The organism is Flavonifractor sp. An9 (genome assembly GCF_002161245.1).
Taxonomy (GTDB): Bacteria; Bacillota; Clostridia; order Oscillospirales; family Oscillospiraceae; genus Flavonifractor; species Flavonifractor avicola.
In genome coordinates, this window is the sequence record NZ_NFHC01000028.1 from 1 (window position 1) to 42,077 (window position 42,077).

Consider the following 42,077-nt stretch of genomic DNA (forward strand, 5'->3'; position numbering starts at 1 on the left):
GCTTGGGCGGTGGGGCCTTCTCCACCGGCGGCTGCCGGGTGGCGGCGGCCTTGGGCTCCTTCTGAGTCTGCTCCTGACCGCCGTCGGGGAAGGTGAGCACCCGCCCCGGCTTTTTGGAGGGGGAGGAGGGTCGCTGGCTTTTGGGTACTACCGGGAAGGGTATGGTATCCTCCTCATCCGGCTTTTTCTTTTTCTGCCCGCCGCCGAATTCCGCCAGAATGGATTCCAGGGAGAACTCGTCCCCGCCGGGCAGATCCTCATTCAGTTCGTCATCCCGGTCTTTTGCCATGGGAACGTGCTCCTTTTTTGAAGATCAGTGGTTGTCAGCCCATCCGCTGCCGTACGGCCTCATACAGCAAGATGGCGGCGGCGGCGCTGGCGTTGAGGGAGTTGAGCTTGCCCTTCATGGGAATACGGACCAGGAAGTCGCAGGTCTCAGATACCAGACGGCCCATGCCGTCCCCCTCGCTGCCGATGACAATGGCGGCGGGGCCCTTCAGGTCGGCGTCGTAGAGCAGCCGGTCCCCGTCGGCAGCGGTGCCGAACACCCATACCCCTTCGTCCTTCAGCTCCTTGAGCAGGGCGGGCAGGTTGGGCACCCGGGCCACCGGAATATGGCTCACCGCGCCGGCGGAGGTCTTGGCCACCACCGCCGTCAGGCCCGCCGAACGGCGCTTGGGGATAATGACGCCGTGGGCTCCGGCGCACTCGGCGGTGCGGATCACCGCGCCCAGATTGTGGGGGTCGGAAAGCTCGTCGCACACCACGATGAGAGGGGGCTCCCCCTTCTCCCGGGCGGCGTTCAGAATGTCGTCCACGCTGGCATACTCCCGCACCGCGGCCTGGGCGATGACACCCTGGTGGGAGTGGGTGCGGCTCATAAAGTCCAGCTTCTTCCGGTCGCACTCCACCACCACGATGCCCTTGTCCCGGGCAGCGGCGGCGATGTGGGCCAGGGCAGAGTCGGTCTCTCCCCGGGCCAGGAAAATTTTATCAATGGGCGTGCCCGCCCGCAGGGCCTCAGTGACGGCGTTGCGCCCCTCGATGATGCCGTCTGCCTCGGCCTGAGGGGCCGGTCTGCGCTCCTTCATAATTGGTTCCGCCTTTCTTGTTGATCGCTACCAGTATACCACAAGACCTGCCGCAGAAAAAGATAAAAATTACCCCTTTGAACCCGGCTGGTTTCATAGAAAGTTTACAGCTTTCGGCCTTCCCTTTCTTGTTTTTTGAGGGTGCGTGTGCTATAACTATAATTACTTTCCAAATAGGAATGAATGTACGCTAAGGAGGCGCCTTTTTGAATTTCGATCACCAGAACAACAACCGCGGAAAGGGCGGAGGCAATAACAAGCGCAACATCACCGCCATCGTGTCCATCATCCTGTGGGCCCTGGTGCTGACGGTGCTGGTGAACTATGCCACCTCCATGTTCCGCCAGGCCAACTCGGTGGAGATCAGCTACGGCACCTTCCGGGAGTTGGTCAAGGAGGACTGCGTGGCAGGCGTGCTCATGGAGTCCAACAAGTACACCATTTATTTAAAAGACGGGGTGTCGGTGGACGCCAACGGCAACATCACCAAGACCGCCACCGCCGCCGGCCTCACCGGGGAGCAGGAGGAGACCACCGTGCCGCCCCCCTCCCAGTGGGACAAGAACAAGACCACTTATTTCTGCGCGCCCATTACCCAGGCGGGGGTGCGGGATGACGGGCTGATTGATCTGCTGGAAGAGCACGACGTCACCAGATTCGGCCCCGAGTATGTGGAGGAGCTCAACCCCATCGTCTCCATGCTCATCTCCTGGGTGCTGCCCATGGTGGTCATGGTGCTGCTCTTCTCCTTCCTGTTCCGCAGCATGGCGGGCAAGATGGGCGGCGGCCTGGGCAATCTGGGCAAGTCCAACGCCAAGGTCTATGTGGAGAAAAAGACCGGCGTCACCTTTAAAGACGTGGCCGGTCAGGACGAGGCCAAGGAGTCCCTGGTGGAGATCATCGACTTCCTCCACAACCCCCAGAAGTATACCGAGATCGGCGCCAAGCTGCCCAAGGGCGCTCTGCTGGTGGGCCCTCCCGGTACCGGTAAGACCCTGCTGGCCAAGGCCGTGGCCGGCGAGGCCAACGTGCCCTTCTTCTCCATCTCCGGCTCCGACTTCGTGGAGATGTTCGTGGGTATGGGTGCCGCCCGTGTCCGCGACCTGTTCAAGGAGGCCAACAAGATGGCCCCCTGTATCGTGTTCATCGACGAGATCGACACCATCGGTAAATCCCGCGATAACCGCATGGGCGGCAATGACGAGCGGGAGCAGACGCTGAACCAGCTGCTGGCCGAGATGGACGGCTTCGACCCCACCAAGGGCGTCATCCTGCTGGCCGCCACCAACCGGCCCGAGGTGCTGGACCAGGCCCTGCTGCGGCCCGGCCGCTTTGACCGGCGCATCACCGTGGACCGGCCAAACCTGGCCGGCCGTCTGGCTACCCTCCAGGTCCATACCCGCAAGATCAAGCTGGCGGAGGATGTGGATCTGAAGAAGGTGGCTCTGGCCACCGCCGGCGCCGTGGGCGCGGACCTGGCCAACCTGGTCAACGAGGCCGCCCTCCGTGCGGTCCGTCTGGGCCGCAAGGCGGTCAACCAGCAGGACCTGCTCACTGCCTTCGAGCTGGTCATTGCTGGCGCCGAGAAGAAGGGCAGCGTCCTCAGCGAGTTTGAGAAGAAGCTGGTGGCCTACCACGAGGTGGGCCATGCCATGGTGGCCTACCGGCAGAAGCACGCCGAGCCGGTGACGAAGATCACCATCGTTCCCCACACCCAGGGCGCTCTGGGCTACACCCTCCACCTGCCGGAGGAGGACAAGAACCTCCACACCAAGGACGAGCTGCTGGCCCAGATCTGCGTCTCCATGGGCGGCCGTGTGGCCGAGGAACTGGTCATGAAGACCATGACCAACGGCGCCGCGCAGGACATTCAGGATGCCACCAGCATCGCCCGCAATATGGTGGCCATGTTCGGTATGAGTGAGGAGTTCGGCATGATGGCTCTGGCCTCCCGCCGCAACCAGTATCTGGACGGCGGCTACGGCCTGGACTGTGCTGATGATACCGCCGCGGCCATGGATCAGGCGGTGCGCAGCATCATCGACTCCTGCTACAAGAAGGCCACCGAGATCCTCTCCGAGAGCCGGGAGGACATGGACAAGGTGGTGGCCTACCTGCTGGAGAAGGAGACCATTACCGGCGCCGAGATGGTAGCCATTCTGGAAGGCCGGGACCCTGCTCTGGCCGACCAGTATGCCGAGGCCGAGAAGCGGGAGCAGGAGAAGAACAAGCCGGAGGAGAAACCCCAGGCCATTCCCCTGTGGGGCAGCCAGGAGGAGCCCTCCGCTCCGTCCCAGCCGGATCAGCCCTCTGAGGACAAGACAACAGAAGAATAAGGAAAATCCGGGCGCGCCGTCATGGCGCGCCCGGATTCTGTTTCTAAAAAAATTTGAGAAAAATGAAAAAAAGAGTTGACAGAGCGGGTGACCCGTGCTAAAATACAATTCGTTCGGTCGACCTGGCCAGAACAAAGTGAATATGGGGGTATAGCTCAGCTGGGAGAGCGCTTGAATGGCATTCAAGAGGTCAGCGGTTCGATCCCGCTTATCTCCACCAACTCGAAAGAGTAAAAAAAGACTTGAAACTTCGGTTTCAAGTCTTTTTTTATTTCCCAAAGTGCGAAAATGGGGAATTTCCAGTTTTGCCGGTTTTGCCGGAAAAGTGGAATGAAAGTGGAATCGTATTTTTTCTCCCGGAACAGGCGTCACAGCTGTGCCCTGTGTGGAATCAAAATTCCACTTATCAAAAAGCGGAAGTGGCATACACAGACCAGGTCTCCAGAGGCTGTACCGTTTTCAGATAACAATCACGACACACATCACGAAATTCCTTGCTGTCCCGCAGCGTGGCCATAATTTTCAAAGGAAAGGTGACCTGATCGGTCAACTCTTCCCGCGTCGCACGGGTGAAGAAATAGAACACCGGCATAGGACGGTACGCCTCATCCTGTTCGAAAACAGTCACGGAGAGATCATACACATCATGGGCATTCAGATCTTCCACATCCATCACCTGGTAAACAACCAGGAAATTGATTTCCGTTACATCAGGCCCCAGCCGGAAGGCAAAGGAGCCTGAGTATTCATTGGTATTAGAAAATTCGCGCATTGCAGCGTCTCCTTTCCGCGGACCCAAACGCCCGCGTGTTTTTTGGGTGGGGCCTGCCGCATATGCAGCAGGCCCTGTTCAGTCAGAAGACTTATCAGCTTTCATCAGACTGGTATGTTACGCATTATTTCCATATGCGGAAACGGCTTCTGCAAGATTTGCGGGAAGGGTGTCCATTCCAGACAGAAGAAACGCCAACGCCTTGCAGGCACAATCTGCCGCCACAGCCAGCCATTTCACATGATAGCGGCCACTGGCATCGGTCAGAATGTTATCCAACGCATCAAAATACGCAACGACTTCAGCCGCAGTGCCGCATTCGACAACGAAGGGCACATAGTCAACTGCCCGTGCATCAATGGCTTCATCAGCCTCTGCAGCGGCAGTTCCCTGGAAAGCAACCCGGGCTGCGGTTTCCTGAGCGGTCATGATGGCCAGAGCCATCGTTCCAGCAGATTCCGGAACAGTATCGGTTCCAATCAGGTCAAAAATTTTGGATCCAAGATCCAGAGCGGTGTTCTGAATGTCCAGCATCATGCAATACCTCCTTTTCTCGGTGGGAAAATGAGTCGGACACGGAGCCCTCACCGAAGCTCTCGTGTGCATTGAACCAGTCTGTAATTTTCTTCGTTCGTAGATGGGTCGGTTTCCTGGCCGGGGGTACAAAAAAAGACAGAATACCCCCAATCTACTTGCTTTCAAAGCGTTCACATTGAGAGATTCTGTCTACTTTATTGCGATATAGGAATCACAGTATGAAGTTGCAGAATTTGTTTTCCTGGCGGGACATAAGATTGTCCATCGCAAGTATGCACATACCGATATGTGGCGGCATATGCGTAGTTCTAATTTCAAAAATATTGTGTAGAAATTTTCTGTATTCAATTACTTAGCCAATAAGACTTCTGGCTTGACACTATATTAGCACAGAAACATATAGTTGTCAATATGCGCTATTAATCGAAAAATACAGAGTAATATTTAGATAGAAAGTTGCAAAAACTCGAAAAATTGAAATTTTGTGCTGAAGTGCAATTTTGGCTGAGGCGGTTCCAAAAGGGGTCCAAATACCCCTAAAATGGGGTAAAGTTGTTTTTTTGGAGCTCACATCATTTTTGCCAAAAAAAGTTCGGGATTTTCGGATTTTGCATTTCCTTGATTGACAAATTTCTAAAAAATTTTTTTGAGAAATTTTGCGATATGCGTGCGTTACTTTAATACCTTCGGCTGTTTGCCAGGTTGTACACCGTCTTGCCCTGCCGCCGTGCCTTCTCCGCAAACTGGGCCGCGCCGCCCCAGCTGTGGGTGATGTAGGCCACCACGAAGTCGGCCTGTTTCAGCATCCATTCGTTGCGCCTGGAGATGACGAACCGCGGCGGCACAGTCTCCAGACCTTCCGGAAAGATGGTGTCGGAGAAATCCCAGATCACCTTGTCCATCGGCCCCGGGAGCCGTTCCAGCACCACGGCGTAGGAGATGTGAGGGTAGATTTCTGCCAACTCCCTCAGCACAGAGCGAGCTATGCCGTCAAAGACCCCCTGCCGCCCCACATAGAACTGATCCACGCCGTGCCGCTCAATCAGCTCCACCACCACCGCCCGCAGCTTCGGTTTGATAGACGCCGGACAGTCCCGATGGCCGAAGAAGGTACACGCTAACATAAATCATCCTCCAAATATGGGATATATCGCAATTATAGCAGACTACAAGCAAATTTGCGATATGTCCCATGCGATTTATCGTAATATTGGTTACACTGTTTTTACGATACATCGCAGGGAGGGATGCGAGGATGAACACAAAAGAAGCGGTGGCAAAACGCATTCTCGACCTATGCGCGGAACGAAATATGGCGGTCAATGCATTGGCTGGCGTGTCGGGCGTTTCGCCATCCACAATTTACAGCATGCTGAACGAAAAAAGTCAAAATCCTGGTGTGGTTTCTCTCAAGAAGCTGTGTGACGGATTGGACATCAGCATCCGGCAGTTTTTTGACTGTGATCTGTTCGACGACCTGGAGCAAGAAATCAAATAAGCACGGATAACCGCCAAGCAGCGATTGTCCGTGCTTATTTTTTACTCAAATCCTTTGAAGTGCGGGTTCTTTTCCAACAACGAAGTCAGTTTTGCTTTCAACTCCGTCTCACCAGAATCATCGCATACTTTCAGCAATTCCTCCTGCGGATACCCTACATAGGCACTTCCGAATACCTGCCGGGCAAAGTTCTCATCCTGCTTCATAGCTTTCAGAATAAACCACAGGGAGATAGAGCCGTACCAGATATCGCCCATAAGGTCACACAGCAGATACTCCGCCCGTTCCGGCTCCTGGAGGTGTCCCTGGGCCACATCCAGCACCTTCCGCCACATCTCCACAGCCAGATCAGGGTTCTTCTCATAGGCGGCTCCCAGCAGTTCTTCAGCGCCTAGATCATCGGCTTCAACATAAGAGGCGGCTTCCGGGAATGCAGCTAGCAGCAGATCCCGGATGGCATCCTCGTTGTCCACAATGTCCCACCCGCACACCATGACTTCCAGTTCCTCCGGGGTGAGCTTCTTTGGAGAATCTTCTTCTGGCTCGGTCACCATGACAGTGACCGTCACCGGGGCTGTGTCGTCCAATTTCGCCCGCTCCGACGCCGGAAGCGATGAGAGCGCTCCAAAATCGCCGCACCAACCGCACTCCCACCGGTTGCCTCGAATCATAACCGAGCTTCCGCAGTGCGGACAACGAATCGCCATAGTGCCACCTCCTGGCGGTGTTTCTTATCGTAATTGTACCGAAACTGGTCTTATTTGGCAAGGGCGACCTGTTCTTCCGGTCGGCTCTGAAACTGTGCTGCCAAAGCGGTGATGTAGGCGCTGTCCAACATTGGCATCGTGTCTCCATTCGGCAGATCTTCGGCCTCGATGCCGCCGAGGGCCAGAGCAAGCGCTAATTCCACCTGCATCAGAAGATAGAAGCAGTCCATTTTCCGCTCCCGCGGCTGCCGCTGAATGGATTCCAGCGCCTCTACCAGGCTACCTAAAATATTACGCATCCGGTTCATGGCTACAATAGAATCCGCCGCAGTCCATTTGGAACGGTCTTTCGGATATACGGATTGGCAAATGGTGTCCAGCATTTCTTCCAGTTCCCGCTTGTCCAAAATCATCTGCTCGTCCTGGGTTAGAGGCATACCGGCCTTTTCGTTCAGCAGAAATCTGATGGGCTGTTCCGGGTTTTCCCGGAACAGATAGTAGTCGTGGCCGTCGGCGTCCCGACACAGAAAACAGACCCGGTGGAGCAGTTCGTCCTGCTGCATCTCGCTGATCTCGCCGAACAGTTCCGGCTCCAGTCCGAAGAAATCGCTCAATTGCCGCAAGCGCGCTTCGGGCAATGGTTCCCTGCGGTTTTCCCATAGGTTGATGGCCTGTCGTGTGACGCCGAGCATCTGCGCCAGCTGCCCCTGGCTCAAGTTGCACCGCCGCCGGATAAAGGATAGTCCGTTCATGTGATTCCCTCCTTTTGGCCATATTGTACGGGAACTTGACATCAGGATGCAAGATGAAAGGCGATCTTTTTCCAGTGGCATATGCTTGTTTGGTGAATCCTCGGCACCAACAATATGTCGTGTAGTACGAACCTGCCGCAATTTGCTCCCAAACGGTTGAACTAAATTTTTTCTGGTACTTTCCAATGGCTTTTAACTATTTTCGTTCCATTCCGCTCACTCTTTGGCGCTCTTAATCCCACTGTTTCCGAGTGCTCCGACGCTATCTGTGGTCAAACATGTGGTCAAAGAGCCCTTCTTGACCAGGCGCGGCATCCGCTGCCGCCGCCTGTCCAGAAGGGCTCTTTTTACTGTTCGGGTTTGGGATATTGTACCTCTGTAGAGGCCGAGAAGCAAGGTGTTTTAAGTCAGGCATATCAATTTTTAACACGCCTATACAAAGAATACCGTCTGGCGGGAGGAGGGGTTACCTCACATGCTCAGGAGCCAATAAAGGCCTGCAACGGTACACGCCTATAGTGTTACTTGGGCTCACCTGGAATACCGTGCTAATACGTTTGCTGTTACCTTGAACCTGAGCTTTAGAGTTTCGAAGAAACACATAGTTACTATACAGTGATGATCAACAAAAGAACGAGGATATCCGGCCAAATAAGTTTCTTTTCTTTTGTGTGAATGATGATATTTTCTTAGAATTTGGACAAAAAAGAATTGTTTGAAAATGGTTAATAGACTAAAAATATTAGGAATAGTGCGGCAATAGTCAAATTGATTTTCCGCGAAGTTTGGAGTATAATTAACCCATTTAAGTATGTCATTTTCTGGGATAAGAACGGAGAGATATATGGGTTATTTATCAATTAGACAAACATCTGAAAAATGGAACCTTTCTAAAAGATGGATAAGTGATCTTTGTGCAGACGGGAGAATACCTGGTGCAATGAAAATTGGCTCATATTGGGCAATTCCGGAGGACGCAATAAAACCTGTAGATGAAAGAATTAAATCTGGAAAGTATATAAAAAGCAAGCAATCTTGCAAAAGATAAGATTGTTGAAAGGATTTTATTTTATGGAAATATCTATTGGTAAATTTACATTAGAGTCTCTTACGACCGGAATGTATAACGAACCCGAATCCTGTTTCCGTGAATACATCCAGAACGCAGTTGATTCGATTGATGTGGCTGTCCAAGAAAAACTCCTCACCATTGAAGAGAGCCGTATTGAAATAATTATTGATGACGAGAGAAAAGTAATAAGTGTTAAAGATAATGGAATTGGCATATGCGGAAACAACGCTAGAAAAACACTTTTAGATATCGGGAATTCGAATAAACTCCATACTGTTAATAGAGGCTTTCGCGGAATAGGTCGTTTAGGGGGCCTCTCATATTGCAGACAACTTAGTTTTTGTACAACGGTCAAAGGGGAAGATATTAAAACAATCGTTACATTTGACTGCGAAAAATTGCGAGAATTATTAATTCCTGGACAAGGTGACGAGCATACGCTGCAAAGTGTTATAGAGGCTGTTACTACTGTTAATGTTCTTGAAGAACAAGAAGCGGCACATTATTTTATTGTCAAAATGGAAGATGTAGATGATATTGCAAGTCTTTTGGATTTGGATATGGTCAAAGATTATATATCTCAGGTCGCTCCGCTTCCATATAGGAAAAATTTTTATTGGGGAGGCACTATCAGACAAGATCTTGAAGCAAAAGGGGTTTTGATCGCCGAATATCCTATCTTTATTGGGCGTTCTTTCGAGCACCTAACACAATTATACAAACCTTACAAGTTGACTCTTGATGTTTCAGCAAGAGCTGGCGTTACAAAAGACGAGGTCAATGGTATATCGTTTTTTAATGTCATTGATGACGAAGGTGTAGCGTTAGCATATGGTTGGTATGCGGATAGTGAATTTTCAGGAACGTTGGCAGATGAAAGATTATCTGGCATTAGAGTTCGGCTTGGAAACATACTGATTGGAACCGCCAAAACATTGTCTCCTTATTTCAAAGAGTCTCGTTTTAACGGTTGGGTGTTGGGAGAACTATACATTGTATCCCCAAATTTAATACCGAATGCACGGCGAGACGATTTTGAACGAAATGACACCTTTGCTCAGTTTGAGAATGGCGTTCGAGCAACAGTAGGTTCTGAAGTATCTGATAAAATACGTGCTGCATCTAAGGCACGGAATAATCCTGCAGCTAAAGCAATAAAAAAGGCAGGGAAAGTAATCTCCCAAGCAGAAACAATACTAACCACTGGATTTAACTCCTCGTTTGAGAAGGAACAGGTTATTAAAGATCTCGAAGCGATAAAGAGAGAATTGCGTATCATCCCAAAGTCTGTTGCTCCTGAGGTTACCCAACAAAAAGTTCAGCTCATTCAAACAATAGACGAACTGGGTGAAACAGTAACACAATCGGTAAATTACCGTGCAAAAAAAACTATTACATCTGATTTTTCAAAAGCTGAAAAGAAAATAATCCAAGCTATGTTAGAGGTGCTGACGCGAAACTTTGCTCGAGAAACTGTTGACAGCCTTTATAATGAATTTCTTAATGAGATTAAAACAAAGGGTAAAAAGTGATGCAGATATATCCAGAAAAATACGACAAGTTGGACCTATCAACAAGCGAACGGTCTTTCCTTAGAACCACCGAAAGAGCATTCTCTGAAGAAGAATTAGTATACTATGTTCTTCAGATTAATCCGAGAAAACGTGAGGTTGGTCAAGGAAAAGCCGAACTTTTTAATATGTTGATCGTACCCGAAGGAATAATCTTGCTTCGATTTTTTGATGCGGATGTTCCCTTGGTTGCATCTACCACCATCAAAGCCCTGGCAAATCCTATAGTATATTCCGTTTTAGAAAATGACATTAAATCAAAATTGGAAGAAAGTAATTATTTAGTAAGAGAAAGCGGAAATTTGAGATTTGCGCTAAATATCAGTTTCGTTTTTCCTAATATTGATTTCTCACAGATAGAGTCCGAATTATCAGAACCAGAAAAAGCGTTTTGTTCGAAGCATGTCCTCTGCAAAAATAACATCCATCTTTTGCGGAAAGAGGGCAAGAAAATTCTTTTAGAAAGATTGTCACCAGCTGATGAGATTGAAGAAAAAATAGTAAATAATATCTTCCAGCGATTGTGCCCAGAGATTACAATTCCTAGAAAGTTCATTTTGGACGATCGTAGGACAATTTCTATTAAAGAAGCTGCACTATCACAGATGGATCGTGCTGTTCAATCTTATCGACTTGATATTTGGCAAATTGATATTGTAAATAGGATTAATAAAGGTAATCAGTTAATTCTTGCTTGTGCAGGTAGTGGTAAAAGTGTTTTGCTCATTTCTAAATGTTTTAAGCTTGCAAGTTTAAATCCGTGTGAGGACTTTTTGATTACGTGTTATAACCGTAATCTAAACAATTATTATCAGTGGGCCATTTCACAAGCAGGTTTTATTGACAAAAACGTAAAGTGTACTACCTTTTTAGGCCTCTGCAAACAGTTGCTGGAAAGTAATAGAATCTCACTCCCGACAAGTTACCCACATCAACAAAATGAATACTATGATACGCTGTTCGAAAAAGCCAATAATGCATTAGCAACCGGTCAAATTAAAGAACGATTTTATGGCATTTTTATCGATGAGGTTCAAATTTTCAAGCCAGAGTGGTATAGATTTTGCTTTAACTTGCTAAAAAGCAAGAATGATGATGACCATTATTTTGTGATTGCCGGGGATAAGTCCCAAGACATAAAGAATAATATCAAACACGGAAAAGCCCCTTGGCAGGGTGGTGGAAGCGGTTATCCGGAGTATCGAGGGAAGACGCTCCCTATTGAAACAAATTATAGAAACTCTAAACCAATCAACGATGCTATCGATAGATATGTAAGTTGCGCTAAAGCCATTGGAGCAAAAATTGGTGTTGATTTTACATCTGATCCAGAGCTCTTCCTGCGTGGTACAGCATATCGGCCTGGAAACAAGCCCACATTATCTATGGTAAAAGAATTGAGCAATGAAGGTGAAGCAGAGGCAATTTGTTCTGCAATTCGGGATCTTCTTAAAAAGGGATATAGTGAAGTGGATATAGCGGTAATTGTCTATAACCGACGCCAGCCATACACGACAAAAGGTTGGAAAACGCACTATTATAATCTTCTCCCCCATATAAAGCAAATTTTCTACAAAGAGAACTGGGAAATGCCATCTATTCTAATTCCTGGTGAATCTGAAGGTGCAACATATGGTTCTCGTCGTGGAGTGACAATAGCCACTATTGAAGGATCTCTTGGTTTGGACTTTAGAGCTGTAATCTTAGCAGGACTTAGGCCACTTGGCTCCCATGAAAAAGTACAGGTTCTTGAAGATTTTGATGGTTTAACTGAAGAAAAATTGGAAGAAAAACAGGAAGCTTTCAAAAAGAATATTAATTTCTTGTATACAGGGTGTACGCGTGCAAAAGATGAGTTGACGATTATTTTGTCAGCTCCTAAAGGCGAATCAATATATATGGATTTGCTCCGCGACTCGATGGGAGAATAGATATGATACTGTATGATGATAAGACCAAAGATGCGATAAAAGCCGAAAACCAGTTGATTTTCCCTAATATCAATGAATCCGATGATATTACCTTTAAGGCAAGTTATATTATTTCGGGACATTTACACTGCACCAAGAAAATATTTGCGCTCTTTGACTTGATTGTATTCGGAGATGTTACTGCCGAGGAAATTGATATTAAGGGGCGCTTTGTTTGTATGGGCCGGTGTAGTGTATCTGGAACACTTATTGTTCAAAATGATATTTGGGCTGAGGATATTCAAGCAAAATCTGTAATCTGCCAGGATAGAATCGTGGGACAATCCATTGATGCAGATACGATTATCGCAGATGGTAATATCATCATAGGAAAAACTCTTGCTATAGAAAAGCAGGCCAAAACATATCAGAATGTAATTTGTGGAGAGACTGCATACGGTGCAGGAAAAATTGTAGCATCTAGCATTCTAACTGCGGAACCATTAGATTTAGATGATGGAGAAGAGGCTTTAGAGAGTCCATTTCAATATACCCCACAATCAAGTTATAGTGGCACTACAGAGTTTTCAAAAGAATCGGCAAAGCATGTTAAAAACAATGATTATTCTGGATTCCTTTCAAAACTGATGAAGATTCCAGATAAGACAATGAATATGCGTTTTAGACGTTATCTTACAGTACTGAGAGCAGTTGAGATGGCATATCCAGCATTAATTTCTGAGTTCAAGGATGCTGCATTATTAATATGGCTGATAGAAATATCTAACAGTAATTATTTTAAAGATTGGCCGAAAATCAAGGAGTGGACGGAATCTGTCCTTTCACATTTCAAAGAAATGGCGGATGGAAAAATCTCGGGATTTGATGAACCAAAACCAGCAACAAGCCTTGCCAAAGGCTATACTGTTTTTCACAAGCAATATGGCAGAGGTGTTGTTCGTTCCATACTCCAAACATCTTCCTCCGGAAAAGTATCTCGTATGGCAATAGTCGAGTTTGAGCAACAGGGGGAAAAGAAGTTTCCTTTACCAGATTCCCTTAAGTTTTTCTCAATAATAAGTGAACACGAAGTACCTTCTGCAGATGAGGTAAAATCATCTATTCAATGCAATATTGATGGGTATTCCGAATGGCTATCAGCTTTACAATCAATACATACTCATAAAGCGTATTTGGGTACAAGTTTATATAACACGATCTATAGTCTTTTGCTTTCCAAACTTGGCCTAAAGCCCAAGTTTGTTGAGGATCGTTTTAAGGAGAAGGGGTGGAATTGATGGCAAATAATAGAGAACTGTTAGCAAAAGAAATTGTTGAACGATTTGTTGCCTCAATCTCTGGGACTAATGTTGATACAATCATAGGATATAACCCTAACGACCGAATTTATGTTGGTAAACTGTCTCCACAGAGTGCATCTGATACATTTTCTTCTAGTGTTTTAATAAAGCAAATTGGCGTAAATTTTCGAATCCCCAAGGCGGATATAGAAAATACAGAGTTAGATATTTTTCCACAAGGCAACTTTTTCTTTCGAATTATTCCAACATATGAACAGCAAAAGCAAGCGTTTCTTAAAGACTTCTTGGCTACGTTTACGGATCAAAAAATTGCGACATTTGAAGATTTAATAGCTCAGAAACAGGCAGGAAGTTTATCTAAAGAGATGTTAGAACATAAAGTATCGCTTCTTCCAATATACAAAAAAATTGCAATTGACAGAAAGCAGATATTTCTAACTTTGAAGATTTCTGATATCTACAATGCGGAATTTGATTGTGGCAGTCTATCGCCGGATTCTTCCTTAAAAAAAACATTACACGAAATAGTTGAATCTTTGTGTTACGAAGCCAAGGCATATCCAGGTGCTATGCCTTGTCAATTCCGAGATCGCCTTACTATTGATAACCTAATCACAGAGGATGCCTGGGAAAAATATAAGCGCAAACAAGTTGCGCGTGAAGAGTTCGAAATGTTTTCACGATTTGATTTTGACATTTCTGTTGATGTTAAAGGGGTGGAAGATTGTCTGGATATTACCATCGCATTAAGCAATGAAACAGCATTTGGCGATGAAACAAGCGATAAAAAAATGAAACTGGCAAAGAGTGACCCTTATCGGATTAATACCTTGTTTAATTCTGGAATTAAAGTAAAAGTTCGGAACGGAAAACTAATTCCTGTTGAGTTGGACTATTTTGCTGATGACTATAAGTATGATAAGTATGTTTATGCTCTCGGAAACAATTGTAATGTGGAGTGCTTAGAAAATAATACCGTAATCCAAACCATACATGTACCCGTTTTTATTCAAAATCGTCTTAAAACAAATAATTCTTTAGCAGTCAAATTTGAAGATTTGATTAGCGATCCTGTTAGCACCCTAACCTCTATTCACGAAAAAATGTTGAAAGAATTAAAGTCGTGGGAAGATGATTTTGCGTCTAAGAGTGGACTAACTCCTAATGGAAAGCGACAGTTTGAGCAAGAAATCAGTTCTTTTAGATTGGAGATCAAACGCTTCAAGACAGGCATCGAATTGATTGATAATTATCATATGATACGCACTGCTTTCCAATACATGAACCAAGCATTTAAGAAATCTGCAAAAGGGTATGACAGTTGGCGCCTTTTCCAGATTGTATTTGTTGTTTCGCTTATTCTTGATATTGTAGCAAACGAACCCGAATTGATTTTAGATGATGAGGTTAAACGTAAAGCTAAGACAAACGATGTCGATATACTATATTTCCCTACGGGTGGTGGTAAAACAGAAGCTTTTTTAGGTATTCTGATTTTTAATCTCTTTTTTGATAGATTACGTGGAAAAGAGTGCGGCGTGACTGCATTACTTAAATATCCGTTGAGGCTTCTTTCAGTCCAGCAGGTACAACGAGTATCGAACATTCTTGCAACTGCAGAACGAATTAGAGTGGAGGAAAAACTTGGTGGTGAAACTTTCAGCCTAGGATATTTTGTCGGCGAAGGCAATACCCCTAATAAAATTGATAAAGATTTAAGGAAAACACTTAATGAACTATCCGCTGAAGAAATTGACGAGAAATATCGTTTGTTAGATGTGTGTCCTTTCTGCGGCTCAAATACCGTCCATGTTATTTATAATGAAGAGGCTAACTCTTTGCGACATATTTGTACCAATAAAGCATGTCCTGCTGGTGAAAGTTTGCCACTTTTTATGGTAGATGATGATATTTATAGGTTTATCCCAAGTGTTATTATTTCAACTGTTGATAAAATGACAGCGATTGGACTAAATATGCGCTTTCATAATCTGTTATGCGGCGCTCCTTATAAGTGTCCAAAGCATGGATACACAGCGCGAACAAAATGTTTGGCAGATGGATGTAACTGTATCCCTTCTGACTTTCAGCGTGTTCAAATGAAGGATCCTGCACCGACATTACTGATACAAGACGAGTTGCACTTGATTAAGGAATCTCTTGGCGCATACGATTCACATTATGAAACGCTAATTGAATACTTTATTCGCCATTTATCGGGGTGTAATAGAGGAATCAAGGTAATTGGTGCTACTGCAACTATTTCTGCCTATGCAGAGCAAGCCAGACATCTTTATTGGAAAAATGCAATACGCTTCCCCGCTGCGTCACCGTATCTTGATCATGATTTTTACTCTTTTATCGACAAAAATGATATAGGTCGCATCATTGTAGGTTATGCACCGTTTGGAAAAGCTATCGTGAACAGCGTTGCTTATTCATTGCAATATCTTAAGCGCGTAGTTTATGAGCTATATCAGAATCCTGAGCAAATTCTCAAAATTCCAGGAATGAATTTTGATGGACCACGGGAAGAAAAAATAGTGGCAGCATTGAGGTTACTCGAAGATTATTGGATTATTCTTGAATACAATAATGTCAAAATGGAAAGCAATCGCGTACTCCAAGCACTAGAAGACCCTATTAATACGGAACTAATAGTAGAAGGGATTCAACCATTAATTGCTAAAAAAATGACCGGCGACGATACTTTCCAGGAAGTAAGAGCCACCCTGTCGTCAATTGAACACGCCGAAAGCGCCACCAACGATCTAGACTTTAATATGATTGCGGCTACAAGTATGATTTCTCATGGCGTTGATGCGGATCGTTTCAATTTAATGATGTTTTATGGTATGCCTGGAAACACGGCAGAATATATTCAAGCTTATTCGCGTGTTGGCCGGAAACATACAGGCGTGGTTATTGACATAATGAGGCCGTCTCGCGAAAAGGATCAAAGTTACTTGAAAAACTTTGTTAAATTTCATGAGTATAAAGATATTTTGGTTGATTCGGTTTCAATAAACCGTTGGGCAACTAAAGCGGTTGAAAATACTCTTCCGGGAATATTGTCGAGTCTAATTCTGAACTATTATGAATATGAGTTGCAATTTAGTATTGGTGATGTTAGCAAATACGGCGACCTAAAAAAAGCTTTAACTGTTGGTGCGATTACAGCAGATATGTTGAAGAATCATGCTTATCATATTTATAAGTGCTCAGATAATGATAGTTCTATTGGAAAATTGTATCGAATTACGATTGATAAAATTATCGACAATCTTGTGATATCGTTAAAAAATGGATCGATCGAACCAAGAACTTATCTGACAGAGGCATTTGACCGGTGCTATTGTCATGTCATGAATAGTTTGCGCGACACTGACAAACAAATTATTGTTGAGATGAGGTAATGAGGGAGTGATACATATATGGCAAATGACAAAAAGATGCGCCGAGGCGTTCAACAAGCCCTCTATAAGTATCTACCTGGTAGCTGGGTTGACTATACTCAAAGTGGGGGCGGAGTAACCTACGCTGTCCACGTTGATTATTGGAATAGCATACAACTTTCAGGTATTAACAATAAGAGATTACTCCGAGTGGTTAATCAACGTGTTCATGAATTCATTGCGAATAGCAGCGAAGGCGAAGCGGCTGTTGTTGATTTTGCTCCAAATATTGATGAAGAGACATATGAAGTGCTTACCCCAAAAGTGAGCGATACTATTGGTGCCATTCACACTTCTGTGAAGCCATGGGTTTTTGTATGTAGTTCATGTGGACGAGTAAGGCAGTATTATTCATATGACGAGTTTAAACGTCGAGAGCACCAGCCTTGTGACAACTGCGGAAAACACATGACGCAAATACGAATGATCCGTTTTTGCAGATGTGGTTATGCAGACGGGATTTATGTCCCTAAATGTCAAAACCCTGATCATGGCACGAAGTATATGTACCGTCGAGGCAGCGGAACAGACTTTGTATGTAGTAAATGTGGTAAACGCGCTGTTATATCGCATACTTGTCCTGAGTGTCATAACCAACTGGAGATACGTCCTGCACTAGATTCTTCACACTTTATCCCTGCCACAGTGACTTTGATAGACCTTCTTGATAAGCGAAAAGATATTTTCTTGGATAATGAAACGGATTATCAGGGTGAAAAGGTTGTTATTTCTCAATATCTTGATTTGGTGTCTCCAGAGCAGTATGAGGACGTGGTTGCAAAGGGCAATATCACACGCAAAGATGATTTTGAAAAAACACTTCAAATTGAGGCCGATTCGCTTCGTGCGGCTGGGCTTGAGGATTCAACTATTGCATTGGTAATTGATGCAAAACGACGCAATAATCCTAATAATCAGATTTTTGAGTCTATCGCTAAAGTATCGAACGGATTATCCGTCGCTATTCCGGAGGAATATACCTCTATAGCTGAAGCGATTCTAGAATATGACGAACTGCTTCATGCAAAGGTGACTTTATCGCTTGAGGAAGCCGCAAATGATGCAGAGCTTATTAATGATGGCATAAAACCAAACTATAGAGAACTGGCAAACAGATTTGGCTTTTCAAATGTTCAAATGTGTTCTAGCGTCCCTATCGTATTTTGCTCTTATGGCTATACAAGGAAGGAGCAGTTTGGTGATCGCATCAAATTGAGGGGATTTCCTCGCGAGATGGAAAAGAGAAACATTTATGCTGCCCGCTTGGAAACAGAAGGGGTTCTCTTTGAAATAGACCGAAAGCGAATTATAGACTGGCTGCTGGAAAACCGATTTATTACTGACTCAGAGAAACCAAAATCAGATAGTGAATATGATCTGAAGATGTGGTTCTTGGATAGAATTCAGAGCGGCTTGATTACCCCATTTACAGAAATTGATGATACAAGCGATAAAGGGAAAATAACAAAGGCTGTATATACTTTAGTTCACAGTATTTCGCACGCACTTATTCGCGAAGCTGCAGAGGTGTGTGGCCTAGACAAAAGTTCATTATCTGAATATATACTACCAAATATTCCTGCAATTTTTATCTATTGCGCAAATTCTCAAGGATTTAGCATGGGGGCGTTGTATAGTGCATTCCAGTCACAGTTTGATAAATGGCTAAAACACGCAAAAGAAAACTCGAAGAAGTGTATTTTTGATCCGCTCTGTATTAACCATGACAAGGCTTGCGCAGGATGTCTGTTTTTAAATGAGGTTTCTTGTAAACACTTCAATAAAGATCTGGATCGAAGCTATCTCTGCGGATATTTCGATGTACAGAAACAAGAAAAACTCAAAGGCTTTTGGGAGTAATTAATTATGGCTGTGATGCACCCGTCGGACATAACAAAAAGGAAACACGTCAAATCTGAAGAAGATTTCTTTAATGCATGCAGAGATCAGCTTAGTGAGAAATATCATGTATTCTTCTCTGTACGTTGGTATTCTGAAGAAAACGGAAAAAGAATCGACAGTGAGTGTGATTTTCTAATCTTCAATCCTGATTATGGCTTTTTATGCATTGAATGCAAAGGCGGCAAAGGAATCTATGTGGATGATGACGACACGTGGTTTCTTAAGGAATATGATGAAGACCGAAAGCTAAGATGTTCTCCATATAAGCAGGCTGAGGAAAGCATGCGATTCTTCAAAAGATATTACGAAGATGAGTTGGAAACAGCATATCCTGGAATTTATGGTAATGCGGTAGCCTTTCCTAAATTTGCAGTTTCTGCGCCAAATACAGTGGAGTCCCCTCTCGCTCTAACCATTGACATCGGGGATATGGAAAATCTACAATCCAAAATTGTTGAAATTTTCCGATATTTCAACGTTAAGCGTGGTGGACATACTTCGTTTATGTCTCCTGATGCCCAAAAGAAGTTTATCTCCTTGATCAATAAAAGAGTAGCTCTTTCTGTTGCCGCAGGTGCACTTATTGAGGACAAAGAGAGAGAACTAGCAGAGATTAATCAAACTCAAGATGTGGTTATTGATTTGCTCATGCACTATCCAAGGGCATTTGTTATTGGTGGGGCAGGGACAGGAAAAACATGGATTGGAATTAAGAAAATAAAGCGTTGTATGTTAAGCGGAAAGCGTCCTCTCTATCTTTGTTATAACGCAACTCTGGCTGCTCGAGTAAAAGAGTATGTAGGAATGGACGGAGCGGATGTTTATAGCATTGACAAATTTGCTGAAACGATTCTTGGAACTGCATACGAGACTGCACCACTGGTAAATGGGTGTAAAGAATATGCGAACTTATTGGAGCGGTTACCTGCATTGCAGCAATATGACCTAGTAATCGTTGATGAAGCGCAAGACTTTACTGAGGATTGGGCATATTGCGCAAACCTGTTAGTGAAAGAAAAAGGCTCACTGTATGTATTCTATGACGAAAGCCAGAACATATTTTCACGTGATTTTGGCGATAAGTTTTTTATTGAGGGCGAACCATTTGTCCTAAGATATAATATTCGGAATACATCAAATATTTATCAATATACTTTAGAGCGAACTGCATTGGGAACGGAAACCCTAATAAATCAGATTGAAGGTGTCGAACCAGATGTTAGAAAACTCACAAGGAGACAAGCAGTGATTTCGTTTGTTGATTCAGTCGTTAATAAGCTGGTCAACAAAGAAGGTGTTTCTCCTGAGAAAATTGTGATTTTGAGTAATCTGAGACTAGATCAATCGGCGCTAGATGGTGTAAACTATATAGGAGGATATCCATTAACCAATTTAAATGAAACGATACCTGGTGGAGTAATATTTGCTCCAGTTGAAGATTACAAGGGCTTGGAATCCGATATAGTAATCTTTATCAATCACACTTATAAAGGCGAAGCTAAAACAGAAGAAATTCGTGCTATTCAGTACACTGCATTAACGAGAGCTCGCTTTTATTTATATGTAATAGATTATGAACAAACGCTATAAAACACAAGCTTGATATACTTGTGTTTTGGAGGACCTCAATGGCAGATATTTTATTGCTTGAGCCGGGATACGCAAACAAGTATCCTCCTATTGGCTTGATGAAGATTTCATATTTTCATAGATACATACATCATGACTATGTACGCTTTGCAAAGGGAAAGCTCCCCGAAGCCTTTAACGGAAAAAAATGGGATAGAGTTTATGTGACCACACTATTTACTTTCGAATGGCCAAAAACTAAAGAAGCCATCGAATATGCTCTTAGTGTGGTAAAAGATCCTACTCAAGTATACACTGGTGGAATTTTAGCAACTTTAATGCCCGAATTAATTGCTAAAAATTTTCCAACAGTGAAGAATAATACGGGGCTTTTGGACAAAAAAGGGACACTGGGACTTGAGCACGAAGAATGCATTGATAGATTGACGCTCGATTACGGTATCTTAGATGATATCGCCGACGAATACGTCTATCCTGCACACGATGCGTACTTCACGTATATGACACGTGGATGCGGTATGAAATGTGCTTTTTGCGCTGTTCAAACACTTGAGCCAGAGTACTATCCATATATCTCAATTACAGAGACTATTAGACGAGTCGATGAACAATTTGGGCCTAAAAAAGATTTGTTGCTCATGGATAATAATGTTCTGAGATCGCCTAGATTCGATGAGATTATTGATGAGATAAAGGCCCTAGGATTTGCCAAGGGTGCCACTTACATTAATCCTAAAACAGGAAAGCGTGTACAACGCTTTGTTGATTTTAACCAGGGACTAGATGCCTTTTTACTCACTCCACATAAAGCGAAAAGACTGGGAGAATTAGCAATAAGGCCTGCCAGAATTGCCTTTGACCACATTGAAGATGCTGAGGCTTATAAGAAAGCAATACGACTTTGTGCCGAAAATGGCATAACTCATATGTCGAACTACTTGCTTTACAACGGAGTGGACTTCACCGGGAAAGGACATAGCTATCATGCAGACACTCCAGAAGATTTATATGAGCGTATGCATATTTCCATGGATTTACAAGAAGAATTGATTAAAAGCACTGGTCATAAAGTGGCCATTTTTTCTTTCCCGATGAGATATATTCCATTGGAAGATCTAAAGCGAGGCTTTGTAGGAACGAATTGGAATCCTAAATATCTTCGCTCCTTACAGAGAATGTTGATCCCTACACAAGGAAAAGGTGTTTCATCAAGATCGTTCTTTGAAGCAGATTTTGGAAAAACCCCAGAGGAATTTGTTCGTACATTAGCAATGCCGGAAAGCCACCTTGGATGGCGCGGAGATTTTATACCTCGGAGAAATGAAACCCCAAGCGAAATAAAAGCAAGAAAAATAGTATGGGATGAAAACCAGCTCTATTTGAAAGAATGGAATCGCTTATTTGATAAGGTGGGAGAATCCCGCGAGGCGTTTATTTCTGCAATAGGTGACAATAGTATCACTGTTGACCGGTTTATGTCTTTGACCGATTGTACACAAAAGAAACTGTTTATACATTATTTTACTGTTTCAACAATGTTAAAAGCTTTTTCCATGGAATCAGAGGAGGATCGGAAAGTCTACATTGACTACATAACAAGTGAGTTTCCGATTATGTATCAACGGTTGATCAGGTACATTGCGAATGCAAGAATTCCTTATTCCTTTTTGCAAGGTATATGTCGAGTTATGGGCAAAAGAGCAGTAGCTGATATTCTTAGTTGCCTAGATTACGAAGCTGAGGAACTTCCATTTGTCGTTCATAATCTGTCAAAAGTTCAAATAATGATAAAAAAATCTTTCTTTGATTTTGAACTTATTAAATGCCTGTTCATGTATTCTCGATATGGCATTCTAACTCGAAAAGAGAAAAATAGAATTATTAATTCCATAAAAACCTTAGATGAAAGGACAACTCGAGAGCTTCTTTTAAAACGTTTCGGAAAATTTAAGGAAACGGTAATAAAGAATGCCGTTGATGGTGAAGTTGGTGCTGAGTATATTATCGAAGAACTAAATAAACAGCTTACCAATGTTTACAAACAACTCTCGATATTTGACACATAGTTATGAATCACAAACTTGTAATAGGAAAATATACCTTAGAGTCCCTTACTAATGGTATGTATGCATCCCCCCTTGACCTTTATCGAGAATATATACAAAATGCAGCGGATTCTATCGATACTGCTATTGCGGAAAAACTTGAGAGACCTGAATGTTTTGAAATTGCGATACATCTTGATCATGAAAAAAATATGCTCTCAATTTTCGATAATGGCCACGGCCTGAGCAAAAAAGAAGCAATATCAACACTTATTGATATTGGCAATTCAAATAAACACAGAACTCAAAACCGAGGTTTTCGTGGTATCGGACGTTTGGCTGGTTTGGGATATTGTGACGAACTCATTTTCATCACCTCCTTCTCTGGCGAGAGTACAAAAACGTTGGTCCATTACAACGCAAAATTATTAAGAGAATTATTGCTCACTTCAAGTGAAGACAGCATAAGCGTCAATGATGTCATGAACCAAATTGTTTTTGTCGAGGAATTTGATGAAAAACCAAACCGCCACTATTTCGAAGTGAAAATGCTTGGTGTGATGAGAAATAATGGATTAATGGACGAAGACCTAGTACGAAATTATTTAATCCAGCATTCTCCGCTTCCATTTAGAAAAGGCTTCAAATGGAGAAGTACAATAGAGGAAAAGTTGAGGCTTTCTGGATACACTATTCCGACATACTGCATTTGCCTTAATGGAGAGGAACTGTATAAACCTTACACAGATAGTTTTATTTCGGATCGTGTAAAAAAGATATCGGATAGTATACAAGATATCCATGTGAAGAAATTTTACAGAGGAAATGTCTTAAGCGCTGTTCTTTGGTATGCTCATACTGCCTTTTACGGAACAATAAATGATAACTCTATTAAGGGAATTCGAGTTCGCCAAGGGAATATTCTGATAGGTGATAAATCAACCTGTAATTCCTATTTCAAGGAAGAACGATTCAATGGATGGATTATGGGCGAATTATATGTTATAGATCCTGATTTGATAGCAAATTCTCGTCGAGATGATTTTGAAAAGAACGAAGCTTTTTATGAGTTAATTAAGATGTTCAAGGAATGGGCAGTTTCTGTCTCAAAAGATATTCGTCGGATATCGTATGAGAGAAGTCTTTCAAGAGAGAAAAAAGCGATCTTAGAAGCGCAATCTTTCGAAGATATAAATGATCTCTATTCTGAAGATTATAGCTATGCCGAAGATACTACGGAAAGTGATTTCTTAGATAGTGGTGAATCTGAAGCAGTCGCTGAAATGGATTATTGGGATAAACTATCGTCGTTAATTGATCAAAAGAAAACGCAAACCAGATATCGTGCATTAAATATTAATTTTAAGCTTACAGCGGAGCAACGAAAAGTTTTAGAGCGGGTTTTTGATTTAATTCAGCAAAAATACGAATCGAAGGATGCAGAAAAATTTATAAACATGATTGCTAGTAATTTTTAGTACATAGTCTATCGGAGTTTATGAAAAAGGAAATAAATTGGCGATGGATAAATGACCGAAGTAGTTGCTGCCCTGATTTGGAATCAGAAAAAATTTATGATCTGCCAACGGCCGGCACATAAGGCCAGAGGGCTCCTATGGGAGTTTGTTGGCGGTAAGGTAGAGCCAGGAGAAACCAAGGAACAGGCACTCATCCGAGAGTGTCAGGAGGAACTGGCCGTCACTCTGGATGTTGGTGAAGTGTTCATGGATGTGGTCCACGAATATCCTGATCTTACGGTTCATTTGACACTGTTCCATGCGACCATCGGTGAGGGAATCCCCCAGAAACTGGAACACAATGATATTCGCTGGATCACTGTAGGCGAGATCGATCAATATGCTTTCTGCCCCGCGGATGAAGAAATCCTAACGAGGCTGAAAACTATGAAGTAAGCGGAAAATTCCATGACTATCACTAAGACAGAGAAAGGAAAAGTATGGGATGAACGTTATCGGCTTCGGCGACTCCAATACCTATGGATATGATCCCCGTAGCTATTTCGGCGGGCGCTATGCCTCGGACAACAGGTGGGTGGACATCCTTGCTGCGGAGACCGGATGGACGATCTCTAACATGGGACAAAACGGCCGTGAGATCCCATCCGCTGCTCCTGCCTTTCCTGCCGATACGGATCTGCTGATCGTCATGCTGGGAACCAACGATCTGCTCCAGGGCCGAAGCCCGGAACAGGCAGCTGAGAGACTGGAGCGATTCCTTACGGCTGTTCCGTTAGGCCGAAGCAAGATCCTGCTGATCGCACCGCCGCCGGTGGCTTTGGGAGCTTGGGTGCCAAGCCAACAGCTCTTTGATAACTCCCATACCTTCGCCCGATGCTGTAAAGCCCTGGCGGAGCATCTGGGCATTCGCTTTGCCGATGCGGGAAGGTGGGGCATCCCTCTGGCCTATGACGGCGTACACTTCACGGAGCAGGGGCACAAAGCCTTTGCTACCAAACTTCTGGAGGAACTCAAATGAAACGAATCTTACCCCTGCTCATTTCCTTTTTGCTGTTGCTGGCCGGATGCGGCGGAAATTCCGCCGACGGCTCCTACCAGCAGATCACCCAAGAAGAAGCCAAAGAGATGATAGACTCCCAGGAGGTTATCATCCTGGATGTGCGGGAGCAGGACGAGTACGACAGCGGCCACATCCCTGGCGCTATCCTGCTGCCGGTGGGTACCATTGATGAGGCCACCGCTGCCGAGGTGATTCCTGAGAAGGACTCCACGGTGCTGGTCTACTGCCGCAGCGGGAACCGCAGCAAGACCGCATCCTCTACGTTGGCCGATTTGGGCTACACCAACATCTATGAGTTCGGTGGTATCAATACCTGGCCCTATGAAACCGAGCCGTAAGAAAACACTATGAGGTGTCAGGCATGAAGCAACTGACCTGGGAAGAATACTACGACGGATTTTATGGCTGGTCGCCCAGCACTCAGAAGAGCTACGCCTATCGCCTGTCCGATTATGGCCCCGCAGATGAGGTATGGGAGATTGCGGAGGAACTCGATTTTGTGGATAGTGCCTTTGCCGCCAAATTTTTGGAAAAGGCCTTCTCTGCCGGTGTCCGTTTCACCCCGGAACAGGTGCTGGAAATGGTGGCCATGGTGGACCAGTCCCTCCTGAGCAAAATGGCGGAGCAGACAACTGTTCCCTTCAACCGGGAACAGCTGGAAGAGATCTACCTGATGATCGATGATTCCTCCTTCCAAAAAATCTCCAGGCGGTCACGCATTGATGTGTTTGATGATGTGAAAGAACTCCGGAGACAGGCAGCGGCATCCTCTGCTGCCCGTCCGAAAAAGAAAGGCGGTCTGCTGTCGGCATTGGCGGCCTTCGCAGCCGGAGCGGCAGTCGCCGGTCACCTCAACAAGAAGCATGACGGACACTGCGACGGTGACTGCGCCAATTGCCCGCCCCATTACGGCTATCGCTACGGGCGTTGGTACTACGGAACCGCCCGACCCGCCGGAGGAGAGCCGGTACAAGGTGATACCGTTCGAGAGAGTGGGGTAAAAGAAACAAGGCCCAAGGGGCGAGATATCGTCCCTTGGGCTTCTGCCTTTATGAATGCGTAGAGATCTTAAATCTTGTCTTGCTGTTCTTCATAGTACTGAGTAATATATGCATCGCTTGTTAGGGCATTAACATAAATTCCTTCGTGTTTCAATATGGTCTCTGATTCTTGCTTTGCTTCTTCGCTTGTTTGAAATGCAGAAAAAGAAATATACATGGGTTTGCTATCAGTATCACCATACAAAACCTTTACTGTGCCGTCATCACACTTTTGAATATCTTTCACCAGCGCATTTATCAACAGATTGGCAGTGTGGAGGGTAACGGACTGCTTTAAGAAACTAAACTCAATGCTACCTACGAAAGTTAATGCTATCTTGTCGCCAATACTGAGAGATGTTTCAACATTGTTCATAGTCACAGTTGTCGAACTCGTGGATGTGAGCCTGGCATTCAAGCGGACAACTTTTTTCTCATATAGAAGCAAATAAATATTATCAATGTCTTGTTGCTCTTCTGGAGATAGGGTGTTCAATAAATCTGGAGAAATTGAAATGGCAAGTTTGCTTTCTATTACACTTAAACGCTTAAAGAAAGATTTGTAACGGCGAAAATATTCTTTTATATCCGATAGAGAAATATTTCCGTCTTCAGAGGGGATGTTATCTTCACGACTATATAAATGTGCCAAGAGTGCTGCAGCGATGCTAAAACCGTCAGCAACTTCTCTAATGCTTTTTGCCTTCTCAAATTGCACCTTATAATTGAGGGTATGTTTATTTTTGCCAAGCAGAAATTCAATATTGAAAGCAACAATGGCATCAGGCTCGGAACGCAAAATTACTTTATCTTTAATCCGACTACGCAACAGCGTTATAGTTTTTTTATTTCCGTCTACATCAAGTGTAATAGGCACGGGTTCTACCGCCGGGCCAACTAAGAATTGGGTTATGTTAGTTTTTTCTTCTAATGGGAATTTGGTGCCCAAGTGTCCGACTGTTGTAGAAACTGAAGTAACGCCTTCGACCGGAACGACACGCCCTTCGGCGTATACAATTTCCAAAGCTGATAAGAAGTTCTTATATGCCTCTCCGTCGCTAAAATGCAGAGTGCCGCTCATATTAAACATATCATCAGAAAAAATATCTTTGAGTTTATTTGGCATATTACCAGTCCCTTCTGATTTCTTCCAGCACCAGGATTTTACTGATCAAAACATTTTTCTGCATGAAAATATCGTCTTGGTTTTCGAAACAACTATCAGGTAAATCGGTTATAGTTTTAATAATTTCAATTCGGGCGAGGATATTTGGAACAATGATATACCGTATATCATCATAGGAAAAGTCAAGCCAAAGTTTTTTGTATCTATCCTGTTCTAATCCCTTGCTAATTTCGTCGGCCAAAGGAATTATATAAGGATTAGCAATGATGCTTTCTGTATTCAAAGCAGTAAGAACCTCAACATTCGGAACATATCTCCACTCGCGCTCGTCATGGAAGTTTTTGTAGATTTCAATTGTAGCAGAACTGGAATCGCGACGAGTGATTCTTCTCTTCATAATTCCTCGCAATGGTTTGATGTACGCCAAACGATTGATTACATCTTGAGAATATTCTTCTGGAATGTCATCATCCTGAAAAACTCGACTAAATAGAGCAGAAAAATCTTTTGCATATTGGGAATTTTTGTTAAGATAGTGAACCGGCTGAAGATGCTTTTTTTCACCCCAACTTTTTGAAAAAGCCACTGCATATTCTCCATAATAAGCAAAATGTGTGTTGTTCTTTTCGAGATCAGCCCGTTCATCCTTGCTTAAGGATTCATAAACATCACCAACACCATTTACAGCGAATGAATCTGCAAGTTTGTGAAAAGGAATATCACAGAAGCACGTTTGCAAAATGGCGGCTTCGTTAAATAAGCGAGTGCCATTTCGGATATTTAGGTAGTCTATGGTTTCAATACAATACCGTGGAATTATGGCCCTGCGTAGGAGAATGGAGTTTAGGTATTCTTGCTTTTTCATAAAATGAAAAAGCGTATTGGCACTCTGAGCATAATCATCATATGGTAGATAAATTGGGCTATTGGTAGGCATACCATCATCTCCATCTGGTTTCTAAAGTCAAAAAGCCGCATGGGAATATACCCATACGGCTACCTTGGTGGCCAAAGGCTCACCGTAAAACTATTATAGAGGATAAAGCTGGAAATCTCAAGAATTTGTCGTATTCAAAGAGAGCGTATAGCAGTCATGCCAATTAGGGATGGGTTAGGGATTTGGCTGTTCCAGTCGCTCGTACTCCAACCACTTTTTTGTCTCAAAACCACCACGAAACAGCAATCGTCCAAACTGCAAAAACAAAACTAAAAAACGCAGAAAAACCGCCTGAACAGGCGGTTTTTCTGACAAATTGGTCGGAGTGTCATTTAAGGGTTTAAAAAATCGCGAATTAAAAACATCTATCGGATTGTCGGCAATTAGTATTTCAAATTCCTTTTATACTGCTCCAGTTTTCCTTCTATTTCTGTCACATTAATTAGATCAGTCGCGAAAACGGATAGTTTGGGAGAAACAAGTTGCAATTCAAACTCTGTATTCTGCTCAAGAGGACAAGGGGGAATGGTATTTTCGTTTATGTTGTGGGTTTTTCTTGGTTCAGCATGTGTATTGTTGAGCCATGATATTTCTTGGCGTACAGTATTTTTAAACCATTGACCAAGAACATTTCTATAATAAACCTCGACAACTAACACTGTGCCACGATAAGAGGGTTGACATGGGTTACTTCTTAAACGCTCAATATTTTTCTCATAGTTAATACGCAGATCTTCTACTAGTATGTTTATTTCAAAAGTCTCAAACCGTACAGATGCTTTTGACTTTTCTCCCACTTTGATACACTTTGTGAAATCAGGTAAAAAGTCCATGTTTACAACGGTTAAGCCCCATAGGTACACAATGTGAACCTATGGGGCTTAAGCTATTATGGGGGAAAGAATCAGTGGGATATGGAGTAGCCATATCCCACTGGTTTTGGGATTATATGAGACATAAAGCGGAGGGTGCCGACCATATCCAAGAATAGAACCGGAACATGTTTTGGGATACTGATCTGGCCGGAGGGCGAACCATGTCCTCAAATAATTCCATCTGGATTCCTCTGTCAGTGCTCATCTATCCCTCATCACTGTATCTTCTCCCACTTGTTCTTCCGCTGATTGAACCGATAGCGCAGGTTCAGCAGCTGTGCCGCGTCCTTGTGGCCGTTCCGGGCAGCCTGCTCCAACCAATAGCCCGCCCGCTCTGGCTCATAGGTGGTGAGGGAGGGCCCGCCAGTCAAGGAACCATCCAGCAGACAGCCCAGGTTATACTGGGCTGCAGCCACGCCCTGCTGCGCGGCCGCCTCCCAATAGGCCTCCGCCTGCTGGAAGTCAATCTCCACCCCGGTTCCGTCGAAGTAGCGATTCCCCATCTCAAACTGGGCCCGGGCGCTCCCGGAATCTGCCGCCAGCTTAAAGTAGTAGGAGGCAATGAAGGGATTTTGGGGGACATAGGGAGGATACCCGTGGTCATACTCCACCGCCAGGTTATAGGCGCACTCATAGTCCCCCTCCATGCCAGCCTCCGTATAGACCTCAAAGGGAATCCGCAGGTCAGAATAGGTGCGGTACCCGGTGCCGTCCAGCATGCAGTAGGCGGCCAGGGCCGCCCCCGTGGGGCACCCCTCAAAGTATGCCGCCACCGCCAGCTCCACTGCCATGGTGCCGGCTACCGCATCCTTCTTCCCACCCTCGTCAAATAGCTGCTTCAATCCGTATGCCGCCTGGAAAATCTCCTTGCTGTCCTGTTTCTCAAACAAAACGCGTCCGATTTTTACGTTAATATTATCCTCAAACAGAGCCATAGCCCCTCTCCTCCTCTCAGCAGTAGATCTCCTGGCTGTTGTTGGACTGGTTGATCCAGTTTTCCAGTTGGGTGATTAGGATATTTTTCATGGTGGAGATAAAGGTCTCCATTCTGGGGTTGTGCTTCTCCTTTACCGCAATCACTTTTTTGCACAGGGCCTCATTCTCCATGGCCTTCCCTTGGGCGTCCGCGTGGGAGAGAAGCACCATAATGGTGAAGTGGATGGCGGCGTTGGTGATCTGCTCCCCGGCGACCAGGAAGGACAGCTCCCCATTCCGGGCCGTGGGGTCTTTTGCGTGGATATAGATGGTGGGCATGACGTCTACCCAGTCCTCCACCGCGGCGCCCGCCGAAATCATGGTCACGTCATAGGTGTCGCCAAAATTCCGCTCCAGCTCTTGGGCCACCAGCTGCCGCACCCGCGCGCCGTCCCAGCCAAGGCCCTGGATGCTCACGTCCTTCTGCCACTCGTCCATGACCATGGGGAACTCCTGCTTCTTCCGGTTGAGGGAGAGGTTGTTGAAGTACTGCTGAATCTCGTTGGCTTTCCAGTGGAAGAACCGGTGGTCATAGAGCAGCTCGTCCTCTTTGGCCTGGACGTTCACCGCGCCGTACTCCAGGAAGGCGCCGCCCCTGCCGCCGGAGGCCCCGCTCCCCTTGAGGAACTTCAGCCGCTGCTCCTGCTCCGCCGTGCGTGGCATGTTATTCTTTACCATATACTCCAGGATGATCCTCTCCTGCCCAAAGGCGCCCAGGTGGAAGAGGACGTTTTGCAGTACATCCAGTTGTTCCCGGTCTGCTCGGGGACCGCAGCACTCCAGCCAGTCCTTCAAGGTCTCATCGTACTGGTCGACCGTCCCGGAGTGGAGATGGCGCAGCTCCTCCCCAATCACCATGTCCACGCTGGGGTAGAGCACTACTTTCTCCTCGTTGTCCACGGTTTTCACCTGGCTGAACCCGAACAGCCTGCGGCAGAGCTTTTTGTAGACGTCATACAGCTCCACCGCCCCCTCGTCCTGGTTCTCATCCTGGGCGAAGTGGAGCAGGGCCAGCTTAATCTTGTCAAAGTCCTCTTGCTGGCAGTTCCCGAACAGCCAGAGCTTTACCGCTCCCTTATAGTCCCCCGCATCCAGTGCCTCCACCCCGTCCGAGAAGGCGGCGATAGCGGAGAAAGCCTCATTGATATCAAGCTCTCGGATTTTCTGGAGTAGCCCGTCCACATCCTCACAGCCGGTAAAGATGCTGGCCGAGGCCGTCCTCTCGTCGGACAGGAAGGGCTCCGCCGCGATGATCTCCTCCAGCTCCCCACGTATTTCCTGGAAATAGAGCAGATCTTTTAGGGATTTTATCATGGAGGGGGCCGTGATCTCCCCGTCCCGGAAGGCGCTGGCCAGGAAGGAGTAGTACTCCTTTTCCACCATCTTCAGATTTTCCAGGTATAGCTTCCCGCCCCGGTACTCCTGAGGCATCTGGTCGAAGAAGGAAAAATCCCGCAGCCCCATGTGACTCCCCAGCATCATCTGAGCAAACATATAGGAGACAATGTAGTACTCCTTCTGAGCGAGATAGGCCTCCCGCTCCTGGGCCAGGTACTCCCGAAACCTTGTCTCATGCTGGGGTTGCTCCTCCTGGGCACGCTGGCGGAGGGCCTCCACCTCTTTTTTGATTTTGGCCTTCCGGACGGAGATACCCGCCCCCTTTGCTGCTATATTGGCCACATCACCGAAGAATCCCATCTCACATATCCTCCCTAAAATTTGATGTCAGTCAATTTCTTTGTGACGTAATAGGTAATCGCCTGGATGTCCTTCTCCGCCTTGTCCTGGAACTCGGTATAATCCTTGGGCAGATTTTCAAAGTCCCGCACCCAGTCCTTGTGCTTTTTGACCAGCCGCTTCAGCACCTCCAGGGAGCTGTTCATGCCCAGCTGGTCTTTCATAATCTCGCTGAGGGCCTCCTTTAAGTTCCCGTCCCCCGCCCGATCCTGCAGGCGGTTGCAGTCCGCAATCAGCTTGTCATAGATTTGAGTGGCGGTTTTCCACTCCTCCACCCACTGCATCTGGAGCTTTACCAGCCGGCTCTGGACAGTGAAGAGCATCGCCTTCTGGTGCATCGGCTTGGCTCTCATCAGCTCAAAGAGCTGCTGGGTGTCGGGGGCGTCCTTCGCCTGGAACATATTGACCCGCAGCTTGAAGGGCTTGAGCAGTCCCTCATAGTAGGCCAGGGTCTCCCCCGGCAGATAGGTGGACAGCTCTTCCAACTGCACCCCAGAGGCGGCCATGGTGGAGCCAATCAGGTTCCGGTCGTCCTCAGAGGTGATGCGGTGGGCGATTTTCAGCGTGGTGTTTTTCAGAATCTCCGGGGCCATGGTGGTGGGCAGCTGGTCTGCGATGACGATGCCCTCTCGCAGGGCCCGCACTTCCGCCAGCATCTTCACAATATAGCTGGTGGCCGCCGATTTGGGGTTGGCATCCTCCCCGGTGGTATCGCTACTCTCCGGGGCAATCAGGTTGTGTGCCTCCTCAATAAAGATGACATGGCGCACCGGCTTGCCCAAGTCCCCCTTGGGGTCGGCCCGCAGCGTCTCCCGGATCAGGGTACACAGCATCAGTGTCAAAAAGTTGGCCGGCCCCTTTCCCAGGGACTCCAGCTCAATGATGACCGGGTACTTCGTCCAGTTCTCCGGCATGATGGTGGAGACGGGCACGTCAAACACATTCCCCAAGTCCCGCCGTAGCAGGGAGGATATTCGCATCTCCAGGGCAGACTTCATGTTCCCCCGCACTTCCCCGTCGTAGTCGGTCTTTTCCAACTCCTCCTCCAGTTTTTGATAGAGCTCCGTCATGGTGGGGTACTCCCGCTCCCCGGTGTTGATGTCCTCCACGTCCCAGCCGTGATCCAGATAGACAGCCTCAATGGAGCGATCCAGCAGGGCGGGCAGGGGGGGAACCAGGGGGAAGGCCCCCTCGAACACCTCGTCCAGATTTTGGATGTGCTCGGCCAGAGACATGCCCTTGGGAAACTGGAAGGGGTTGATGGCCAGGGGGAACTTAGAGCCCGCCGACGGGGAGAACACCACCAAATCCTCAATGTCGGTCTGGGCCAGGGCGCGGTACTCCTTTTTGGCCGGCTCTAAGACCAGAAAGGGGATGCGGTACTCCTTCCACAAATTGTAGCACAAGCCCAGCATGGTGTTGGTCTTGCCCGCGCCAGGGACGCCGCACACAAAGGCGTGCTTTTTCAGCAAATCCACATCCAGCGCCACCGGATAGCCGAAGCTGTCCCGGCCCAGGGGCAGTCCTTGGGACAGGTGCTTGGCCTGGGTCTCCTTGGGGAAGTCGATCTGCTCCCCCTCCAGGAGAATAGGGAAGCGGAAAAAGGGGGAGAGCTCCTCCAGAGCGAACAAGGTGGGCCAGAACCGCAGGGACTCCGGTACCATTTTGGCAAAAAACCGATGGGCAGACAGGACATCGTCCAACGGCTCGCACTGCCTCAGACAGGAGATCTCCGCGTTGCCCTCCTCAATCGCCTCCCCCGCCGCCGCCGCCAGCAGTAGCTCCGCTCCGGTGGGGGTCTGGGAGAAAGCTCGGACATTGGCGTAGAAGCAGGGGGACTCGGTGACACAGGTCAAAAACTTTTCATACTCGTCCAAGGTTTCCTCTGCGGCAATGTCCCGGGAGGACGCCTTAACCGTGGTGTCCAGGGACACGCTCTGGGAGAAGCCATAGGAGGTCTTTTTACGCAGATAGGCGATGGGCCGCTCCAGGGCGTGGGACACAGTATCAAAGGCGTTGACCCCCTCGAAGCTGACTACATAGGCCAGGTTCTCCTGCAGGGTGTCCATCACCCGGAGCATATCCCGCAACCGGGCGTCCTCCGCAGACGTCCAACCGGACACCAGGAAGAAGCTGGCGGCGTTGGCATCGGTGGAGGTATCGGAACTGCGTTGCCGCTCGATTTTTTTCAAAATGGCCTCATGGCTGTAATCCCAGGCCAGCTGCTGGCTCAGGGCCTCCGTTTTCACTGGGACGAGGCGGAAGTAGTCCGCCAGGGGGGAGGCCTTCACCAGCTGATCCAGGGCCTGGAGCATATTTTCCCGGACGGTGCTCAGGACAAACAAAAACTTCATCCGCTCCCTGGGTTGGTTCTTGGCGCAGAACTGGACAATCAGGTGGATGCGGGCCTGGGCCAAGATGGTGATGCGGTTCCACTGCCGCAGAAAGGCGTTGTGCCGCCCCACCACTCCGCCCGCATCGTTGTCTCCCAAAGCCTGGTACTTGGCCAGGGAGAGGTCGGGGGCGGCTTCTAACGAATAGCCTAAGTAGACCATGTCGGACACCGCTTTCTGTTAGATTCCCATGAGCTTGTTCCGAATTTCCGCCAGCCTATCGGAGTGCTTCTGCGTCTCCTGGGCAATGTCGGAGAGCTGCCCGCTATTCTCCTGTAGCTCACGGCTTTTGGCATCAGCAAAGGCACCGATTAGGGGTACATCCCGCAGGCCGCTAAGATTTTCCCCCTTCTTTCTCAGGTCATCGCTGTCCTGTCGAGTCTTTTCCAGGGCCTTTAGCGCATCAGCCTGTGCCTCGTATGCCTCTTCCTCCAGGGACTTAGCCTCCGCCTTCACCTCGGACTGGGCTTGCTGGCAGACGGCGTCAATCTGCTGCTGCAGTTCCTCTGGCAGGTCGCGGGGAATCCTGGAGATTCCCTCCTGCAACTGATCGGATTTTTCCTTGAGCTCATCGCTCCTGTCGCTCAGCTCAAAGGCCTTGAGATCCGCTTTGCTCATCTCCTTGATGGCATCGCTGCGCATTTTTTCAAACCGGGCCATCAACTACACCTCCATACTGTCTCATGTCTTTTCCTTAATACTGATAAAATCCGATTTTAATCTTCTCGTTCTTCCGCAGTCCTTCACAAATTTTCTCTCAGCCTCCCAGCGTTCCTTGTTGTATAGCGCGGCCAGATGGAAGTAGAAGTGGCCCTTATCGATCTCAAAGGTCTTGCAGCCCCAGCTGTCATCGTTCACTTCCCGACAATACTCTGTTCAGCGGCGGGCGTAGGCCGCCAGCCGGTTCTTTACGTCCGTGTTATTGGTGCTGACAATGATTTTGGGGTCTTGTTCATCAAACTTAATTATAGTTATTTTCTGGCTTTTTTCAATCCTATTTTTGGATTCTGCGCTCCGTTTCCTCTATTTTTCGGTTTGTTATGCGAGAGGGGCCTTTTTCACTCCTTTTTCCTAACTCTTGAGTTGTAAAAAACATCATTTTTTGCGTTCAAAATGGCCCATACGGGTCATAGTCCATTCCGGGCCGCTGTTATCGCCTAATTTCTGTTTTTTACGGCTCTTAACCGGGATTGCCGCTCCCGTTGGTGAGGAGGTATGAAATGGCCCCGAACAGACTGAAGCGACACGCACGGGGACGGTGTCCCATAGACCTGTACCTATGACCTTGGTAGCGCTGCTAACCTGACACACGGTAGGGGCAGGCAAGACGGCAGGGCGATGCCGGCGGTCAAACATTCAACTGTCATTCAGCCGTCCTAACGTTTCCCACCACGCCGGATACGGCAGGCTGTGCCCACTGTCCAGAGGCTCCCGCCTGGCCCGGTTCACCAGCCGGAACACCTCCCGCCAGCGGTGGAGATCACTTCCGTGGTAGCGTTGGCGCAGGTGCTCCAGAGCCGTCTTTCGCGCCTTGGTCACACCGTCGGGGGTGAGCATCTCCCGCAGGCCCAGCTCGTCGGCGGACAGCTTCTCATAGCCGTAGACGCCGAAGGTGTGGCCCAGGATGGAGCGGTCCTTGGCGCTCAGCGACCGAAAAAGCGGTTCCAGCAGCTCCAGGCACACCTTCCGGTAGACGATCTGCTCCGCGGACGCCCCCTGCTGGTGGGCCAACAGCCGCTCCAGAGGATCGCCCTCTTCATCTTCCTTCCGCAGGTCAAATACAGAGAGAAAATGGGTGTTGTACCCAATCAGTCGGGCGGCCGCCGTTTCGGAAATGCCCATCTGTGCGGCAATCTCCGCCACAGATTTGTCCTCCGTGTGATAGAGCCGCTGGGCCAGACGCACCCGTTCCATCTCGTCCTTGCTCAGGGCCATGACGCCCAAGTTGGTCTCCAGATAGCGATACATCCGCCCACGCAGGAAGGGATAGAGATAGGTGGTCAGCTTCCCAGTCTCCTCGTCATAGCCGCCGGCCTGGAGACGCTCCCACAGTTCCAGGTTTCCTTCAGCGCACAGATCCTCCAGCAGTGTTACCGCTGCGGCATCTTTACACCCAAAGCGCCTGGCCGCGTCCAGGGCGATGGCCCGGATGAAGTTCTCCAGCTGTTCGTAGAGCTGTTCAAAGGCGTCAGCGTCGCCGCCCCGTATCTTCTGATACAACTCCTCATTTGTCATGAACCACCGCCCCCTTTCTTCCTGTGGTGAAACTCAGGTGTTTCGCTTCGGCCGTCCTCTGGGTCTGCTCTTTCTCTGGACACCGCACAGCGGGTACAGTTTCTCCTTGGACAGAGATACGTTGAACGCCTCATAGCTTGTCCCCGGTTTTGTCCGGGCCGTGTGGTAGAGCTCCTGGGCCTTCTCCCGCAGCAGCTCCCGTTCCTCCGCCGTGATGTTGCCCCGCGACTTGTCCTTGTCGATCCGCTGGAAACAGCGGTAGAGGGCCTGGGCCAGCGGACTGTCTTCCGCCTCCTCCTTGACGCCCCGAATCCGGTAGCCCAGCTGGGCGCAGGTGTACCTGGGATGGGTGGGATTGGGAAGGTCGCAGTATTTGGTGTGGTAACCCTTTTGCAGCAGGAAAAACCGCCCGCAGTTCTCACACCGGCGGATCAGGTGGCCAGCCTCCAGTCCCTTGTAGAAGTCCAGTTTCAGTATGGTCTGGAGCCGGTCTGCCTCGTAGTACTCGTAGACCTTGAACGTACCGGAGCCAGAGGAGGTCTCCCGTGGAATCAGGTGGAGCCGCACATCGTCCATGCGGGTGTAGAATCCTGTCCCGTCCACGGGGTTGGCGATCCACTTGTGGGCGCGCTCGTGGAACAGAAAGGTGTGCAGTGCTGCCACATAGTTGTCCGGCGTCAGTCTGTCCAACTTGGAGAGCCCCATTCGGATGAAAGCCCGCAGCGTCTGGCAGACGGAGGCGATGTCCATGAGGATTTTCCCGTAAGTCATGCAGTAATTTTTGTAAAACTCCCACTTCATCTCCACCGGCCCAGGCACGATCAGCAGGGCCCTGGTCTTTTCCGGCGGAGCTGGTGGGACCGGTGGACGGGGAATCGTCTCTTCAAACCGCTCACCGTTGATCTGATATGCCAGATAGTCTGAACCGCCATACTCCTCCGGTTGCTCCAGATAATTTTCGTAGTCCATGATTGCACCCAGTATACTCAAATCCCGTTCTCCTGGTGTCAGCGTATCCCCATCTTCCGGAAACAGTGTGTACTGCTCTGTGAGTGTCCGTGCCTCATAGAGTACCTCCGGGTTTTCTTGAATCAAGCGAAAAATTCTGTGCTGGATCAGGGATTCGTGGAGCCGAACCATCTCCTCGTTTGCGTTGAACCAGTCCTGCATCTGGCGATTCTTTTCGTAGCGATCCATATTCTCCATCGCTCTACCCATCATCCGGTGCAGTTCCTGGTACTCCTCCGGGGAGATGTTCAACACCTCCGCAGTCAATTCTCCCAAGGGATACTCCCGGTCGTTCAATCCTAATACCTTCTCCGCGATGTAGAAAGCGATGGATGTAAACAAGACGGCCACCTCTTTTTTGTCTGCAAATGATTTTAATTTGTCTGCTATTTCTCTGAGTGTATCAAAAAAATCTCCACAATACAAGTAGAAGGGCGAGGATCGCGTGCCGGCGGTCCCCGCCCTTACTTTCTGAGAAGGAGATGTTTGGATGAAAAATTTAGAGACCATTGACGCGGATACCCTGCTGGGTATCCCCTACGAACCGCTCTCATTTGTGGTGGAGGATCTGCTGCCACAGGGCCTCCACCTGCTGGCGGGCGCGCCGAAGATCGGCAAGTCCTGGCTGGCCCTGTGGCTTTGCCTCCAGGTGGCCCAGGGGGAGTCCCTCTGGAATTTTGCCACAAAACCTTGCGAAGTTCTGTACCTCTGCCTGGAGGACAGCTTCCAGCGCATCCAGAGCCGCCTGCTGGATCTTACGGAGGACGCGCCCCCGACACTACATTTCGCCGTGATGTCGGAGCAGCTCCACAGCGGGCTGGTGGAGCAGATGGAGCAGTTTCTTCGGGAACATCCGGCCACCGGGCTGGTGGTCATCGACACCCTCCAGCGTATCCGGGCTGTGGGCAGCGAGGCCAATCCCTACGCCAGCGACTACCGGGACATCGGCGTCCTCAAGGCATTGGCAGACCAGCACCGCATTGCCGTCCTGCTCATCCACCACCTGCGAAAGCTGAATGACGACGACCCGATGAACATGATCTCCGGCACCACGGGCCTGAGCGGGGCCACAGACTCCAACTTTGTGCTCCGCAGGAGCAAGCGCAGAGAGAACACCGCCACCCTCTACTGCACAGGCAGGGACATCGTCTACCGGGAGCTATCCTTAGAGTTCAACAATGAAACACACATCTGGAACCTTCTCTCGGATGACTGCGGACAGGCAGATCAGTCCTGCGGGCGGATGCTTTTTCTTCTCTCTGCCCTGCTGCGGGAGCAGCCAGAGATCTGCGCCCCTGCCAAGGCCCTGCTGGAGAAGATCGACCCTGACGGCGCGGAGGGCCTGACACCCAACAGTTTCTCCCACAAACTCCGCAAAAGCGTTGACGCGCTAAGGCGGAGCGGCATCGTGGTGAGCTTCCGAAAGAGCAACGGGGAGCGGCTCATCTGCCTGAAAAGGGCCGATGGTGTCGATGATCCCACTGCCGGAAACACCGTCACCATCGACCCTGCCAATTGAGTTGTGGAAGGAAATGCGGCCGGGGCCGGAGATGCGGATTCCTCCCTTTCGGGAGGGCAAGCATCGCGTCCGGCTATACGCCGACCGCAATTCCGGGGCGCTACCCCGGCCCCCAGCCCCTGAAGGGGAGAAAGGAGCGTCAATGCAGAGAGAAAAGAAAACGGAGATCATCACCCTGCGGGTGACACCGCAAGTCAAAGAGCGCATCAGGGCCAAAGCCCAGGAACTGAGCCTGACGGTCACCGACTACCTGTGCCTGTGTGGTCTGGGCAAGAAGATCGTCCGGGTGGATGGACTGGATCAGGTGCTGTCCGAACTGAAAGCCCAGGGGCGGAATCTCAACCAGCTCACCACTCTGGCCAACATGGGCAAGATCGCCGTGGTGTATGGGGATCGACTGGCGGAGGGCTACGGTCAGATCAACGAGCAGCTCCGCCAGCTGTTGCGGGAGGTGACCTGAGATGGCTACTTTTACCGCCGTCAAGAACCGGGGCGGCGGCCGGGGCGCTCTGGGCGGCGTGCTGCGGTACACCCAGCAGGACGAAAAAACGCTGTGGGAGGGGTTGCGGTTGGTGTCCGGCTGGAACTGCACCGCCCAGTCCGCCCTCTCCGAGATGCGGCTCACCAAGGAGCGGTATCGGAAAACGGACGGGCGGCAGTACTACCACTTCGTCCAGTCCTTCGCGGAAACAGATGACCTGACGCCCCAGGAGGCCCACGCCATTGCTCTGGAGTTGGCCCAGCGGGAATTTCCCAGCTTTGAGGTGCTGGTGGCTACCCACATCGACACCGACCATCTGCACAGCCACCTGATCGTCAACAGCGTCAGCTTCCAGGACGGCAGGAAGCTCCATCAGAGCGCCGCCGACCTCCAGGCCCACCGGCTGGCCAGCGACGAGATCTGTGCCGCCCACGGTCTGGAGATCCTGCCACCGCCTCAAAAGCAGGTGAAACAAAAACGCATGAGTAGCCGGGAATACCGCTCCGCCGCCAAGGGCGAGAGTTGGAAGTTCCGACTGATGGACACCATCGACCAGTGCATGAAGTACGCCGAAACCAAAGATGAATTTATTTCTCTGATGGAGAGTGAGGGGTACCAGGTGCGGTGGACAGACAGCCGGAAGAACATCTGTATACACTTCCTTTATCTCTCGGAGAAAAGGCTCTCCCTTAAAGCGTGTATCTTTGGTAGTAAACAGATGGCTTTCGTATACCTCGCCTTTTTTGATGACGGTACAGCCTTTCCGTATCTGCCCGTCCTCCCCCGTGATTTCCTTTTTGGTGCGGACACGCTTTCCAGTCTCGTCAAAGAACACGCTGCGGGAAGCAACCTTTACATCAGGTTCGGGGAGCAACCTCCTCTCGCTGAAAATCAGATGGATATGATAATTTGTCTTGCGCTTGTTGTGGTGGAGGGCGGACACGCACTCCACACCGTACCGCCTGCGGAACTCCTCTGTAAAGTCCGTGAGTACCTGCTGCGGCTCGTATTGCGTATAGATTTCGGGCAAGGCGATAATCAGTTCCCTTGCTTCGATACATTTGCCCTCTGTGCCGCTGCGCTGAAACTCCTGCTGGCTTTCCCTTGCAAGGTTGCTCCAAAAGGTGCTATCGGCGGTGCGGTAGGTGGCATAGAGATTTTCCTGCCTTGCATGGCTTGTAATATACGATATTCGCCCTTTGACATTGGGCAGTTTTGACATCTGGATAAAACTGTGTCTCGGCATACATCATCTCCGTTTTCTGTTGTCAAGGTGCGTCCTTTTTTTGCAACCGTTTACGGTTGTGGCTGTCGCTGCGGCAGCGGTGACAGCCCCGTATCATACGCCGCAGGCGGTTGATACGGAAGCCCCCTGCAAGGGCGAAATACCCGGAGTACAAATCGAAGATTTGTGCGAGGGGTGTATTTCGCTCTCAAACGCCGAGGGCTTAGGGTTACTTTCCGAAAAGAGAATGGATGGTCATTCCACTCTGCGGACATCATCGGGCTTCAGAAGATTTCTTCCCTGATTGACCGTCAGAAACCGTTCCAGCGTGTCCCTGCGGATAATGGTCTTGCGCCCCACTTTGAGGACGGGCAGCTTTCCCCATTCCACCAGCTTCCGCATGGTGTTCCTGCCGATACCCGTACATTCTGCGGCTTCCTCTATGGTAAGTCCCATTTTGACTGCGCTCATTCTATCAACCTCCTTTTAGAATACTCATTTTGCAACTACTGTTTTATCATTATACTTATTCTGCCATCTCTTGTCAACCTATTTTGCAACCATTCATAGTTTATTTACAACTTTCATTGAGATAAAGGTTGCAAAATAAGTATCGGCGTGTTATACTGATACCAGTCAGGAGGTGAACACCTTGAAAAAAGAAACCACATTCACCGCAAAACAGGTCGGTAGGAGGATTAAGGAACGCCGCACAGAGTTAAACATTACCATGCCGGAACTTGGCAGGCGTGTAGGCGTGAACAAATCCACCATTCAGCGGTATGAAGCGGACGGAGTTGATCCGAAGCGCACAATGGTTATCAACGGTCTTGCGGAAGCGTTGCTCACAACTCCCGAATGGCTGACAGGTCTTTCCGATGATAAGGAATATGACACCTATACTCTTTGCCAGCGGGATATTGAGGAACACATCAGGAAATATCTGGACACAGTTTCCTATACAGTAAAGGGCGAGCCGCACCAGCAGCTTCTCACGACATTTCTCGGCAAGATGGTTGACCTGTATACGGTTATGACCTGCTACTTTGCTGATGCTATGGAGGAAGTTGACCGTGTGGCGGAGGACAAAGGGCTGAAAGAGTCTCTTGGACGGTACGCCATAGAGTCCGGGGCAATCATGGAACAGGTATACCGCAAGAAGATGGAAGTACCGATTGAGGATATGAAACGGTTTTTAGACGGGATTTTACATATCCACGATGAGGGGCGCACAAGAATGTCGATGGGCGCACTTTTCGGGATAGTGGAGGAAGCCGAAGAAAGGCTTTCCGAAAAAGAAAATTCCGTGGCACCTTGCTACGAAAATAAGTAGCGAGGGCGTGAACCTTGACAAACAGGCTTTCAACGCCTCATGAAAAACCATCGCAGCACAAAAAGCGGCAGGCCAAAACCTGTCGCCGGCCGAAG

Annotated in this window: 35 protein-coding genes, 1 tRNA gene and 3 pseudogenes; 21 read left to right on the forward strand and 18 right to left on the reverse strand. The window is 47.9% G+C overall.

Annotated elements, in window-relative coordinates; genetic code table 11:
* Positions 1–289, reverse strand: a pseudogene (locus B5G40_RS14445) (hypothetical protein); the annotation flags it as partial.
* Positions 290–323: 34 nt separating this feature from the next.
* Positions 324–1,091: a 23S rRNA (guanosine(2251)-2'-O)-methyltransferase RlmB gene (rlmB, locus tag B5G40_RS14450; protein WP_087188673.1), complete on the reverse strand. Its 768-nt coding sequence runs from the start codon at positions 1,089–1,091 to the stop codon at positions 324–326.
* A gap of 206 nt (positions 1,092–1,297) precedes the next feature.
* Between rlmB and ftsH the strand changes: the two genes are divergently transcribed.
* Positions 1,298–3,427: an ATP-dependent zinc metalloprotease FtsH gene (gene ftsH, locus B5G40_RS14455; RefSeq protein ID WP_087400261.1), complete on the forward strand. Its 2,130-nt coding sequence runs from the start codon at positions 1,298–1,300 to the stop codon at positions 3,425–3,427.
* 144 nt (positions 3,428–3,571) lie between these two features.
* Positions 3,572–3,647 (forward strand) — tRNA-Ala (locus B5G40_RS14460).
* 186 nt (positions 3,648–3,833) lie between these two features.
* Here the strand turns inward: B5G40_RS14460 and B5G40_RS14465 are convergent.
* The 3 genes from B5G40_RS14465 to B5G40_RS14475 all read right to left on the reverse strand — a co-directional run bounded on the left by B5G40_RS14465 (position 3,834) and on the right by B5G40_RS14475 (position 5,860).
* Complete coding sequence (locus B5G40_RS14465; RefSeq protein ID WP_087400263.1) at positions 3,834–4,199, reverse strand: hypothetical protein; 366 nt, start codon at positions 4,197–4,199, stop codon at positions 3,834–3,836.
* A gap of 117 nt (positions 4,200–4,316) precedes the next feature.
* Positions 4,317–4,736 (reverse strand): hypothetical protein, encoded by a 420-nt coding sequence (locus B5G40_RS14470; protein WP_087400265.1) that lies wholly within the window; start codon positions 4,734–4,736, stop codon positions 4,317–4,319.
* 677 nt (positions 4,737–5,413) lie between these two features.
* Positions 5,414–5,860 carry a hypothetical protein gene (locus B5G40_RS14475; protein ID WP_087400267.1) on the reverse strand — a complete coding sequence of 149 codons (447 nt, stop codon included), beginning with the start codon at positions 5,858–5,860 and terminating at the stop codon, positions 5,414–5,416.
* A 131-nt stretch (positions 5,861–5,991) separates the two neighbouring features.
* Between B5G40_RS14475 and B5G40_RS14480 the strand changes: the two genes are divergently transcribed.
* Positions 5,992–6,234, forward strand: coding sequence for a helix-turn-helix domain-containing protein (locus tag B5G40_RS14480; RefSeq protein ID WP_087400269.1), 243 nt, complete (start codon positions 5,992–5,994; stop codon positions 6,232–6,234).
* A gap of 41 nt (positions 6,235–6,275) precedes the next feature.
* Here the strand turns inward: B5G40_RS14480 and B5G40_RS14485 are convergent, their stop codons facing one another.
* Both B5G40_RS14485 and B5G40_RS14490 read right to left on the reverse strand, forming a co-directional pair.
* On the reverse strand, positions 6,276–6,941 hold the full coding sequence (locus B5G40_RS14485; protein ID WP_143383431.1) for a hypothetical protein: 666 nt from the start codon (positions 6,939–6,941) through the stop codon (positions 6,276–6,278).
* A gap of 50 nt (positions 6,942–6,991) precedes the next feature.
* Positions 6,992–7,693: a helix-turn-helix transcriptional regulator gene (locus B5G40_RS14490; protein ID WP_158099552.1), complete on the reverse strand. Its 702-nt coding sequence runs from the start codon at positions 7,691–7,693 to the stop codon at positions 6,992–6,994.
* A gap of 844 nt (positions 7,694–8,537) precedes the next feature.
* On the opposite strand from B5G40_RS14490, the gene B5G40_RS14495 reads away from it, so the two are divergent.
* Genes B5G40_RS14495 through B5G40_RS14555 form a run of 13 tightly spaced genes read left to right on the forward strand, consistent with a single transcriptional unit; the run spans position 8,538 to position 26,161 of the window.
* Entirely contained in the window at positions 8,538–8,741 is a 204-nt protein-coding gene (locus B5G40_RS14495) for a helix-turn-helix domain-containing protein (protein ID WP_087400275.1), read from the forward strand.
* Between the two features lie 23 nt (positions 8,742–8,764).
* The gene (locus B5G40_RS14500; RefSeq protein WP_087400277.1) at positions 8,765–10,297 is read left to right on the forward strand and encodes an ATP-binding protein; all 1,533 of its coding nucleotides are present in this window, start codon (positions 8,765–8,767) and stop codon (positions 10,295–10,297) included.
* Positions 10,294–12,267, forward strand: coding sequence for an AAA domain-containing protein (locus B5G40_RS14505; RefSeq protein ID WP_143383433.1), 1,974 nt, complete (start codon positions 10,294–10,296; stop codon positions 12,265–12,267). The genes B5G40_RS14500 and B5G40_RS14505 overlap by 4 nt, the downstream gene beginning before the upstream one ends.
* A gap of 2 nt (positions 12,268–12,269) precedes the next feature.
* Entirely contained in the window at positions 12,270–13,544 is a 1,275-nt protein-coding gene (locus B5G40_RS14510; RefSeq protein WP_087400280.1) for a hypothetical protein, read from the forward strand.
* Positions 13,544–16,984 carry a DEAD/DEAH box helicase gene (locus B5G40_RS14515; protein ID WP_087400282.1) on the forward strand — a complete coding sequence of 1,147 codons (3,441 nt, stop codon included), beginning with the start codon at positions 13,544–13,546 and terminating at the stop codon, positions 16,982–16,984. The genes B5G40_RS14510 and B5G40_RS14515 overlap by 1 nt, the downstream gene beginning before the upstream one ends.
* Before the next feature lie 18 nt (positions 16,985–17,002).
* Positions 17,003–18,883, forward strand: a complete 1,881-nt coding sequence (locus tag B5G40_RS16750) for a DUF1998 domain-containing protein (protein ID WP_143383435.1) — start codon at positions 17,003–17,005, stop codon at positions 18,881–18,883.
* 6 nt (positions 18,884–18,889) lie between these two features.
* The gene (locus tag B5G40_RS14525) at positions 18,890–20,515 is read left to right on the forward strand and encodes a nuclease-related domain-containing DEAD/DEAH box helicase (protein ID WP_087400286.1); all 1,626 of its coding nucleotides are present in this window, start codon (positions 18,890–18,892) and stop codon (positions 20,513–20,515) included.
* A gap of 38 nt (positions 20,516–20,553) precedes the next feature.
* On the forward strand, positions 20,554–22,581 hold the full coding sequence (locus B5G40_RS14530) for a radical SAM protein (protein WP_087400288.1): 2,028 nt from the start codon (positions 20,554–20,556) through the stop codon (positions 22,579–22,581).
* Between the two features lie 2 nt (positions 22,582–22,583).
* The gene (locus tag B5G40_RS14535; protein WP_087400290.1) at positions 22,584–24,038 is read left to right on the forward strand and encodes an ATP-binding protein; all 1,455 of its coding nucleotides are present in this window, start codon (positions 22,584–22,586) and stop codon (positions 24,036–24,038) included.
* 51 nt (positions 24,039–24,089) lie between these two features.
* Entirely contained in the window at positions 24,090–24,473 is a 384-nt protein-coding gene (locus B5G40_RS14540; RefSeq protein ID WP_087400292.1) for a (deoxy)nucleoside triphosphate pyrophosphohydrolase, read from the forward strand.
* A 49-nt stretch (positions 24,474–24,522) separates the two neighbouring features.
* Entirely contained in the window at positions 24,523–25,056 is a 534-nt protein-coding gene (locus B5G40_RS14545) for a GDSL-type esterase/lipase family protein (protein ID WP_087400294.1), read from the forward strand.
* Complete coding sequence (locus tag B5G40_RS14550) at positions 25,053–25,436, forward strand: rhodanese-like domain-containing protein (RefSeq protein ID WP_087400296.1); 384 nt, start codon at positions 25,053–25,055, stop codon at positions 25,434–25,436. Before B5G40_RS14545 ends, B5G40_RS14550 begins: the two co-directional genes overlap by 4 nt.
* A gap of 23 nt (positions 25,437–25,459) precedes the next feature.
* Positions 25,460–26,161, forward strand: a complete 702-nt coding sequence (locus B5G40_RS14555; protein ID WP_087400298.1) for a hypothetical protein — start codon at positions 25,460–25,462, stop codon at positions 26,159–26,161.
* A 5-nt stretch (positions 26,162–26,166) separates the two neighbouring features.
* Here the strand turns inward: B5G40_RS14555 and B5G40_RS14560 are convergent, their stop codons facing one another.
* The 7 genes from B5G40_RS14560 to B5G40_RS14585 form a co-directional block, all read right to left on the reverse strand.
* Entirely contained in the window at positions 26,167–27,264 is a 1,098-nt protein-coding gene (locus B5G40_RS14560) for a hypothetical protein (RefSeq protein WP_087400300.1), read from the reverse strand.
* 1 nt (position 27,265) lies between these two features.
* Positions 27,266–28,201, reverse strand: a complete 936-nt coding sequence (locus B5G40_RS14565) for an abortive infection system antitoxin AbiGi family protein (RefSeq protein WP_087400302.1) — start codon at positions 28,199–28,201, stop codon at positions 27,266–27,268.
* 383 nt (positions 28,202–28,584) lie between these two features.
* Entirely contained in the window at positions 28,585–29,034 is a 450-nt protein-coding gene (locus B5G40_RS16755) for a hypothetical protein (RefSeq protein WP_143383436.1), read from the reverse strand.
* Positions 29,035–29,291: 257 nt separating this feature from the next.
* Positions 29,292–30,011: a tetratricopeptide repeat protein gene (locus B5G40_RS14570; protein WP_087400304.1), complete on the reverse strand. Its 720-nt coding sequence runs from the start codon at positions 30,009–30,011 to the stop codon at positions 29,292–29,294.
* A gap of 16 nt (positions 30,012–30,027) precedes the next feature.
* Complete coding sequence (locus B5G40_RS14575) at positions 30,028–31,749, reverse strand: hypothetical protein (protein ID WP_087400306.1); 1,722 nt, start codon at positions 31,747–31,749, stop codon at positions 30,028–30,030.
* Positions 31,750–31,763: 14 nt separating this feature from the next.
* A complete protein-coding gene (locus B5G40_RS14580; RefSeq protein ID WP_087400308.1) occupies positions 31,764–34,343 on the reverse strand; it encodes an ATP-binding protein in 2,580 nt (859 codons plus the stop codon).
* 18 nt (positions 34,344–34,361) lie between these two features.
* Entirely contained in the window at positions 34,362–34,841 is a 480-nt protein-coding gene (locus tag B5G40_RS14585; protein WP_087400310.1) for a hypothetical protein, read from the reverse strand.
* A gap of 135 nt (positions 34,842–34,976) precedes the next feature.
* Between B5G40_RS14585 and B5G40_RS17210 the strand changes: the two genes are divergently transcribed.
* Entirely contained in the window at positions 34,977–35,270 is a 294-nt protein-coding gene (locus B5G40_RS17210; RefSeq protein ID WP_206407257.1) for a hypothetical protein, read from the forward strand.
* Between the two features lie 267 nt (positions 35,271–35,537).
* Here B5G40_RS17210 and B5G40_RS14595 read toward each other — a convergent pair whose 3' ends face one another.
* Positions 35,538–36,416: a sigma-70 family RNA polymerase sigma factor gene (locus tag B5G40_RS14595; RefSeq protein ID WP_087400312.1), complete on the reverse strand. Its 879-nt coding sequence runs from the start codon at positions 36,414–36,416 to the stop codon at positions 35,538–35,540.
* A 33-nt stretch (positions 36,417–36,449) separates the two neighbouring features.
* Complete coding sequence (locus tag B5G40_RS14600; protein WP_087400314.1) at positions 36,450–37,766, reverse strand: DUF6076 domain-containing protein; 1,317 nt, start codon at positions 37,764–37,766, stop codon at positions 36,450–36,452.
* 148 nt (positions 37,767–37,914) lie between these two features.
* Between B5G40_RS14600 and B5G40_RS14605 the strand changes: the two genes are divergently transcribed.
* The 3 genes and pseudogenes from B5G40_RS14605 to B5G40_RS17400 form a co-directional block, all read left to right on the forward strand.
* A complete protein-coding gene (locus B5G40_RS14605) occupies positions 37,915–38,943 on the forward strand; it encodes an AAA family ATPase (protein WP_087400316.1) in 1,029 nt (342 codons plus the stop codon).
* Positions 38,944–39,085: 142 nt separating this feature from the next.
* Positions 39,086–39,403: a plasmid mobilization protein gene (locus tag B5G40_RS16980; protein WP_087400319.1), complete on the forward strand. Its 318-nt coding sequence runs from the start codon at positions 39,086–39,088 to the stop codon at positions 39,401–39,403.
* A 154-nt stretch (positions 39,404–39,557) separates the two neighbouring features.
* Positions 39,558–40,019: pseudogene (locus tag B5G40_RS17400) on the forward strand (relaxase/mobilization nuclease domain-containing protein); the annotation flags it as partial.
* Positions 40,020–40,064: 45 nt separating this feature from the next.
* On the opposite strand, the pseudogene B5G40_RS16985 reads toward B5G40_RS17400, so the two are convergent.
* Together B5G40_RS16985 and B5G40_RS14620 are read right to left on the reverse strand one after the other, a co-directional pair.
* Positions 40,065–40,670: pseudogene (locus B5G40_RS16985) on the reverse strand (MobA/MobL family protein); the annotation flags it as partial.
* A gap of 234 nt (positions 40,671–40,904) precedes the next feature.
* Positions 40,905–41,120 (reverse strand): helix-turn-helix domain-containing protein, encoded by a 216-nt coding sequence (locus B5G40_RS14620; protein ID WP_002586623.1) that lies wholly within the window; start codon positions 41,118–41,120, stop codon positions 40,905–40,907.
* A gap of 181 nt (positions 41,121–41,301) precedes the next feature.
* On the opposite strand from B5G40_RS14620, the gene B5G40_RS14625 reads away from it, so the two are divergent.
* The gene (locus tag B5G40_RS14625) at positions 41,302–41,982 is read left to right on the forward strand and encodes a helix-turn-helix domain-containing protein (protein ID WP_087400324.1); all 681 of its coding nucleotides are present in this window, start codon (positions 41,302–41,304) and stop codon (positions 41,980–41,982) included.
* Positions 41,983–42,077: the final 95 nt, after the last annotated feature.

Coding starts and splice junctions, on each gene's coding strand:
- B5G40_RS14570 (WP_087400304.1), bottom strand. CDS start 30,011: ATGGCTCTGTTTGAGGATAATATTAACGTAAAAATCGGACGCGTTTTG.
- B5G40_RS14480 (WP_087400269.1), top strand. CDS start 5,992: ATGAACACAAAAGAAGCGGTGGCAAAACGCATTCTCGACCTATGCGCG.
- B5G40_RS14525 (WP_087400286.1), top strand. CDS start 18,890: ATGGCTGTGATGCACCCGTCGGACATAACAAAAAGGAAACACGTCAAA.
- B5G40_RS16755 (WP_143383436.1), bottom strand. CDS start 29,034: ATGGACTTTTTACCTGATTTCACAAAGTGTATCAAAGTGGGAGAAAAG.
- B5G40_RS14605 (WP_087400316.1), top strand. CDS start 37,915: ATGAAAAATTTAGAGACCATTGACGCGGATACCCTGCTGGGTATCCCC.
- B5G40_RS14620 (WP_002586623.1), bottom strand. CDS start 41,120: ATGAGCGCAGTCAAAATGGGACTTACCATAGAGGAAGCCGCAGAATGT.
- B5G40_RS14560 (WP_087400300.1), bottom strand. CDS start 27,264: ATGCCAAATAAACTCAAAGATATTTTTTCTGATGATATGTTTAATATG.
- B5G40_RS14535 (WP_087400290.1), top strand. CDS start 22,584: ATGAATCACAAACTTGTAATAGGAAAATATACCTTAGAGTCCCTTACT.
- B5G40_RS14495 (WP_087400275.1), top strand. CDS start 8,538: ATGGGTTATTTATCAATTAGACAAACATCTGAAAAATGGAACCTTTCT.
- B5G40_RS14530 (WP_087400288.1), top strand. CDS start 20,554: ATGGCAGATATTTTATTGCTTGAGCCGGGATACGCAAACAAGTATCCT.
- B5G40_RS17210 (WP_206407257.1), top strand. CDS start 34,977: ATGGAAGTAGAAGTGGCCCTTATCGATCTCAAAGGTCTTGCAGCCCCA.
- B5G40_RS14540 (WP_087400292.1), top strand. CDS start 24,090: ATGACCGAAGTAGTTGCTGCCCTGATTTGGAATCAGAAAAAATTTATG.
- B5G40_RS14490 (WP_158099552.1), bottom strand. CDS start 7,693: ATGAACGGACTATCCTTTATCCGGCGGCGGTGCAACTTGAGCCAGGGG.
- B5G40_RS14580 (WP_087400308.1), bottom strand. CDS start 34,343: ATGGTCTACTTAGGCTATTCGTTAGAAGCCGCCCCCGACCTCTCCCTG.
- B5G40_RS14470 (WP_087400265.1), bottom strand. CDS start 4,736: ATGATGCTGGACATTCAGAACACCGCTCTGGATCTTGGATCCAAAATT.
- B5G40_RS14550 (WP_087400296.1), top strand. CDS start 25,053: ATGAAACGAATCTTACCCCTGCTCATTTCCTTTTTGCTGTTGCTGGCC.
- B5G40_RS14565 (WP_087400302.1), bottom strand. CDS start 28,201: ATGCCTACCAATAGCCCAATTTATCTACCATATGATGATTATGCTCAG.
- B5G40_RS16980 (WP_087400319.1), top strand. CDS start 39,086: ATGCAGAGAGAAAAGAAAACGGAGATCATCACCCTGCGGGTGACACCG.
- B5G40_RS14575 (WP_087400306.1), bottom strand. CDS start 31,749: ATGGGATTCTTCGGTGATGTGGCCAATATAGCAGCAAAGGGGGCGGGT.
- B5G40_RS14545 (WP_087400294.1), top strand. CDS start 24,523: ATGAACGTTATCGGCTTCGGCGACTCCAATACCTATGGATATGATCCC.
- B5G40_RS14595 (WP_087400312.1), bottom strand. CDS start 36,416: ATGACAAATGAGGAGTTGTATCAGAAGATACGGGGCGGCGACGCTGAC.
- rlmB (WP_087188673.1), bottom strand. CDS start 1,091: ATGAAGGAGCGCAGACCGGCCCCTCAGGCCGAGGCAGACGGCATCATC.
- B5G40_RS14485 (WP_143383431.1), bottom strand. CDS start 6,941: ATGGCGATTCGTTGTCCGCACTGCGGAAGCTCGGTTATGATTCGAGGC.
- B5G40_RS16750 (WP_143383435.1), top strand. CDS start 17,003: ATGGCAAATGACAAAAAGATGCGCCGAGGCGTTCAACAAGCCCTCTAT.
- B5G40_RS14510 (WP_087400280.1), top strand. CDS start 12,270: ATGATACTGTATGATGATAAGACCAAAGATGCGATAAAAGCCGAAAAC.
- B5G40_RS14475 (WP_087400267.1), bottom strand. CDS start 5,860: ATGTTAGCGTGTACCTTCTTCGGCCATCGGGACTGTCCGGCGTCTATC.
- B5G40_RS14555 (WP_087400298.1), top strand. CDS start 25,460: ATGAAGCAACTGACCTGGGAAGAATACTACGACGGATTTTATGGCTGG.
- B5G40_RS14500 (WP_087400277.1), top strand. CDS start 8,765: ATGGAAATATCTATTGGTAAATTTACATTAGAGTCTCTTACGACCGGA.
- B5G40_RS14515 (WP_087400282.1), top strand. CDS start 13,544: ATGGCAAATAATAGAGAACTGTTAGCAAAAGAAATTGTTGAACGATTT.
- B5G40_RS14465 (WP_087400263.1), bottom strand. CDS start 4,199: ATGCGCGAATTTTCTAATACCAATGAATACTCAGGCTCCTTTGCCTTC.
- B5G40_RS14585 (WP_087400310.1), bottom strand. CDS start 34,841: ATGGCCCGGTTTGAAAAAATGCGCAGCGATGCCATCAAGGAGATGAGC.